Origin of the sequence: Chryseobacterium sp. JV558 (assembly GCF_033712365.1) — a bacterium.
GTDB lineage: Bacteria > Bacteroidota > Bacteroidia > Flavobacteriales > Weeksellaceae > Chryseobacterium.
Genome location: NZ_WJHU01000001.1, coordinates 1,153,430 through 1,211,100 on the forward strand (window position 1 = coordinate 1,153,430; position 57,671 = coordinate 1,211,100).

Consider the following 57,671-nt stretch of genomic DNA (forward strand, 5'->3'; position numbering starts at 1 on the left):
TTATTCGAAACGGCAAAAAGCGGATTGAAAAAATCAATTGCTTCTGAAAGAATCACTCAGGACGGAATCATCTTCTCTTATTTGAAATCTCAAAGACTTGGAAACAATTTTGACATGAGAAAGAATGTCTACGAACAGGCACCAAAATTGTCATTCACAGATATCAACTCTTTCCACGATAAGGAAATGAAGAATAAAAACTATACCTACTGCCTTGTTGCTTCTCAAGATAAAGTAAATGAGGCCGATATGCAGAAATTAGGTGAAGTAAAAAAACTTAATTTAACTGAAGTATTCGGTTACTAAAATAAACAAAAGCCCTGTTGTCAGGGCTTTTTTATTTAACAACACCCCAAAAACAATTATAGATTTTATTTATCGATGTTTGTTTGTTCGATAGATGAATCTTTCATATCTTTGCAATAGAAATTTAAATATAAAAACAGAAAATTATGTCTTTAGTAGGAAAAAAATTCCCAAATTTAACAATTGACGCAATGTCCGAAATGGGTGACGATCTTAAAATCAACATCCTTGATGAAGCAGTAAACAACCAGCAAAAAGTTCTTTTATTCTGGTACCCTAAAGATTTCACTTTCGTATGCCCTACTGAGCTTCACGCTTTTCAGGAGGCTTTAGGTGAATTCGAAAAAAGAAACACTAAAGTAATTGGTGCATCTTGTGATACTAACGAAGTACACTTCGCATGGTTGAACACACCAAAAGATAACGGAGGTATCGAAGGAGTAACTTACCCACTTTTAGCTGATACTCACAGACAATTGGCAAATACATTAGGAATCGTTGATCAGGATTTCGAATATGACGAGGATGGAAACGAAGTTTTCACAGGTTCTAATGTGACTTACAGAGCAACTTACCTTATCGACGAAACTGGAAAAATCTTCCACGAAGCGGTAAACGATATGCCTCTAGGAAGAAACGTAAAAGAATTCTTAAGATTAATTGACGCTTACACACACGTTCAAAAACATGGTGAAGTATGTCCTGCAAACTGGGAAGAAGGAAAAGATGCTATGAAAGCTGACAGAACTTCTACAGCAGAATATTTAGCTAAGAACTAATATAATTTGTTAATTTGAAAATGAGATAATTTGAAAGTTAATCTCAGGATTATTAAAAATTATCTCATTTTCTTCTTTACAAATCATTGACACATTTCCAAATTTTCAACTTTTCAAATTACAATCATGTACACAGAATTAACCGAAGATACATTACAAAATATAGTTAACGACAACGAAAAAGTAGTTGTTCAATATGGCGCAACATGGTGCGGAAACTGCCGAATCATGAAGCCAAAATTCAAAAAACTAGCATCTGAAAATGATACGATTCCATTTTTATATGTTGATGCTGAAAAGCTTCCTGAAAGCAGAAAATTAGCAAAAGTAGACAACTTACCTACTTTCGCGATCTTTAAAAACGGTGAATTGGTCAACCAGGTTCAATCTAACCAGGCAGAAAGTTTAACTAATCTTTTTAATGAATTAGCATAATGAAATTACCCGTAATCAGACAATTTTATCAGAATCAGACTCCTGAAAATCTTGAAAAAACATTAGAAGTTCTGGAAAGTTTCTGTGAATTCAGAGGAACAAGTGAAGAAGACTTAAATGTTGCAGGAGAATTGATTACCAACATTTGCGGAGCTTTAGAAGTTCACGCCAACGTACAAAACGGAATGAGCGAAAAAGATGCTTTAAATTCTTTTGCTCAGAAGGTTTTAGGATCAATCGACAAATAATATCTTTCGATTATTTTAATCAAAAGATTATAAAAAACACAAATTCAATACCTGAGGTTTTCCTCATTACTATATTTTTTCTATTCTTTAAGAATCTTTTACATCAATAGTAAAACCCACTTCAAAAGACTTTAATCAGTCTACTGAAGCTGGCAATTGCATGAAAATTTTTAAAGAATATCCAACAAAATCCGGTGAAATTTCATCTGGATTTTTTGGGTTTATGGTTTAAAACACTAATAGCACAAATATTTTTCACAAATAGAATAATATCAGTCGATTCATTAAAAACCACACATCATTATACGTGTCAATCCGTGAAATCTGCTTGACAAAAGGTCAACATGATCATAAGTTTCGGCTAAAGCCATTGGAAAATCACCATAAAGATAAACGGGCTAAAGCCCGTTCCTATTGAATCAATAATAATGATCTAAAGTAAATACACCCTATTAAATTAGTGTTATTCGTGAAACCATTGTGCCATTTATGTTTAAAAAAAATTGTATTCAAAAAAAAATCCCGATGAAAATATCACCGGGACTGTTATTTTAAAAGATAAGATCAACTCATCAATTAGTTTCTTTTACTCATCAAAATACTCAGAATATACCAGAAAAGAAGCATAATAGAAGCAAAAAGCTGTAATGCTGCCCCTACATACTGATTCGTTCCATAAGAATCTTTTAACTTGCTTGTCTGATATAAAATAGTAGCCGAAGCCAGGATTACCATTCCTACTGAAAACCATAATCCAAGGTTAAAACCAAAGATCATCCCACCTACAATCAGTCCGATTGAGATAAACCCACCAATTACAATAATATTTCTTAAAAAAGAAAAATCTCTTTTAGAAGTGAATGCTACTGCTGAAATACCTGCAAACATTGCAATAGTTAAAGTAGCCGCCTGGAAGATTACATTGGTACCTCCTGCCATATTGGTTGCAATAAAAAGCAGAGGCATAAAAATAATCGCTTCCAGTAAGATATAAAATCCTAATCCTAAATACTGGGTAGATTTACTTTGTGAAAGTGACCATTTAGCAGCCAAAACAGAAGCCAGCCAGAATACTCCTATAATCAGCAGCCAGATATATTTCTGAGCAAACATCATTGCAATAAGCTCTGCTGGAACAGTTTTCAATAATATCGTTTCAACTCCAATAAATGCAAGAATAGATAAAGCAACATGCAAATACGTCTTCTTGTAAAAACTCGCTTTTTCTACATCCGAAGAATGAGCGACTAAAACATCTGTCATCATAGTTAATATTTTTTTTAGTTAATCGAAAATAAATTTTAATCTTATTTTGCAGGCAATACACCCAAAATCTTTCCATCATCCTCAAATACAGCTGTAATAGCCTCTTTGGAAGATGATTCTCCTGCATATTTATATTTAATACTTGGATGATTGGTACCATTCATTGTTTTATAATATCCAGCTTTTAATATTTCAAGCTTTTTATTAGGATCAATGCCTTCTTTTACTTTTTTAAGAACTTCATCCGTTACAATCTCTTTTACCTTCTCAGAAAGCAATCCATCAATTGTCTTACGGTCAGAAGCCTGTAAAGCCTCAACAAACCTAAGAAAGTTATCATTGTACAAACTTACTTTCTCCTTACTTATAGCAGCGGGCTGCTCTTTCTTCTGGTTACTCTCAACCTTTACACCTGCTACTTTCTGAGCAAACATCAACTGTGCACCCACAAGAGCAAATCCCAGCAATAATTTTTTCATAGTATTCATTTTAGTTACCTGGTAAAACAAGTGATGGAAGATACGAAAATCAGACCAGTTCTAAAAATTTCATTGTATCCACATTATCTGCATAGGTATCAAGGCCCGGATTCTGCGCTTCTCCAAACGGAATAACGTTCAGCCCCAAATCCTCTTTCCCTACCACACACTGGATATTTTCTTCATTTTCAGCAATAAAAGATTTCACGTCATCCAAAGATTCATATCTGCTGAAATTGATCACAGAAAGCGGGCTGAAAAGCTTATCATCCTCTTTCAGCATCACAAAATTATTATCCCAGAATTTATCCAGATTTAAAAGATAAACCGCTCTGTTATAATCATAATTGTTAGCATATTTATTATGATTGATGATATCCTGGAATGCTAAGAAGTTCTCAAACAATCTGTCAATAACAAAATCCTGCGGAATAAAAATTCTCGTCACATTTCTGCATCCCAGTCCAAAATACTGGAAAATATCTTTTGCCAGCAGCTGCAGTTCAGCATCCGTTTCATCACCTTTCAATACAGCAACGGAAGTTCTGTTCTTACGGATAATGCTTAAGTGATTTTTAAAATAATATTCAAGGTATCTCGCTGTATTATTGCTTCCTGTAGCGATCACTGCATCAAAATTTTCTAATCTCTCTACAAATTCAAACACTACATTCTCATTGGAGAATTCATTCCATTTTTTTAATAAAAACGGAACCATATACTTATCTTTTGAAGACAGCTTAATAACAGGAATATGATTGCCCAACACAACGGATATCACATCATGAAAGCCCACCAAAGGAATATTTCCGGCTAAAATAAGTCCAACTCTTTTTGAAATTTTAGAGATTGAATAATTTCCAAGCCAGTTTTTGATATTTTCTTCAGTCAAAAGATCAGCCCATTGCTGTAAAGCAAATTTCTGATTATCAATAGTAAACCACGGATTCTCTATTTCAGATCTTTTTAACAATAATACAATATCAACATCATCTTCATTGTGATCTTCCGGTTTCTTCGCTAAAAACGCTTTTATATAATCACTTAATTTAATAAGTCCTAAAACTTGATTTTCGGTATTCATAATTACTTTAAAATTGGGGAATATTTTGTAATTTTGTGCAAATTTAAAAAAAATTAGCGATGGCTATTAAAATAACTGATGAATGCATTAATTGTGGGGCTTGCGAACCGGAGTGTCCAAACAATGCAATATATGAAGGAGCTGTAGATTGGAAAGCTTCCGAAGGTACGGCTCTTCAAGGTACAATCACAATGCCGTCGGGACTTACTGTAGATGCAGATGCACCTCAGGAACCTGTAAGTGATGATGTGTATTTCATTGTAACAGATAAATGTACAGAATGTAAAGGATTCCACGAAGAACCTCAGTGTGCGGCGGTATGCCCAGTAGACTGTTGTGTTCCTGACGAGGATCACGTAGAATCTGAAGAATCTCTTCTTAATAAAAAAGCATTCTTACACGGCGAATAAAAAAAATTCCGTCTCATCATCTGTGAGGCGGTTTTTTTGTCCAAAAATCCAATGTAACCAAAAATAAAGCTGAAGGAATTTAAAACCCGGAAGCAACCAAAAAATAAAAATATGAACAAAAAGCACAACTTCAGCGCAGGGCCATGTATTTTGCCACAGGAGGTATTTGAAAAATCAGCACAGGCTATTCTGGACTTCAACGGTATCGGATTGTCTCTTCTTGAAATTTCTCACAGAAGTAAGGATTTCGTAGCTGTAATGGACGAAGCGCGTGCAATTGTAAAAAGACTGATGAATCTTGGTGATGATTATGAAGTTCTTTATTTAGGTGGAGGGGCCAGCCTGCAGTTTGCCATGGTACCTTACAACCTGATGAAAGTAGGTGGAAAAGCAGCTTACCTGGATACAGGAACATGGGCAGCCGGAGCCATCAAAGAAGCAAAAAAAGTAGGAACAGTAGATGTAGTAGGTTCTTCAAAAGAAGAAAATTACTCTTTTATTCCTAAAAATTATACCATTGGTGCAGAATATGATTATTTCCACTGTACTTCCAACAACACTATTTATGGAACTCAGATGAAATCTTTCCCGGAAGTGGACACACTGATGGTTTGTGACATGAGTTCTGATATTTTCTCTAGACAGCTTGATTTTTCCAAATTTGACCTGATCTATGCGGGTGCTCAGAAAAACATGGGACCTGCAGGAGTTACCTTAGTGGTTATAAAAAAAGAAATCCTTGGAAAAACAGGAAGAGAAAATATGTTCTCTATACTGGATTATTCTCAGCATATCGCCAAAGAATCAATGTACAATACGCCGCCGGTATTCCCTGTATATGCCTCTTTACTTACCCTTCAGTATCTTGAAAAAAATGGAGGAATTGCAGCTGCAGAACAGAGAAACGAAGCAAAGGCCAAGCTTTTATATGACGAAATCGACAACAATCCGTTATTCGAAACTTTCTGCGTGAAAGAAGACCGTTCGTTGATGAATGTTTCTTTCAAAATCACAGATGAGAGCAAAAAAGAAGAATTTGACAATGCATGGAAAGCGGCAGGAATCAGTGGATTAAACGGACACAGAAGCTTGGGCGGATACAGAGCAAGTTTATACAATGCCTTACCTATTGAAAGTGTACAGGTTTTGGTGGATGTAATGAAGTCAATCAAATAATTTTAAGCATTAAAAATTCAAAGATTGGAAGATTGAAAAGCAGTTAATTTAAATTCATTAATTTGCACCTCAGTTTTAAAATGTTGAAATATTTAAATTTTTCAATCTTTAAATCAAATAACTCATGAAAGTTTTAGCAAACGATGGAATCTCAAAAGCAGGAGAAAACGCTTTAAAAGAAGCCGGAATTGAAATTCTGGACAATAGAGTGGCTCAGGATCACGTTATTAATTTTATCAACGATAATAATGTGGACGTTCTTCTTGTAAGAAGTGTAACGAAAGTGAGACAGGAGCTGATTGATGCATGTCCCGGCCTTAAAGTCATTGGAAGAGGCGGTATTGGAATGGACAATATTGATGTAGAATATGCCAAAAGCAAAGGCATTAAAATAATCAATACACCTACAGCATCTTCAAAATCTGTGGCAGAATTAGTTTTCGGACATTTCATTTCACTGGCAAGATTCCTTCACGAATCTAACAGACTGATGCCTCTGGAAGGAGATACTCATTTCAGCGCTATGAAAAAGTCATTCAGCAATGCCTATGAACTTTCAGGAAAAACATTAGGAGTAATCGGCTTTGGAAGTATTGGCCAGGAAGTCATTAAAATAGGAATTGCTTTAGGGATGAAAGTAAACGTTCTGACAAGAAGCCCAAAGACAGAAGTTCTTACCCTGAACTTCTTCAACGGACAGTCTGTCGACTTTGAAATCACTTCCACCAATGATATGGATGCATTCCTGAAAGATTCAGATTTCATCAGTATCAATACGCCGAAAACGAATGAATATATTATAGATACCCCTCAATTTGAAAAAATGAAAGATGGGGTCTATATTGTAAATACTGCAAGAGGAGGTGTCATCAATGAAGTGACACTGATCGATTTTATTGAATCAGGAAAAATAGCCGGAGCGGCATTGGATGTTTTTGAAAATGAACCGAGCCCGGAACTTCCTTTACTGATGAACCCTGCATTGTCTCTTTCTCCACACGTTGGAGGAAATACAGTAGATGCACAGGAAAAAATCGGTATCGAACTTGCAGAACAAATTATTAAGCTACAAAAAGAAACTATAAGATAAATATGCCTGTTTTTAAACCTTTCCGTGGAATAAGACCTCATAGAGACTTCGAGAGCACTTTCCCTACCCATCCACTGGATAATTTTACCCAGGAAGAGATCGCAGAGAAGGCTCAAGTTGAAAACACTTACATCAATATGATCAAACCCTATGTTGTAAGTAAATCTAAAGATATTGACCGGAATCTGCGAAAGATCCGCTCTACATTTGAAGAACTTCTGGACGAAAAGAAATTGGTCCAGGACAATTCAGCCTACTATCTTTATGAGCAGATCTACCCCAACAAACAGGTGTTCAGAGGACTTCTGGGATTAGCAAGTATTGAAGATTTCTGGAATGGAAAAATCAAAAGACATGAAAGTACCATTCCTCAGAAAAAAGAAAAGCTGGCTCATTACCTTGAAAAAGTAAACCTGCAGGCAGAACCTGTACTCCTTACCTATCCTGCCAACTCAAAAATTGAGCTGCTGATGAATCATGAGGAAAAAAATGTCCCTATCTTCAACCATGTTGATACCATCGGTATCAGACATAAAATCTGGAGAATAGACAACCGTCTGAAGCTACAGCAGTTTAAAGAAGTGATTGATCAGATTGATTCCTTTTATATTGCTGATGGACACCACAGAATTGGTTCTACAGCAATAAATGCCAAATATCATAAGGAGAAAAACAAAAAACATAACGGTACAGAGCTTTATAACTTTGTTTACAGTTTTATTGTTTCCAATCAGTCTATTAAAATTCATGATTATAACAGAATCTTACATGATCTGAACGGTACTTCTCCCGAAGCTTTCCTGAAAGAACTTGAACACTATTTCCTTATTCATGAAAAAGGAGAAGCATCTTACTACCCTTCTCAGAAATTCCATATTTCAATGTATATGGATGGGAAGTTCTACTCTCTTCACGTGAAGCACGATCTTCGTTCCAAAGAAATGTCTCTGGATAACCTGGATCACCACCTTATAGACAAGTATATTTTCAAAAATATCCTGAAAATTGAAGATCCGGATAGCTCTGAACTTATTTCTTATGTAAAAGGAACTTCCAATATCAACGGAATCAATCTTCTGAAAGAGAAAGTAGACAGCGGTGAAGGTAAAGTTGGTTTCGGAATTTATCCTGTAAGTTTTAATGACATGATTAAAATTTCGGATTTAAGATTAAGCATGCCTCCAAAATGTACATTTATTGAACCAAAATTGATTACAGCTCTGGTAATGTACGATATGAAACCTTAATAAATTCCTATTTTTTCCCTACTTTTATCAAAGGAAAAAGAAAGGTAAATAAAAAATGAAAAAAATATTCATTATACTTCCACTCTTTTTGAGTGGATTTTTATTTTCTCAAAAAAAGCCACTCAAAAATCCGGCAAAAAAAACAACTATTGCCAAACTCAACTATCACGAGGAGTTCAGAAAAATTTCAGATGAAATCATGACCAATGGTAAGGCTTATGATAACCTTGGAGAACTTACGAAAGGAATTGGATCGCGTTTCAGCGCAACTCCTGGTTATACAAAAGCCGTAGAATGGGCCGAAAAGAAGTTCAAGGAAATTGGTATTGATATGATCTGGAGACAAGAAGCCAAAGCTCCTGTCTGGATCAGAGGAAAAGAATCTTTACAGATAAAAGCCGGAAATGGAGATTGGAAAAATATCAGAATGCTTTCTTTTGGAAACTCTGAAGGAACAGGCGGAAAAGACCTTACAGGTGAAATCGTCTTAATCAATTCCACTTCAGAGCTTAACGCCATGTCAATAGGCCAGCTAAAAGACAAAATAGTTTTCGTAAATGTTCCTATGGACCCGAAAATTATCAATACAAGTGATTCCTATTTACAGACTGCAAAATCAAAATTAATTTCCGCTTCTATCATCGCTAAAACAGGCGCAAAAGCATTAATTATAAGATCATTGACAACAGCAAATGACGATACTCCTCATGCCAAAATGATTTACTACGAACCGGATGATAAAATTAAAATTCCGGCTTTATCCATTGGAGTAAGATCTGCAGATGAGTTGGAAAAAATATTGAAAAAGCAAAAAGTTACTGCTAAAATCAATATGACTGCTGAATCAAAAGGAGACACTACAAATCCAAATATTATTGCTGAAATTCAAGGCAAAAAAGATTCTAAAGTAATTGTTTTAGGTGCCCAGCTTGATTCATGGGATTTTGGCGAAGGTGCCATTGATGATGGAACAGGCGTTGTTCAGTGTATCGAAGTATTAAGAACACTGAAGGCACTTGGATATGAAAATAATCACACCATCCGGGTAGTTTTATACGCCAACAGTGAAAACGGAGGCCAGGGCCGCGAAATGTATGCTGCTTTTGTAAAAAAGAGAGATGAAAAACATGTTTTTGCTTTAGGAACAGATGCTGGAGGTTATTCTCCAAGAGGATTTTCTCTGGATATGTCACCTCAAAGAAGAAGGTTGATCTATCCATGGAAAGAATATTTTCTTCCTTATGGCGTTTATGATTTCGACCAAACTGAGGCAATTCAGGACATTTCACCTTTGAAAAAACTTGATATTCCACTAGCAGAGCTTGTGGTAGACACCCAAAGGTATTTCGATTATCACCATTCCGAGCAGGATACTTTTGACAAAGTGAATAAAAGGGAGCTTCTTCTCGGGGCGGTTGCCATCACACAGATGATTTTCATGGTTGATAAAAACTGGTAATATGAAAAAGATAATAGGCACTTCATTATTGCTTTTTGGAATGACTGTTTTTGGTCAGGCTAAAGAAGATTCTATCCAATTCAAAAAGATTTCAACAGAAATCCTGAACAACGGCAAAGGATACAATGAACTGAGAGAACTTACCAAAACGATAGGCAACCGTTTAAGCGGTTCCGAAGCGTATGAGAAATCAGTACAATGGGCTGCACAGAAACTCCGTGATGCCGGAGCTGATAAAGTATGGCTTCAGGAAGTCATGATCCCTGTCTGGGTAAGAGGAAAAGAATCTCTGCACATACAAACCGCTAACGGAAAATGGAAAAATATTAAAATGCTTTCCCTCGGAAATTCTGAAGGCACAAACGGGAAAGACATATCAGGTGATATTATTATGGTAAAATCACTTGAAGAATATGATCAACTTCCTGCAGAAAAGGTAAAAGATAAGATTGTATTTTTCAACTATCCTTTTAATCAAGGGAATGTACAAACCTTCATTTCTTACCGCGATGCAAGTGCTTACAGACGAACTACCGCTTCATTAACGGCTAAAAAAGGAGGTAAATTTGCCATCATCCGGTCACTTTCTTCCGCTTTTGACGATGTTCCTCACACAGGCAATATGCGCTATGACGAGAACACTTCTAAAATACCCGCCGTTACCATCGGAAATACTTCCGCTGATGAACTGGAAATGCTGTTGAAAAAGCAGAAAGTAACAGCCAAACTTAATTCCAACTGTGGAATGAAAGGCGAAAAGCTTTCCCATTCTGTAATCGGGGAAATCACAGGTAAAAAAGACCAGAGCATTATTGTTGTCGGAGGACACCTTGATTCCTGGGATGTAGGCGAAGGTGCTCATGATGACGGAGCCGGAATTGTACAAAGTATTGAGGTACTGAGAACTTTTAAAAAATTAGGAATACAAAACAACCATACTATCCGCGCCGTGTGCTTTGCCAACGAAGAAAACGGAACAAAAGGCGGAAAACAATATGGCAAAATTGCCAAAGAAAACAACGAAAAACACCTTTTTGCGATAGAAACGGATGCCGGAGGTTTTTCACCACGGGGAATCTCCCTGGAAATGAATGATCCTCAAAGAAACCAGATCAAAAGCTGGGTCAACCTATTTTTACCTTATGGAGTTTACAATTTTGAAGGTAAATATTCCGGATCAGATATTGCTCCGCTTCATGAAATGGGAGTTCCCACTGCTGAACTGGTTCCTGATCCGCAGCGTTATTTTGACATTCACCATACAGCAGAAGACACTTTTGAAAAGGTCAACCGCAGAGAATTATTACTTGGTTCTGCGGTAATGACACAACTTATTTATATGATTGATAAAAATTGGTAAACAATGAAAAAGATACTAGGAACTTCATTATTGCTTTTTGGAATGGCTGCTTTTGGCCAGTCTAAAGAAGATTCCATTCAGTTCAGAAAAATTTCTACAGAAATTCTGAACAATGGTAAAGGATATACTGAGCTGAGAGAGCTTACAAAAAACATTGGACATCGTTTAAGCGGTTCTGAAGCTTACGAAAAATCAGTGCAATGGGCAGCACAGAAACTCCGTGATGCCGGAGCTGATAAAGTATGGCTTCAGGAAGTCATGATTCCGGTATGGGAAAGAGGAAAAGAATCTCTGCACATTCAGGTGTCAAACGGAAAATGGAAAAGCCTGAAAATGCTTTCCCTTGGAAATTCTGAAGGAACCGGAGGAAAAGATGTTTCGGGAGAAATTATCATGGTAAAATCTATGGAAGAATATGACAAACTTCCTGCTGAAAAGGTGAAAGATAAAATTGTATTCTTCAACTACCCTTTCAGCCAGTCATTTGTCGAGACTTTCAAAGCCTATGGGGATGCTGCAAAATACAGAACGACAGCTGCTTCTTTAACCGCTAAAAAAGGAGGTAAATTTGCCATCGTAAGATCTCTGTCTTCTGCTTTTGATGATGTTCCTCACACGGGAGCCATGCGCTACGAAGACAAAGTCTCCAAAATACCTGCCGTAGCCATCGGAAGTACTACCGCAGACGAACTGGAAGCTTTACTGAAAAATCAGAAAATCACTGCTAAACTTAACTCCAACTGCGGAATGAAAGGCGAAAAACTTTCCCATTCTGTCATCGGAGAAATTACAGGTAAAAAAGACCAGAGCGTTATTGTTGTTGGCGGACACCTTGATTCCTGGGATGTAGGTGAAGGTGCTCATGACGATGGTGCCGGGATTGTTCAAAGTATTGAAGTTTTGAGAACTTTTAAAAAATTAGGAATACAAAATAACCATACCATCAGAGTAGTCTGCTTTGCCAATGAAGAAAACGGAGTAAAAGGCGGTATTCAATATGGTAAAACAGTAAAAGAAAAGAATGAAAAACATCTTTTTGCAATAGAAACAGATGCCGGAGGTTTTGCACCGAGAGGAATTGCCCTGGATATGGATGATGTCAAAAGAAATCAGATCAAAGGCTGGTCAAACCTATTCCTTCCTTACGGAGTGTATAATTTTGAAGAAAGGTTTTCCGGAACAGACCTCTACCCGCTTCATGACATGGGAATTCCTGCCGCTGAATTGATGCCGGATTCTCAACGCTATTTCGATATTCACCATACAGAAGAAGATACGTTTGAAAAGGTGAACCGAAGAGAGCTTTTATTAGGCGCTACGGCTTTAACACAGATTATCTACATGATTGATAAAAACTGGTAATAAATATGAAACCGCCTTTAGAGGCGGTTTTTGTTTTTTATGAAGCTTTTTAGTATTTCAATAGGAACAGACTTTAGCCTGCTTAACTTTACAAATATCTTCCGTTGGCTTCAGCCAAAACCTATCTTTATTTTATAACCACTGATTTATTGAATTGTCACAGATGATTGTGTTTTTTGATAAATTGATTTTCACCTACAACCTAATCTGTGAAATTTGTGCAAAGTCATTCATGATATTTGTGTTTAAATGATTTATTATCCTATCCAAAATTACCCTTTGAGCTTTTTCCTTTAATTTTACGCTTGTGCAAAAAGTTTCTCCACAAAAAATCTTTCCAAGCATGATGAATCCCTCCACCAGACTCCCAATTGACATCAAATTTCTCCCCTTCCCAAGCATATACAGGCATTGCAATTTTCGAATGGAACATCGGTGAATTATCTTTTACTATTGCAAAATAATCAGCATTAAAATTTGATTTCCTGTAATATTGAATTTCTATTATAGTTTCTTTTGTATTGGCCCGGAAAATATAAAGAGTAACATCATAAAGATCATCAAACTCATTTCGTAAAATTTCCAGTGCTGAATCTACATTAAGCAATGTTTTTGAATTATTTATTCTATTCCGGGACATATTCCGTTCAGTGGAATTCAGCTCTTTAAATTCATTAAAATCAGACAGAATAAAAAACAAATTGGGGGAAATGGTATTCCAACAATTGATTTTAGCCAACTGCAAAAGATTTGTTATACAGATATTAATGCTGTCTTTTAAACTTTCCCGGTTCATTTTCTAAGCAATTCTAAAATATTTTAAATATAAAAAATAATTGTACCGTAATATTTTCTTTGTTTCAAATAACTCAACCTTAAAAACAGAAAATTTTTCTTTGTTTAAGGAAATGATAGATAAAAACACGCTTCATCAGGAGCTTTATCAATCCCATGAAACAAAGTGTTAATCGCGAAACTTTTATTTTGGCATGATATTGGTATATAAGATATTGAGAAAAAATTAAAAAAACACTAAGGATGAGAAAAAAGGTTTTCTGTGGATTTTCAGTTTTTCCACTGATTCAAATTCATATCTAGTATATGAATCCTTTTTTTTCTACGATGCCGTACCAGATACGGGTTCGTGATTAATTAACCCCCGTTGATTTTTCACAGCAATTTTGCACCCCGTATCTCACTGGTATCATCAATAACCAAGAATCATTTGTTGATTCAAAAAAAACAAAAATATCCCGGACTTTTAGCCCGGTATTACGATATAAATAAATGGCAAAGTCATCGTGAACCTTAGCCCTGTAAAGGAATTTATTCTTTTTACCGTGATGAGTACGCCTTTATCCTATTAATTAATGTATAACCCTTAAAATGTAAGTAATGATGAGAGACTTTTTTGAAATGATTTTTAAGAGAAATGAAGATGCTGCAAAAATGAACATCTGGAGCTTATTGCTCGTATTAAGTTTTGCTGCCTTTTCTGTATTGGTATACGCCTTAAAACCAAGCTTTAACAGCTTAATTATATATCTGACGGCATTTGCCGCTTATATTGGCTTTGGCCTTGTATTCATTAGTTCCCTAACCGGAACAAGTATGAAGAAAAGATAACAGAACATATAACTTTCAATTAATTTTTACTGAAAAAACCGTCCTGTTTGGGGCGGTTTTTTGTTACGAAAAAATTAGTTTTTTGCTTACCTATTATATCATTATAGTCAATCCCGAGTTTATTTCAGGGAATAATTTAGGTTGTTTTCCAATAGAATTTCTTAAATCCTCCAAAAGTTCTCGTGGATCTAATTTTTTTCCAATTTGTAATTCAGACTCTGGTCTCACAAAACTAGATTGTCTTCCTCTGTAAATTTCAACTGATTTAACACCATCTTTAATAGCTTTAAGACATACACCTCTAATATAATATCTATTAAACTCACTCTGACATATTAATGTCGATGCATTTTTAGGAACTTTAGACTGTTTCGAATTTTTAATTTCAGTTCCATTAAAAAACTTTGGGAATTCCAATAAGGCTTCAAAGCCTTCCTCATCGCCTTCCTTTACAGATTTTATCAAAAAATCTTCATAAACAGACTTACCGTATTCATTAAGCCTTTCACTTAAAAAAAAAACACCTCTTTCTACATCTAAGTTGATTTCATCAAGCATAAAATTTCGGACTTCCGAATCAAGATTTAAAAAATTAAATTTTGCCATTGTTTTATTTATTTATGATATTTTCGAAATTATAAATACATTTATATAACGCCTTACGGGAATCCGTAAGACCACGGTATTTCCAACAAAAAAAGCCACCCCCTCCGGAGCAGCTCGTGATAACAAAGTTATCTTAACATCGTAAAAACTTATTCTTTAAACAGACCCTTCATCATTTCTTCGAGGATCTTTTTGGTTTCTTCTTCAATCATATTTCCGGATTTCTCAACCATCTTTTCTCTGAAAGGTTCACAACAGGCTTTTATTCCGAAGCCTTCATCTGTTTTAATCAATTCCGGATGCAGACCGTGCTCTTCACACACCTCTGACTCAATTTCTTTTTTTATGAGGTCATAATTCAGATCAAACATATTTTTATTTTGTTTCTTATAAGTGTTGGGTAAAGATAGAGGTAATTGATATTTTCCGAAATCCGTATTTCTACGGTATTTATACAAACAAAAAAACCGTCCCTTCCGGAACGGTTTTCATATCTTAAAAAGATTCAATTATTTTACTTTTACAAGCTCAACATCGAAAACTAACCAAGAGTTTGGCGGGATCACTCCTCCTGCTCCTCTTTCTCCGTAAGCCATTGCCGGCGGGATCAATAATGTAGCAGCTTCACCTTCTTTCAACAATAGGATACCTTCATCCCATCCTTTGATTACTCTTCCCATTCCAATTGGAATTTCGATCGGCTCATTTCTCTTGAATGAAGAATCGAACTCAGTTCCATCTACCAATTTACCTGCATAGTGTACAGATACATTATCACCAGCTTTTGGAGCTTTACCGTCAGCTGTTTTTGTGATTTTATAGTAAAGACCTGATTCAGTTTTTTGCATACCAGCTTTTAAGTTTTCAACTAATTTCTCCTGGTTAGCTTTGAATTCTTCTTCTTTTTTCTTCTTTTCAGCTTCTTCTTTAGCTAAAAAAGCCTTATTGTTTTCTGCGATCTTCGCTTTTCCTTCGTTGAAAGTTTTAGCTGCATCGTAGTGCTTATACTCATCACCTTTACCAAAAACAGAAACTTTTTCTAAAACGATATCTGTTTTAGGTTTATCCTGAGCTCCTTTTTCAACGTTAGCAATAGCATCAATTACGTCATTTCCCTTTACCACTTTTCCGAAGATCGTGTGTTTTCCATCTAACCAAGGTGTAGCTACTTCAGTGATGAAGAACTGAGAACCGTTTGTATTAGGCCCTGAGTTTGCCATAGAAAGAATACCTTTTCCTGTATGTTTAAGGTCGTTTCTTTCGTCCTCGAATTTATATCCAGGATCACCTGCTCCCGTTCCTTTAGGATCACCTCCTTGGATCATGAAATCTTTGATTACTCTGTGGAAAATAGTTCCGTCATAATAAGGAACTCCTTTAGCCTTAGCTTTGTTGTCGATTTTCCCTTCTGCAAGACCAATAAAGTTGGCTACAGTTACTGGTGCTTTCTTGTCTTCAAGCTTCACAATCAAATTACCTTTTGTGGTTTGAAGATTGGCATAAAGCCCGTCATTAAGACCTTCGTAAGTTTCTTTGTCTACGTTCATTTTTTTATAAATTGGGGTACAACTCATCAGCGAGATACTTGCCGCTGCCAGAATTATATTCTTGTTAAACAATTTCATGTATTATAGAGCTTTTAATTTTATGATTAATGGAATGTCGTTATCTATTTTCTTTTCGTCTCCGAAAGTTCCGTAAGCCAAAGAAGATGGCACCAAAAGCGTTACTTCCTCTCCATCATGTATAAAACGCAAAGCGTTCTCCACTGCCCTCAGTTCATCAAAGTGCCCGAATCTGGCATCTCTTCTTTCAAAAGACTGGTCATAGATTTTAGTCTGGTCAAAATCATACAGATCATAAGAATAAGAAATCAAAGTTTCATCTTTCCTTCTTTCTCTCTGATCATAACCTTCCGCCGTTACCCAGTAATTAAGCTGCGTAGGATAAAATTTCACAGACTGGCCATTGATCCAATCCTGAATCTGGCCTCTTTCTATGGTATTCAGATTTTTCATCCTGTTTTTAGAAACATCCAGGTCTTTTTGGCTTAAAACACCGCCTACCGGAGGATGGGCCGTCTGTGTATTTCTGTTGCAACTCAACAGGCTAATGGCTGATATGAAGAGTATTTTTTTCATAAACTTTTGCGAAAATACACATTTCGCGAATCAATTACAAAACTTGACACAGAAATATGCGAATGTAGAAATCTATCAATCTACTCATAAAACCGGACAGCTGGCTGAATTCCGTCATTAAAAGTAATTCATATATTTTATACGAATACATAAATACAAAAAAAGCCGGGAAAAACCCGACTTTTATATAGTTTATTTAAAAAACATTAAACTGTTTCCAAAGCGTGATCTACTATAACTCTCCATCCGAAAGGATCTTCAGTAAGGTTGTTTTGCAAGTCTACCAAATCTTTCTTAAGGATAGCAGCAAAGCTTTCTTCATCAGATAATCTTGGAAGTTCCAGTTTCACACCCTCATATCCTAAAGCCTGGAACTGAGTGGTTACCACTGCTGTACCTACTCCCCATACTTCTTTAAGAGAACCGTTCTTTAAAGCTTCAATAACTGTTTTCACAGGAATTGGCTCTATTTTCACTTCAATTCCTCTTTTCTTAGCTAGCTGAATGAAGCTGTCTCTTGTAACTCCATCAAGAATTTTCTCAGAAGTTGGTGGTGTATAAATTGTATCGTTGATTCTTACAAATACGTTCATTGTACCACTCTCTTCGAAATATTCGTGAGTAGCATCATCCGTCCAGATGATTTGCTCATATCCTTCTTCGATCGCCAATTGCGTAGGATAGAAAGAAGCGGCATAGTTACCCGCAGCTTTTGCAGAACCTACTCCTCCGTTTGCTGCTCTTGAATAGTGATCTGAGATTTTTACAGATACCGGCTCAGAATAATAACTCTTCGCTGGTGTTGCAACGATTGCAAACATATATTTATTAGATACTCTTGCTTTCAAAGCTTCCTCTGTAGCAAAAATCAATGGTCTGATATAAAGAGACATTCCCTCCCCCTGTGGAATCCACTCTCTGTCGATATCTACCAATGCTTTTAATCCGTCTAAAAACATTTCTTCAGTTACTTCCGGCATAGCCAAACGTTTTGCTGACTTATTGATACGTTCAAAATTCTTTTCAGGCCTGAAAAGTAAAACCTGCCCGTCTTTGTCTTTATAGGCTTTCATACCTTCAAAACAAGCTTGCCCATAGTTTACTCCCATCATAGCAGGTGTAAATGGTATTGGACCGTAAGGAACTAATTTTACATCACCCCATTTTCCATCTTCATACTCACAAATAATCATATGATCAATGAAAGTACCACCAAATGAAAAATTGTTAGGGTCAAATGTAGAAATTCTGGAGTTTTCAGTTTTTTGAATTATCATTTTTTAAAATTTTTACGATGTTCTACAAATTTAACATAATTTTCTAAATATAAAAATTTTAGAGTAAATTTGACAAAAAAATAGCTTGAAAAGAGAGATCAAGACCACAAACGACGGAAGTAAAACATTGTTTATCAATGAATTAAACGAAAACTACCATTCTCACCACGGAGCACTTCAGGAAGCAGAACACGTGTTTATTAAAAATGGATTAAATTTAATAAATGATTGCGAAATTAATATTTTAGAACTCGGTTTTGGAACAGGTTTGAATGTTTTAGTAACAATTAATGAATATTTAAAAACTGACAAAAATCATGTCATTAATTATTTTTCTCTTGAAAAATATCCCATAAATGAATCCGAAGTTAAGGATTTAGCTTATTTTGAACATTTTGACAACCCTGAGTTTAAAAATATTTATCAGAAAATTCATCTGGCAGATTGGGAAAAGTCAGTAGAAATCATTAGTGGATTCAACTTAAAAAAGATAGAATGTGATTTTTTTGACCTAAAAGACATTGATTTGCCCGAAATCAATCTTGTTTATTTTGATTGTTTCGGTGCCAGAGTACAGCCTGATCTTTGGGAAAAACCACTATTTGAACTGGTTTCTGACAAAATGGCCATTAACGGATTATTAACCACCTATTCTTCTAAAGGCAGTGTAAGAAGAATTCTTCAGGAACTGAACTTCCAGGTAGAAAAAAAACAAGGACCTCCGGGAAAGAGAGAGATGATCAACGCCATTAAGCTGTAAGATTATAATAAGGGCCATCATTAAAAAAGTAAAGAAACAAATTACATAACGGCTAATTTACAACTTGCTTTTTCGCTATTTTGCCCAAAATTCCTTACATTAGCTATACAAATATTATACATTATATATATGATAGATAAGATCAACATTAGAGTGTATGCGTGTGCGGTAAAAGATAAACAGGTACTGACCTTATTTGAAGAATATGCCGGCGAACCTTTAATGAAATTTCCGGGTGGCGGATTGGAATATGGTGAAGGAGTACTGGAATGCCTGCATCGTGAATTTGATGAAGAGCTGAATGTACAGATCAATATCCTGGAACATTTTTATACTCAGGAAAACTTTCTGGTTTCCCGTTTCAAAGAAAATGAACAGCTTCTCACCATCTATTATATAGTAGATATAGTGAATGAGGAAGATTTCATTATTATGGATCCCTGCATTGAAAAAACAGAATGGATTGATATAGACAGACCAGACAATCCTTTTCCTCTTCCGATAGATAAGATTGTATTTGATAAATTAAAAGAAAAATTCCTGTAAGTATTCTTACAGGAATTTATATTATTTCTTGACTTTAAAATCGCTTGCTCCCGGATAAGGCTGCAGATACCCTGAGTTCCAATTAGACTGAAGCAATGACTCTACAAATTCATCAGTTCTGTTTTTGTGTGGATCATATTGTTCTTTAAGATCAATATCAGCCATTTTACCTTTTACGTTCCACCAGAAAGCACTCCATCCACCTCTCAGTTCTTTGATGATTTCAAATACATTTTTTCCGGTAGCCCTGTTCATCAGCTTTGCAAAAACCTGTCCCTCGGTAGTGGTAAGATCTCTCAGTTGTTTTTCATACTGATCTGCCAGCATATTCTGTCTTTCTCTTACAAATTTTCTTTTAGCCTTGCTGTCCATATCATTCATATCCTTTTGGATATCTCTGTACTGCTGTAATGCAGTAACAAATAGTGGATATACTCTGTACAGCTTTTTATTCAGAAAATAATAATAGTTTTTATCCAGTTGATTATTAAATCTCGGTTTATTAACCAAAATCAACTCGTCTAATACAACTACAGGCTCGCCATTGATTTCATAAATCTTGACTTTTTGCTGTTCGTCATAATAATATTTATTACCAAATTCATCCGTTTTCAAGGATTCAGCTGGATATTGATTGAGTGGTTTTGCCACTACACCATCCTTTTGGCCAAAAACACTGACTCCAAAAAAGAAAATAAAAAGGCAGACAATCTTACTAAAATTCATTATTTTTACACTTATAAGAACAAAAATTAAACGCAAAAATCATTCCTTTTTATGAAATTTGAAAAGAAATCTTTGAAATTTTTAGAAAAATACTTAAACACTTCATCTCCAACAGGTTATGAGCACAAAGGTCAAGAAGTCTGGATGGACTACATCAGACCTTATGTGGACAAAATAGAAGTAGACCATTATGGAACCTGCTACGGGATCATCAATCCGGAAGCTGAATTTAAAGTAGTGATAGAAGCACATGCTGATGAAATCTCCTGGTACGTCAACTATATTACGGATGACGGATTAATCTATGTAATCAGAAACGGAGGTTCTGATCAAACAATTGCCCCTTCAAAAGTTGTGCATATTCACGGAGAAAACGGAATCGTAAAAGGAGTATTCGGATGGCCGGCTATTCATACAAGAACAAATCAGAATGAGCCTACTCCTAAAATAGAAAACATCTTCATAGACTGTGGCGCTACTTCTAAAAAAGAAGTGGAAGAAATGGGAATCTTTGTAGGATGTATGATTACTTACCCGGACGAATTCTTCGAAATGAACGACAGATATTTTGTCTGCAGAGCACTGGACAACAGAATCGGAGGTTTTATGATTGCAGAAGTAGCAAGACTTTTAAAAGAAAATAAAAAATCGATCCCGTTCGGATTGTATATTACCAATTCTGTACAGGAAGAAGTAGGTTTATACGGTGCAGATATGATTGCTGATACCATCAAACCGAATATTGCCATTGTAACTGATGTTACCCACGATACTACGACTCCGATGATTGAAAAGAAAAAAGAAGGAGATCAGAAATGTGGTGCAGGTCCGGTAGTATTCTTTGCTCCAAGTGTTCACCACACCATCAGAGAATTGATTATTGACACAGCAAAAACAAAAAAAATACCTTTCCAGAGAGCAGCAGCAAGCAGAGCTACAGGAACTGATACTGACGCTTTTGCCCATTCCAACGGCGGGGTACCAAGTGCTTTAATTTCCTTACCTTTGCGTTATATGCACACTACGGTAGAAATGGTATCTAAGGAAGATGTAGGTAATGTTATTAAACTTATCTATGAAACGGTTCTTAAGATCAAACCGGAAATGAAACTGAAATATCATTAATTGAGATTTCAGATATAAGACATCAGACACCAGACTCAAATGACTGCATACTTCTGCTCTTTAAAAATCTGAGATCTTATATCTAAATAAAAAGTATAAAAAGTAAAAATGAAAACGAAGCTTATTGCTCCATCCCTTTTATCTGCAGACTTTGGGAATCTGCAAAGAGACATTGAAATGCTGAATAATTCTCAGGCCGACTGGTTCCACATTGATGTAATGGACGGCCGTTTTGTACCTAACATTTCATTTGGCTTTCCGGTAATGAAAACCGTCCAGCAGCATGCCAAAAAATTTGTAGATGTTCACCTGATGATTGTGGAGCCTGAGAAATATGTTGATGAATTCATCGATCATGGTGCAGACCTTATTTCAGTGCATTATGAAGCATGCACGCATCTTCACAGAACCATTCACCATATTCAGAGTAAAGGAGTAAAAGCAGGTGTTGTTTTGAACCCATCCACTCCGGTATTAATGCTTGAAGATATCATTGCAGATGTAGATCTGGTATTGTTAATGAGTGTAAATCCAGGATTTGGAGGACAGAAATTCATTGAAAATACTTACAAAAAGATTGCTGAAACCAAAGATCTGATCTTAAGCAACAACTCTACGGCGCTTATCGAAATAGACGGCGGTGTGAATCTTGACAACGCTTCTAAGCTTTTTGAAGCTGGAGCTGATGTTCTTGTTGCAGGAAACGCTGTTTTCTCGGCAGAAAGCCCTGAGAGAACGATTGAGCTTCTAAAGATTTAATAAATATCTTTATCATAAAAACAAAAGGCAGCCAATGGCTGCCTTTTCTCTTGCTTGGAATGAAGTCTTCTTGGTTATAAATTTTTTTTCAACATTTTGAAAATGTTAAAACGTTGTTTTGTCTTACTAACAATACAAAGATCTGAATTAAACCTTATGCATTCATCCGTAGAAATACTGAATCTGTCATTAAGTATTTCTACCTATTTCAAGTCCTTTTACACTTCCCTGTCCCAAATACAGGCACAGACTACAAAAATGATGGAAATAACGGAAAAAACAGTTCTTATGTTGTTCAGAAAATTCCATCTGTTTTCGAAATTATTACGCATCTGCCTGATTGCTTCCGTTGTAGAGCTGGAAATATCAAATGTATCAAGAGCGTCATTCATCGGAACATTCCCGGCAACCGTGACTCCGAAAACCCCGATCAGGTAAGCCAGTGCTGCTAACAGGAGAAAAATAAAAACAGGCTGATGTCCGCGGAACAAAAAAGCAGATAGCGGAAGGAGAATCGCTGTTCCCATAAAACTTATAAAGAAAACAGGGTTTAGAATTTCCCGGTTGATGCTCTGCATAGCTTTCAGATATTCCGTATCAGAAAGTTTTCCCAACCCGAGAACTACAGAACATGAATAAGCATAGAAAAGTCCTCCTATCAAAGCAGTGAGGACAGCGGTAATGATCAATACTAGTGTTGTCATTTTCATATATTTTGATTTTGGTTATCAGAATAGAATTAATATGGATTCCATTTTTTAATGATATTCTGGGCTGTAAGAATCATTTCGGGTTCCCAGTTCTCTGTTTTAAAATAATGAAAATCCTGATCTTTGATGACCCCAGCTCCTGCCCCATCAAAAAGAAGCCTGGTAAGCCTCAATTGCTCTTCAAACAAAGTCATATCATCTAAAGGTTTTTCCGGAAGCTGTATTTCCCGCTTGCTCCAGTTACTCTTTTCCCTTTCTTCCCAATCTGAAGTTTCGATTATCGTTTTAACTTTATTGAAATCATTCAGGAAATTTTCTTTATCATCTTCTGCTTTCAGCGTGTGTCCAAGCCTTTCAATAATAAGATATTCCAGACTTTGACACTTTGCTAAAACAGAGGGCAAAATAGAAAATATCTCGTCAGGAATAACATCATCATGCGTATCTCTTCTTACCTGCTTTTTCCCATACACACTCTCCTGCCAGCTTCCTCCGGAAAGATGAATCTCTTTTACCTTATCCAATGGGTACAGATCAATTATTTCCTGCATTTCTACTTCAAAATTACAGGATTGGCAGTAAATATTATGAAGATCGAGAATCAGAAAGCCATTGGTATTTTCCGTAAGTTGGTCAAGAAACACTCCTTGCTCTTTAACATCATCAATTGAAAATGAAAAAGCCAGATTTTCTATACCAACAGGGATATTCACAGCCTCCTGAAGCCTGTGCATTCTGTCTTTTCCTATCTGTAAAGTTTGGGGATGCAGAGATACCGGCAATGGCACTCCCTGATGAAAATTTTCAGTATTCATGAAACCAAAATGTTCCGTGATGTGATTGTATCTCCTTAGGCTAACTTCTTCTTTTAGCTTTTGCAGCCAATCTTCCTGTCTTTGTGTCCATCTTGCATCAAACAGGGAATAATAAACACCATGTCCTATCAAACGGTTATTTTCCGCATAAAAGTTCAGCAAATCACGAAGCCAATCCGGTTCATTAGTATGGTAAAGGGTATCAAAAGACCATTCCAGAACATCAATAGCGTTGTTCTGCAGCAATGGCAAAACAGCAGAAACAAAATCAGCTTCTGCCATCATTGATATTCCTAACAGTGGTTTATTCATCTTTTATCCCATTCCACACGCCGGACAGCCGTGGCCACGAAGTACAAGCGTATCCTTTTTTACGATTGGCTTAGGAGTTCCCGGTTTTTTCTTTTCAACGGTATCGGGTGTTGTTGCTCTCTTTACTTTTTTTACAGGCTTTTTAGTTTTAGCTTCAGGTTTAGTACTCTGTGCAGAGACTCCTACCGCCAATAAACTTGCCATTAATACTACTGGGATTTTCATAATCGCTTTTTTCAAATAAAATTTACAATAAACGTTCCATTTATCTAATTCAATAGATTCAACCTTTTATTTTAAGTTTAAATTACCTGAAGATGGTTTTTCGTTTAGTTTTTGTTTTAAATCATAAAAATACAATAATAAAGAAAACGCTTTGATAATTATTATGAGTAAATATCAAGAAATTATTGCAATACTGTTTACTTTATTTATATTTAGTGGTAAAATAAAACTATATATGAAAAGCAGTCTGATTAAAGCTGTTTTCCTCGGATTGGTGTTGTCTGCTTACCATACCAATGCACAGGTTCAGACAGTTGACAACAGCAGGAAAATGGAATGGTTTAAAAATGCCAAACTGGGTATTTTTATTCATTGGGGAATCTACTCTGTGAATGGAATTTCCGAATCGTGGTCATTTTTCAATAATTATATCAATCACGAAAATTACATGAAACAGCTGAATGGTTTTTCAGCTTCAAAATATCAGCCGGAACAGTGGGCAAAACTGATTAAGGAATCCGGAGCAAAATACGCTGTTATTACAACCAAACATCATGACGGAGTTTCATTATGGAACTCTAAGGCTGAAAATGCAACTACTATTCCCGGACAGTCTTTGGCCAAAAAAGATGTTTTAAGTCCTTTTGTTTCCGCTCTGAAAAAAACTGGATTAAAAACAGGGCTTTACTTCTCTTTACCAGATTGGAGCCATCCTTATTATGACATCAACACCCGGACAAAAAAACGGTACGAAATAAAAGACGACCCGAAAAGATGGCAGAATTTCATCAGCTACTATCAAAGCCAGCTGAATGAACTTTCTTCTCAATACTCGCCTGACCTCCTTTGGTTCGATGGAGACTGGGAACATACTTCTGAAGAATGGAAAGCTTCTCAGACGCTGGATCTGCTTAAGAAATACAATTCTGAGATCATCATCAATTCAAGGCTTAATACTCATGGAGATTATGATACTCCTGAACAGGGAATTCCGGTAGTTCCACCACAAAATCCATATTGGGAACTTTGCTATACCATGAATGATTCCTGGGGTTATCAGCCTTATGATAAAAGCTATAAAACACCCAATATGATCGTAAGAACTCTGGCAGACGTGATCAGTATGGGAGGAAATCTTCTGCTTGATATAGGACCCAGATCAGATGGTACAATTCCCGAAGAACAGATTGAAATTCTGAAAAACCTTGGCCGCTGGACCTCCAAAAACCAGCAGGCCATTTATGAAACAACCCGTGGAATTCCTTTTGAAAATTATAAAGGAAAATCTTCTTTATCCAGCACAAAAAAGTCCTTATTTCTTTATCTGGAGGAAGCCAAAAACTTCACAAAGATCTATGGATTGGGAACAAAGCCTCTTTCAGCAAAAATAATAGGAGATCCTTCAGCTGTCATCAAAACAGATTACAATACTGAAAAAACACTGACATTGAATTTTTCCAATGTAAAATTTGACCAAGATGTCACCGTTGTTGAACTTACTTTTGAAACTCCACCTGTATTTTTGAAGGATTTCAAGGAGAAAGAGCGTTCTCTCAATGAAATTCTGGATAATAAAAATACACAGGAAGCGGTTTACAATATAGCCAATGCGTTATATAACGGTCATAATCTGCCTGCTTCTTCAGGTCTTACCAGTGATGGTCTTACTATGACAATCAAGAAAACACCTAATACCAACCAGGAAGCCCTGCAATGGATAAGCAAGCATGCGGAATCTCTTTTTGAAACTGAAAAAGGATTACCGGATGGTCATTATTCCGGAATGAGTGCGTTATCAAAAGACAAACAGACCCTCTATCTTTTTGTAGAAGGAACTCCTACAGGCCCTATTGCCCTTAAAGGAATAAAAAATGAGATTGCAAGAATTAGAGTTGTGGGTGAAGGCACAATCCTCTCACACACCATTTACAACAAGCTTTACTGGAGCTCCCGGCCTGGAATCATTTACATTGATATTCCTAAGGAAAAACTTGACAAGCAAATGACCGTCATTGCTGTTTTACTGAATAAGCCTATTGAACTCTACCGAGAAAATATAGGTGCCATTGAAAACAATCTTTAATGGGAATAAAGTTAATAAGCCTGCCACATCATAAAAAACAAAATCCGGAGAAAATTCTCCGGATCTTTTATTTTGTAAGATAATCTTCTTAGAAAATCTCTCTTCCTGAAAAATGGAACTGAGCTTCGATTAATGCATTCTCGTCAGAATCTGAACCGTGAACAGCATTTTCTCCGATGCTTCTTGCAAACATCTTTCTGATTGTACCTTCAGCTGCTTCTGCAGGGTTAGTAGCACCGATTAATGTTCTGAAGTCTTCAACTGCATTGTCTTTTTCTAAAACTGCAGCAACGATAGGACCAGAGCTCATGAATTCTACCAACTCACCATAAAATGGTCTTTCAGCGTGTACTTCATAGAATTTTTTTGCATCAGCAACGGTAAGCTGAGTTAATTTTAAAGCTTTGATCTTAAAACCTCCTTCAGCAATCTTACCCAATATAGCACCGATATGTCCGTCAGCAACTGCATCAGGCTTAATCATAGTGAATGTAATGTTAGACATAAATGTATATTTTTTTAATGGCGCAAAATTACAAAAAATATCTTTGATTTTTATTTTAATTTTTTTTTAACATAAAAATAACTTTTATTAAGAAATTGTGAACCAATCTTTGGCACAGTAATTGTTTATTCTATTGCGATTCTCATGTTTAATTTGAGTTTTCATGGTTATTAGTTTTTACCCAGCTTCGGCTGGGTTTTTTATTTTTAAAAAACAGGACTGTTTTTTATTAATTTCATAATTTTGAAAGCTATATAAAAGCATATTTAATAATTTCATTGCTTTCACTTCAATTAATGAAATATTTACTTTTCCTGAAATACTATTTTCCTAATGAATGAAAATATGCCAAAAGTGGAGTTATCTGCCAAGACAGACATGCCAAAAAGTAGAGTTATCTAAAAACAGTTTTTTTTTCATTAAAAATCAAAAAAAATAATTCATAAAAAACTGGAAGTTAACAAAAAAGGTAAATCTGATCTTTAAAAACGATGTCAGAAAATATTATTTTGATATTGTGACAATAGAAAATGTACAGATTGTCCGAATTAATCTGCAGCTGTAATAATATAGTAAATTGATGTATACTTATTTCTGAGAAGCTTCTTCTGCTTCATCCATCAATTTAATGTAAGTAGAATAACGTGAATGTTGTATTTCACCTGTTTCAAGTGCGTCAAGAACGGCACACTTCGGTTCATTCACGTGAAGGCAATTGTGAAATTTGCACTCTTCTCTCTTTTTGAAAATCTCCGGGAAGTAATGCTGTACTTCTTCTTTTTCAATATCAATCATGGCAAATTCACGGACACCAGGGGTATCGATAACGTTTCCGCCAAAATCCCAGAAGTGCATCTGTGCAAAAGTTGTTGTGTGTTTTCCTTTCAGGTGGGTGTCTGAAATTTCGGATGTTTTTAAATTCAATCCTGGCTGTAAAGCATTTACTAAAGTAGATTTTCCACAACCGGAGTGCCCGAAGAATACGGAGGTTCTGTCTTTAAGGATTTCTTCCAGCTGATCAAGATTCAGTCTTGAATAGGATGATATTTCCAGTGTCTGATATCCAATTTCCTGGTAGAGGAACTCAATGTCTTTTACAATTTCAATTTCTTCCTCATGAAGAACATCAATCTTATTAAAAAGAATCAATGGTTTAATATTATAAGCTTCACAGCATGCCAAAAATCTGTCCAGGAATCCTAAGGATGTTTCAGGATGTTTCAGAGTAAAGATAAAACATGCCAGATCAATATTGGAAGCAATAATATGGGCTTCTTTTGAAAGGTTTACTGATTTTCTGATCAGGTAATTGGAACGGGGTTCAATTTTTGTAATCCAGGCGATATCATCCTGTTCCAGCTGAAACTCAACAAAATCTCCTACAGCAAGTGGATTGGTAAGTCTTGTTTTTATCAATTTGAATTTCCCCCTGATTCTGGCCTCGAAAATTTTATTTGTTTCCAATTCCAAAACCTGGTACCAACTGCCTGTAGATTTAATGATTTTTCCTTTCATAGATAATGCTAGTGCAAATATAAGGAATTAGGGCTTAGAATTCAGGAAATAGGTTAAAAACACATGTTTCAATTCTCCTACATCCTGAGGTCTAAGCCCTAATTAATATTTATTGCCGGAAACTGGTAATCGTTTTCAGGAATTAAATCAAATTCTATTTATCCTAAATCCTAATCCTCTTACCGTTATCTGCCGTTTATCTCTTATCAATCATAATGCTATTCTGAACTTCAATAGATTCTTCGTGAATCGCTTTGAAGACTTTTTCAATAAATTCATGAGACATTCCTGTTTCTTTTGCTTTCTGATTGGCGTATTCTGTGATTACTTTCCAACGTTCCGGCTGGAAGATCGCAATGTCGTTTTCCTTTTTAAGTTTACCAATCTTTTCAGAAATTTTCATTCTTTGCGAAAGAAGTTCAATTAACTGGAAGTCAAGATCTGAGATTAGAGTTCTGTGTCTTCCCATCTCTCCTTCAAAACCTGCAAGATTAGAGCTTCTTACTTTCAGATTACCAATAAGGTCTGCAAGAACCTCCGGAGTAATCTGCTGAGAAGCATCACTCCAAGCTTCATCAGGATTGCAGTGCGACTCAATAATAGCACCCTGGTATCCTACGTTAAGGGCTTCCTGTGTGATATCGGCAAGACCGGTTCTGTTTCCACAGATGTGTGACGGGTCAATCAACATTGGGATATTCGGAAACTGGCTCTTGAAATCAAGGGCAATCTGCCAGTTCGGGTTGTTTCTGTATTTTGTTTTCTGGTAAGTTGAAAATCCTCTGTGAATTACTCCCAGGTTTTTAATATCCTGACCTAAAAGTCTTTCCAATGCTCCGATCCATAACGCAAGATCCGGATTCACAGGGTTTTTCACAAATACAGGCTTATCTGTTCCTCTTAAAGCCATTGCAATTTCCTGTACCGTAAATGGGTTCACTGTAGAACGCGCTCCGATCCAAAGGACATCAACATCTGCTTCCAGAGCGGCGAACACGTGATGTGCATTAGCAACTTCAGTAGCTGTTTTGAAACCATATTCTTCTTTTACTTTTTTTAGCCAGTTCAAACCGATCACTCCGACTCCTTCGAAACCGTTTGGTTTGGTACGAGGCTTCCAGATTCCTGCACGGAAAACTGACACATTGGCATTGGATTCTTTAATTCTCCTTGCAGTTTCAAGCATCTGAGCTTCACTTTCCGCACTACATGGTCCCGCGATCATTAGAGGCTGTGTAAGCCCATCGATCCACTCATTTTTCAAATCATTTAAATTCATATTCTAAATTTTATTGTTTTTTTTATATAATTTTTTCGTTGACAGCAATAGCCCTTTGGATTATAAAATTTAATTTATAATTCTTTTCAAAAAATGCCGTTCAAAAATTTTTAAAGGAATCAGGAAAATAATAGGGCTCTACTTCTCCTGTATTTTTTGGAAAGAAATTCAGTTAACAGTACCAATAAAATCGGTAATACGTTCTGAAATTTCTATAATAAGAAGCAGAAAAACTAAAATAACCGCTAAAAAAGTAATTAGCGGGTGCAAAAAAAGACAGATATGCGTTAGTCAATTTTTCCATTTTATTCTAGAAATGCCTTTGTTTTAGCTTTTCTGGTTGTAATTTGTTCTTGTTGAAAACATATTTTCAACAGAAATATTTGACAAATATATAAAAATTATGTCAAATCAAACTTCATTAAATCATCAAGATCTTTTAAAAGTGGATTTTTTTCGATCAGTTTTTCAAACATTTTTCTTTTTGTCACCACTTCAATCTTCAGATTTTCAACGTCTCTGACGTATTCTATCTCAATCATATGGTTTTGAATTTTTCTTTTAAAATGATTAAAAAATTCTCCACTTATTTTATCAAATTCTACTTTGGCAGAATCTGAAGGGAATAAAACTTTGATTTTATTTTCGTCAGCTTTGATTAGCTTGAAGGTTTTTACTGCGTTAAAAACAAAGTTATTTTTTACCTGAAGCTGTTTCAGCATAATTTTCCATTCCATCTGCAGATCTGTATCTGTAAAATGGTTTTGAGGAAGGTTTTCAGTTTTCGCAACAATTGTTTCTGTTGTTTCCACTTTATCTTCTTTATTCAGGAAAGAATTGATGCTGAAGCCCGAAGAGATTCCCGGTCTTGATAATGGTTTGGTTGTTTTCGTTACTGGAGTTTCCTCTACTTTTTCTGAAGCTGCAGGCTGTTGTTCTGCCTTAACTTCTTTTTTCTCCGGAGTTTTTTCCGGCATCTTCACCTCCTGTTTCTCACTAAGAAACGGAGCTAGAATCAGGAACTTTTTTTTTTAGTATCGCCTAAATTAGCTGTCAGTGAAGCCAGCTGCATTAATGCAATTTCAACCGTAAGTCTTGGGTTTTTTGAATTCTTATAATTAATATCTGCATGGTTGCAGATTTCAATGCCATCAATCAGCTGCTGGGCGGCCCACTTCTGTCCCTGCTCTATAAATTTGGATTTTGTCTTCTCTCCCACTTCAATGAGATCGATAGTAGAAGTATTCTGCGCCATCATCAAGTCTCTGAAATGATTTCCTAATCCGGCAATGAAAATATGGGGATCAAATCCTTTTTTCACAATGTCATTGAACGCGAAAAGCATTTCAGGAATTTTATTTTCCTTGGCAAGATCTACGATATTGAGGTATTGATCATAATCCAGAATGTTTAATACTTCGGCTGCTTTTGCCAGCGTAATATTTTTCTGGGAGAATGTAGAAAGCCTGTCGAAGATAGAAAGTGCATCTCTTAGTGCACCATCAGCTTTCTGAGCAATCAGATACAATGCATCGTCTTCGTACTGGATGTTTTCTTTCTGGGCTATATTTCTCAGATGATTTTGAATGTCTTCAATGACAATTCTTTTAAAATCATAGATCTGGCAACGGGATAAAATTGTGGGAATAATTTTATGTTTCTCCGTAGTTGCCAAAATGAAGATTGCATGGGCAGGCGGTTCTTCCAGAGTTTTAAGGAATGCATTGAAAGCGGCAGAAGACAGCATATGAACCTCATCAATAATATACACTTTGTATTTACCAACCTGAGGTGCAAATCTTACCTGATCTATCAGTTCCCTGATATCATCTACAGAGTTATTGGATGCTGCATCCAGCTCATAGATGTTGTAAGCAAAGCCATCTTCTGAAACCGAGCCATCTTTCTCATTGATCTTTCTTGCTAAAATCCTTGCACAAGTAGTTTTACCCACACCACGAGGGCCGCAAAAAAGTAATGCCTGAGCTAACTGACTTTCTTCAATTGCATGTTCTAAAGTATCCGTAATATGGGATTGTCCTACAACCGTATCAAACTCCTGAGGACGATATTTTCTTGCAGATACTATAAAATTTTCCATTGGTCAAAAATAAGAAATATAGTTTTAATTTGAAAATTAAAAGTTTTCAAATATCAACAAAAAACGTATTTCTGTTTAAATCGGAAAACTTTTAACCTCTACTTCTTTTTGCTGTATGCGAAGTCAATCAGTTCAACAATAGCCCCTTCAATCTCTTTTCTTCCATCTTCAGTTTTCAGATCAATACCACAAAATTTATTGGCATTATATCCTGTATAAAGGTTAAGATAGTAAGCTCCAGAAACAATCAGAGCCATAATTGCTCTATGTCTTGTTGCCACACCATCTCCGAAATAAGGATCTGAAATATTTCCGAACAAAACCTCCCCTACATCTTCACGCTGTTCAACCAATTTTTTAAGAATAGGCTTGCTTTCTGAAAGCTCCCAAAGAATAATTTTCTGAAGTTCTTTATTTTTCTTCAGGTTTTCGAACTGATTAAGTACAACCATTTTGGTAAGTTCATGTCCGCCGTCGGAAAAATCCATATCGACGTCCTGATTCACCTGACTCCAGTAATCCTGAGATTTGATATATTCATCGATCAGTTTATCTGTACTTCCAAAGTACTCATAGATCAATTTTTTATCAAATCCGGCTACTGCAGCAATTTTACTTACTTTTAATCCGGAGTATCCTTTTACTCTTAAAATTTTACCAACTGCAGCAAGCAGTTTTTGCTTTGTTTTTTCTTTGTCCCTAATGGGGCCCTGCACTACTTTTCTAGGCATAATTTATTATTTTTTTGCAATATGCAATTTTTTATTAATATCATCAAACGCGTTCAGCGTTTTGTCGAGATGTTCTTTTTCGTGTCTGGCAGTCACACTCATCCTTATACGTGCATCTTTTCTTGGTACAGCCGGGTAAAGAATCGGGTTGGTATAGATTCCTTTTTCTATTAGTAGTTTTCCGGCCTCTCCTGTTACATAAGGATCTCCAATTTTTACGGGAATAATTGCGGAGCAGGTAACTCCCGTATCCAATCCTAAATCGTCAAGACCTTTTTTGAAGTAATTGATATTGTTCCAGAGTCTTTCTCTCCAGATAGGTTCTTCGTCTATTAAATCAATGGCTTTGACAATTCCTGCTGATGATGGTGGAGCTGTTGCTGAGAAAATCTGCTGGCGGGATTGGAATCTGATAAATGCTGCTATTTTTTTATCGGCAATGACATATCCTCCAAGGTTACCAAACGTTTTACTGAATGTTCCTGTGATGATGTCTACTTTATCAAGCAATCCGGCCTGTTCCAAAGTACCTCTTCCTGTTTCTCCAAGGATACCGACACCGTGTACGTCGTCTACCATTAGAAAGGCATTATACTTTTTCACAAGATTGTAGATCTCATTAATATGGGAGGTATCACCATCCTGGGAATACACTCCGTCCACAATAACGAGTTTCGTACGGTACAGATTTTCAGATACCTTCAAAATGTGTTCCAAAGATTCCAAATTATTGTGTGGAAATGTTTTTTTATTGGTAAAAGCACATCCTTCGTGTACACTGGCATGCACTGCCATATCTAAAATAGCCAGGTCTTCTTTCTGCATTAAGCATTGTAAAGAAGCACTATTAGCTGTATAACCGGTAGTAAATACTACGGCTTCATCTTCTGTTCTTTTAAAAAAACTGGAGATTTTTTTTTCTAAGGCATTGTGGTAATCAAAATATCCGCCGATAAGAGGAGTAGCTCCTGTTCCTGTACCATATTTTTCGATTCCTTCAATAGCAGCCTGTTTTACTTTTGGGTGCTGCGTAAATCCTAAATAATCACTTGATACAAAACTAACAAATTCTCTGTTTTGGTTTGCAATATTTACATTCAGTATTGCATTGGTTCCTGAAGTATTCTTCAGTCTGTAATTCATGTGTCCATTAGACTTTACATAGTCTAAATATTCATAAAAAATTTCAGCCCTTTGAGCCATATCATTATCTGGTATATTCTCAAAGTCTTTAATAGTTGCTGTTGTGAAATTGATGCTCATCCTTAATCTTGTTTGTTGTGGTTTAAAAGAAACAAATATATAACTATTTAGAGGGCATAAACGCCTGCATTAAGATTAAATATTATTAAAGACACAATAATTTATTCTTATTATCTGGTAACCAAACTATTTTATATATCTGTATCTTTTTAACATTTTCTTACTATTGAATTAATTAGTTTTTTCTTACCTAAATTTAATAAAAAAAGTAAACAATAAAGAAATATTAATATATAAATAATAAAAAAAGGCGCTTATTTTTTACAACCATCTCATTTATAAAAGATTATTTACTACTTGTTTTCTCGTAATTATTCACTGAAACATGCATTATAACAAAAACCTGGCAGGATTAAATCCCTACCAAGAGAGGAAATTCGTCACAAGTTCCCTGTCACAGCAATTTTAAAGAAATAAAATAGGCAGGCTAAAGTTTGTTTGATTTTCTGAATTCTCCAGGAGTAAAGCCGGTCATTTTTTTGAAAAATTTTGAAAAGTTGGATGGATCGTAAGTAAAAATACGGGCAATTTCCGCTACAGATTTATCGGAATTGATAAGCATCTTTTTAGCCTGTTCGATAATTTTTTCATCATAAAAATAACAGGGATGCTGTCCGGTTTCTTTTTTAACCGTATCGGTGAGATGTTTATGAGAAACAGCAAGTTCTCCGGCAATTTCGTTTAGTTCCATAAAATCCGGAACGGTCCCGGAAATAACATCCTGGATATGGGTGTCCAAAAAGGTAAAATACTGGCGGGTAATTTCTTCACTTCTTTTCATCATGTAGTGTTCTTGCTAATCCGTATTCAAGGTATAAATTTAATCATAACATCCAAAATAACATGGTGAAATTTTCGGATATTTAAAGTGGAAAAGTTAATAAAAACTATCTTTGAAAGCTTGTGTAGAATTTTTTACTTTCAGTTTTTCCAGAATATTCTGCCGGTGTCTGCTTACGGTATTGATACTAATAAAAAGCATATCAGCAATTTCCTTACTGGCGTAGCCCTCCCCTACAAATTTTAAAACTTCCAGTTCTCTTGGGCTCAGAATATTTTTATAATCAAGTTTATCTTTTACAACCACTTCTCCTTTTACTGTATTAATAATCATAAAATCAGGAACAGCAGATGAAGTTAGGGCAAGATTATAAAGACATAGAGCCAGCCTCAACCTCCCGTTGGAAGGTGAGTACACATAAAACATGCGGTGTTTTACCCAGCGGTACTCTTCATTTTTATCTTTCATCCTGATTTTTGACAGTACACTGTATTCTGTGCGCTGTTCCATATCCATAGCCCCCAGCAGTTTGAAAAAGCGGAGTTCATGGATGTATTTCTTGACCCGGTCATCGGGATGAATCTTTTTAAGCATTTCTTCTTCCCAGATTGAATCTATTTCTGTGGGATTTTCACCTGTTGTTAGTCCAAGTTCTTCAGCCGCTGCAGACTTATAAATATAGCTTTTATTCGCCTGCATATCGCTCAATACACAGATTGCCCCTTCCATCTGTGAGTAAGCAAACGCTCTCTGCTTATAGACCTCTATATCAAGCATGCATTTTCTGGAGGCGTTATCGAGTAATTGATCGCTGAGCTGTTCACGGATTTCCATAATGGTTATTTATCAGTATTGACGTGATTAGGGTTTAATCATACTTTTGCTAAAATAATAATTTACCTTTAGAATTTATCCAAAAGAGAATGAAGAAATTGATTTTAGGTTTTTGTACCTTATTCCTGATTCAAAAGCTTTCTGCGCAGAGCCTGGAGAAAATGACCTGGTTTAATGAGCCTGAAAAATGGGAAATCAAAAATAACAGCCTTTCGATGTTTGTAACCCCGCAGAGTGATTATTGGAGAGTTTCACATTATGGATTTACAGTAGATGATGCTCCGTTTTACTATACTACGTATGGCGGTGAATTTGAAGCAAAAGTGAAAATCACAGGCAATTATAAGGCCCGGTTCGACCAAATGGGACTTATGCTGAGAACCGATAAAGAGCATTACATCAAAGCCGGAGTGGAATTTGTAGACGGCAAATATAACCTCAGCACTGTGGTGACTCACAACAAAAGTGACTGGAGTGTCATAACATTAGAAAAAACACCTCCTGCGGTATGGATAAAAGCAGTAAGAAGGCTGGATGCTGTGGAGATATTTTATTCTTTTGATGATAAAAATTACATCATGATGCGGAATGCTCCTCTTCAGGATAATACTCCTGTAATGGTTGGGTTAATGGCCGCCTGCCCTGACGGACAGGGATTCAATGCTGTTTTTGAAAACTTCAAAGTAAAACACCTGCCTGATGAGCGCAGACTGAAGTGGCTTGAAAACAATAAATAATGATTGAATTACACTTCAATATACAATCAGTTTAATTCGCCTCCCGTATTTATGGGAGGTTTTTCTATGTTTAAAAATGGATTTTTTGAATCGGAGAATAAAAAAGAGGCTTACTTTGATGCAGCCTCTTTTGTTTTTGAGATAAAACCGTTTGTGTTCTTAGAATCATTATTTATACAATAAATCTTCTTTAATCGTTGTGAAAATATTTTTGCAAAAATATGAATATTCATAAGCCTTAACAAAGATATCATGTAGAATTAACCTCAGTTTTTTGTCAAACTTTTACTACAAAAAGCAATTAAATCTCACTAAAAACTGTTCCTCAGGAAATATTCAAAAAAATACAAAAGCATAAATATTCTTTATTTATGAAATCCTAAAACAAATCACAAGTTCGGTACAGCACTGAGATTTATAGAAGGTATTTCAAAATGAATCCAGTATAAATTTATCACTTATTATTGAAATATTATAATGTTTCAGAAAATTTCATGTACTCTATCGTCAGCAAACCATTATAAAACTTACACAAAACAGATTTTAAGATACTGATTTATCGCCATAATTTCACTATTTTTACACGATCAAAAAATATAAAACACAAAAGACCTGAAAACTTCAATGATAAAAATTTATTTTCAATCGTTCCCACCCATTAAAAAAGCTTTGACTTGTACAAATACTATTATTAACCGTCTTTTGCATTAGTGCAGAAGATATAGATCAGTTTTGCACATATATGAGAGTTTGGGCATTTATATTTGCTTGCATCTATTTAAACATTTACGGACAGAGCCATACTTCTACGTGGTACAATATAGACAATGGACTTCCACAAAGCAGTGCAAAGGCCATTGTTAAAGATAAATATGGTTTCATCTGGATTTCCACAGAGAACGGGCTTGTACGGTATGATGGAAGTTCGTTTATTACTTTTAATAATTTCAAAGCAAACAATGTTCATTTCGGGGAATTTATTGGGGATCCGACTCTGGACAGTATTACAGTTCTCAATAATTTTCAGGAGAATAAAATCATCATTAAAAACAGATTTCCAAAAATTTCCAGCCTCACCAAGAGTGATAAAATGACTTTTTCCAATGGCAATACTATTGTACAGCGGATTGCCAATAATATTATAACATCAAGCTTCTATAATGATATTCATTATTTCATACAGCTTAAAAACTCAGCCTATTATTTTACAGAAAAAAATTCCATTATCTATAAAGAGGGGAAAAAGGAAACAAAAATAGCAATTCCTTTTACCAATAAGAATCTGAATAATCTTTTTATTCTGAATGATACTCTTTTTATTAATGATCTGAAAAAAAGGAAAACCTATACTATTTATAAAGGGCAGCTTTCTGTTTCTGAAGAGCCTACACTTTTTAATCACCCAGACACTAAAATTTATTGGCAGCAGATAACCAATCAGACTTTTATCATCAATCATGATAATATTTATATTTTAGAAGGTAACGAAAAGAATCTCCGCTTAAAATTTCTCGTTAAGTTTGAGGAAATAGGCAATCACTCCTACTGCTCTATGTTTTTTGATAAAGACTTCAATAAGCTCTATCTGGGAACACTTAATAATGGGCTTAATGTAATTAAGCTCACCAATTTTTATATTTCAAAGAAAGAAGCAGATTTTTCCAACAATGTGTATTACGCTTCTCTCCCATTCAGTAAAAGTACAATCATTGCAGAGGACGGAACAGAATTCGGGAAAAACGGCATTGTCAATAAACACCTGTTCGGGTGTAATGACAATTATCTGATGATGTATGACGACTCCGAAAACATTCTGATCAGAAAAAGAAACAGCATTATCAGGTACTACAAAAATTCAGGGTACAAAAAGAAGGATTCTACTTTTATCAGCAATGGGTTTGAAAGTTTCATGAAAAGCGGAAATCTTTATGGGACTACATTTACTGATCCTTTGGGGACTCAACTTCGTCTTTATAAAAAAGACCTGTTTACCCATCCGGATTTCACCTATAATTTTAAAAGTTTTGTCAATATTTTTTCCCAATATAATGACCACGAAATTCTGACCGGTAATAGTGATGGCCTGTATTCTATAATACTGGGAAACAACACAATAACTCCAATAATCAAAAATATTCATGTTAAAAGTATTTTCAGGACAAGGGATAATCTGATATGGATTACTACGAATAAAGATGGGTTTTATCTTTTCAAAAACCACAAACTCATCAAAATGCCGAATGACAGGAATGGCTACCTGCAATCTGCTCATTATATGCTTGAAGATCAAAAGGGAGCTTACTGGATTTCTTCTAATAATGGCCTTTTTAAAGTTCCTAAAAAACAATTGCTGCAATACGCAGAAAACAGAAAAACCCCGGTTTTTTATTACCGTTTTACCAAAAGAGACGGTTTTCTGACGAATGAATTCAATGGCAGTTCGGAGCCTAATGCCTATGCTTTGGAGAACGGAGAATTTGTATTCCCTTCTATGGACGGCTTTGTGTTTTTCAACCCGGACAATATCCGGACTTATTATCCGGAAAGAAATAAGATCTACATTGAAAGGGTAAAAATTGGAAATTCTGAACCCCAGTCTTTTCATCAGACCCTTAATTTAAAGAATGATTATAAAACTGCAGATGTTTTTATTGATATCCCCTATTTTTCTAACCCGGAAAACCTTTATATCGAAGGAAAAATATCGGGAAAGGAAAATACCGTGTGGGAGCAGATTGCAACAGGAAACGAATTAAAATATACCATCAGCAATCTTGCTCCGGGTGAATATACGCTCAGTATAAGAATACTCATTTCTCCGGAGGGAAAGTATGAGGAAAAGACCATCCGTTTCAACATTCAGCCTCTTTTTTATCAGACCTTATTATTCAGAGTGTCTGCTTCTGTTATTATACTGATTATCATCATTATCATTGTACAGCTGACTACCAACTTTTTAAGAATAAAAAATAAAGCATTAAAGCAAATTGTCCGCAATAAAAATTCTGAACTGAAAGAAACCTCTCTTCACCTTGAACTGGTGAAAGGCAACCTGCAAAAAGAAACGGAATATCAGAAAAAACTGGTTGAAACCATCAGTCACGACATTACTACTCCTATCCGGTTTATAGCCATGCTTTCCCAGAAACTTCACGAGTCTGATGATCTTGAGCTTCAGAAGAAATATTTTGACAGTATTTATAAATCTTCGGAACAGCTTTATCAGTTTACTCTGAATTTAAAAGAATATACAGAGCTTTACAAAGCGGAGAATATTTTTGAAGAAAAGGAATATCCCATCAACAGAATCCTGGAAATTAAGAACAGGCTATTCTGTGAAATTGCCAAAGAAAAGGGAACAACAATTACCCAACTTATTGAACATACTGTGTATTCTAAAGTGAACGAAAGTATTTTAACCGCCATTATTCATAACATTCTTGATAATGCTGTTAAAAATACCTTTGAAGGGAATATAAGTCTGAATATTACAGAAAACCAACAAAAATCCACAATCATAATTGCTGATACAGGAACCGGAATGTCTGCAGAACAGATTGCCATTTATATGAATCTGTTTAGAAATCCCAGGCTGGAAACTCCCAGCTTCAAAGGAAAAGGGCTTGGTCTGCACATGGTCATCCATCTGGTAAAAAAGATCAACGCTGAAATTAATTTCAGCCAAAACCAACCCACAGGAACGGTTGTGGAAATAATACTCAAAAAAAACTAACCTCTATGAATGAAAGAATTTTAATCGCTGATGATCATTATGTAGTAAGAGCAGGAACCTCTCTGGTTCTTGAAACTGCTTATCCGGAGTTGAAAATAGATTTTGCAGAAAACTATGACCAGGTGAAAAAAAAGCTTGGCAGTTCACGTTACGACCTGCTTATTTTAGATATTGACATGCCTGGAACTCAGTACAAAAAAATGATTCCGGAGCTTAAAAATATACAGAATGACCTCAAGATTCTTATCTTTTCAGGATATGACAAGGATGTAGCCATCCAATACATCAGAGAGGGTGCTGAAGGTTACCTGAATAAGCAAAGCAGCGAGGAAGAAATAAAAAATGCCGTAAAAACGGTGATCGAAAAGGGATATTTTTATCCTGCAGAACTGATTGGCCTTATTATTCAAAATAAAAGAAACAATCCGGTAGAAAAGCTGTCGTCCCGTGAATATGAAATCTTCAAGCTCCTGGCGGACGGAAACGGAAACCTTGAAATAGCCAACAGACTCAATATCCAGATGTCTACTGTGAGCACTTACAAAAAAAGAATTTTTCAAAAGCTGGATGTAGCCAACATTGCAGAACTGATCAAGGCCTACGAAATGATGCATTAACAAAAGGGGCTGGAATATCCTATTATTCCAGCCCCAGAAAAAACACAAATCTCATTAGATTTTCATCAGTTGATCGGTTAATTTTTTATAGAATCAATGTGTTTTTAGAATCATAGAAAAACGTTCTGTTAATATAACCTCTGCACAGAAAGAAACAGTTCTCTTGTATTATCAGCAGTATTAGAATCCGTTGTAGTAGCATCACTGCTTCCTGTTGTAGATTTGTTATCTACACGGAATGCATAATACACTCTGTACCATCTTGGCTCCGGTTCCTGTATCGTAATATCAAATGTTACCGTTTCATTGTGGGACTGTGTAAGATAGACGCCATCATCAAACTGTCTGTAGGCTCCTGGTGATAGTTTAATATTTCCGTTGTCAGAATCACCGGTATGGGTAGACATTTCCGAAACCCAGATTTTCACATCTGAAGTTCCTGCATTATAAAGTCTTGGATTAAAAGTAGTGGCTGCCCCTGTACCTGATGAGCTGCTGTTAAACTGAGCATCCAGTCTTAAGAAACCTCCCAACACAGGAAGATCGGAAAGATAGGTACTGGCCAGCGTACCAGCTCCGGAGGTACCTGCAGGAATGCTTCCATGGTAGTAGATAAGGTCTCCAATGGTAATATCATCGTCTTTTCCTCCAAATGCAAACTTCCACGTAGTTCCGTTGAACATATAATATCCGGCTTTATCTACTTTTGCTGTCTTTGCAGAAGGCATCGTCACAGCTTGAGTCACATACACCAATGCTCCGGTCTGCGCCGCTAAATAGACATCATCTTTCGCCCGCAGCTGATCACCCGTTACTCTGGGAGCCATTACACCATCAGGAACGGTAGTTACATCCGGCTTTCCTTCTACGTGTAATGTTACTTTAGGAGAATCTGTATTGATGCCAACCTGGGAATATAGAGCAGCTGATGTACACATCATTATGCCAATAAGAGGTAATTTTATTTTCTTCATTTTAGTATATTTGTTTAAAATTTAGGGATGAATAAATCATGACGGTCAATTGACAGGTCATCAATTAACCATTGTTGAGCTAGCTGGTGCAAAGTTATCTGCACTGATAAATCAAATTCCTGAATTATCAATGAAAAACCGGAAACGGCTTACCAAAACACAAATAACTAACAATCAATATTTTACCGCAGTCATTTTTGATATTTGACTGTTATAAAGTGCATTGAAATGATTTAAAAATTATCTGTTGCCACAAATGACTACCGCAAAAGACATAAAAATTGAAGAGTACAAAAGACAGCTGGTGTATTATTACAACATTCTAATGTCTGTGATTCTTGCTGTATTTGGGTTGATATTTACTTTTATCATCCCGGATAAAATAATGGCCTGGTATCTTTTTGGAGGACTTTTTTTACTGATCTACACTTACCTGATTGTGCGTAAAACGTATTCGGTAAATGTAATGGTGCATTCCTATATTGTGATTGCGACCCTCTACAATTTTTATATCATGCTTGCTTTCTGGAGCAATTCTATAGCAAGTTTTGTCTGGCTTATCCCGATTCCGCTGGCAGCCTATGTTTTTTTTCAGAGGAAATATGTCCTGATCTACAGCCTGTTTGTATTACTGAATATTATTGTGGGATATCTTATTTCAAAAAACTTCAGCTTTGACTTCCCTCTGCACAGTCAGGATGATGTAAGAATTACAGATACTATCCTTATGGTTTCTAATGTAGCCGTAATATCCCTTCTGATTTATTTTAAAGATAAAATAAAACGAGTTGAAATTTACCATGAAATTGAGGAGAAAGCCCTGAATCCGGGAGTTCAATCCATATTGGTGACAGAAAAAGCTCCTTTTGCAGATGAGCTGTTTGAGAAAATTGAACTTGTCATGAAAGAAAAACAATTGTATAAAGATGTTAATTTCAATATTTCAAAGCTAGCTGCAGAAATGGATATCAATAGCAGCTATATCTCAAAATCCATCCGTGTAAAAGGATATCCCAACTTCAATAATTATCTGAATAGGCACAGAATTGAGTGTGTAAAAAGACTGCTTACTGAAAATGATATTGAGAAAGTAACCCTTATGTATATTTATACCGAAGCAGGCTTCTCCAACCAGTCTACTTTCAACAGGGTCTTTAAACAGATGGAAGGTATTACTCCTTCCGAATATATCAGCAGTTTACAAATCCACTGATTTGTTTCACCAATACCTATGATTGAGATAATGATTTTTAAATCCGAAAAATAATCAGGAAATTTACAGAACTTAATTTTCTGTTAAACCACTGCATTTTAATTGCAAAAAAAATCATGAATTCATCTGAAAAAGCCAATCAGGGAGGCTCACGTTTCCGATATATAAAACTTTGTATTTTCTTTTCAGGACTTTCTGTTTTTGCACAGCTTTATCTTTTCCAGCCGATGCTGCCTATGGCTGCAGAACAGTTTGGGGTATCTGTAGGTGATACTTCCCTGCTTGTCTCTTCCTCCACAATAGGTATGGCACTGGGATTACTATTTTTTGCTTTTAAAGCGGACAGTTATTCAAGGAAAAGTCTGATGGTCTTTTCATTGATTTCATCTGCTGTACTTACCATTATCTCCACCTGGATACCAAGTTTAAGCCTCCTGATCGCTATCGGAGTAATGAAAGGCTTTGTTGTTTCCGGAGTTTCTGCAGTTGCTCTGGCCTATCTCACAGAAGAAGTGAATGCTCTGGCAGTACCGGCAGCCATCAGTATGTATCTCAGTGGTAATACCATTGGTGGAATGAGCGGAAGAATAATGGCTACACTCCTTGCAGGGGAATTCGGATGGCGTAATGCTGTTCTTTTTATCGGAATAGAAAGCTTCATTCTGGGAGCTGTATTCTGGAAACTATTTCCTGAATCAAAGTTTTTCAATCCACAGAAAACAGATTATCACCTTAAGGTAAAACAGATGAAATTTTTCCTTACCAACCCTTATATGCTGCGTTTATATTGCACAGCCGCGTTGCTGATGGGTGTTTTTGTGAGCGTTTATAATTATCTGACATTCAGACTGGAAGCAAAACCATTTTCATTAAGTCATTTTATCATTGCTTTTATCTTTCTCATGTACATTTTCGGAGTCTTTGGTACGATGATCACCGGACGTCTTTCCAGAAGGTTTCCCATGAATGATATCCTGAAAGGTTCTATCCTGTTTATGCTCACAGGAGCCGCATTGTTGTTATCTGAAAATATCTATATTCTTATTTTCGGACTTGGTCTTTTTACGCTTTCCTTTTTCGCAGCTCATACGATGGCCAGCCAGATGACTGCATTGTATGCCAAACGTGGAAAGTCTTCAGCTACTTCTATTTACTGGCTGTTTTACTATTTTGGTTCAAGTATCCTGGGTAGTGGTACTGGTTATCTCCTGCATGCTTATTCCTGGAATGTTTTCATAGGAGTTCTTATCATATCTGTCATCATTGCACTTCTACTGGCTACAGCTAATGTAGTACCCAAAGGAAGAACAAAAAACTAGTACCACATACATACCACATCAATTTTTTATTACAATCTGCTATGATCCGCCTATGTGGGAGTATTTTAACATATCATTAATTTTTTATAGTGAAAATTTAACCTAATCTTCACTAAAACAAGACTTAACAACATGATGCAGGGCATAGTATTTGCTGGTTATACAGGACTATATCATCACCTAAAAATCAAAATATTATGAACGTAGCAGATTTAAAAATCAAGAACTTGGTGGAGTATAAAAATCAGATTTATACAATCTCCGAGATCTTTCACAATGTCGAGCAGGCTTATTTTGTTAAAATCGAAAATGATATTCAAAGTATCTCTGTCCCGGCAGCTTCCATTAAACCTATCAAAATAACAGAAGAATGGCTTGAAAAACTGGGATTCTCAAGAACGTACAGTTCGGATCAGAGTATACGGTATGAAAGACCGGAATCTTTTATAAAATATGATATAGACCTGAGTTCCAGAAAAATACTGGAGGGTCTGAAAATATATGGGAACGCGATAAAGTGTAAGTACATCCATGAGTTTCAGAATATTTTCTCAAGCTTGTTCGGAAAAGAAACAGCTTTGCATTATGGTTATTTGAAAACAGAATCGTAGTTTAAATAGTTCTAAGCTGTAGAAGACCACAATTTATAAGTTAAATTGTGGTCTTCTTCTTTTAAATACGATTCAAAAGAATTTCCCCAAAAGACTATTTTATTTTTTTAAATTCAATATGGTTAAGACTTGCTCCTGAAAGCATAAATCCTGAAATTGTTTTGTTCTTATCATATTTAAAATCAAGTCGTCCGAAAATAGATTCATAAGAATAAACTTCTGCCTCACTTAGAAAATACAGTGGGATATCAGCGTTTATAGAATGTCTGGCAACCAGCTTATTATTTTCGACAATCAATTGATAGATGGTATTGAATTCATCATTTCTATAAAAACCCACGTATTTATTAAGATCAATTTTATCCTCATTCAAAGGTTTTAATATTACTTTTTTACAAGTAAATGTAAAGTCACCAATTCTGAACGTTAACTTCCCTGGATGAATTGTGAAGCTTCCAGTGGGAAGAAAAGGAATATTAAATTTATTGTCTCCTGCAGTTTTTAAAGGTGTTTTATTATGATTCCAGTAAAGATTTTTGCCATCTGTTGTCATATCCAGATAATTTCCGGGATTCATCTCATAAGTACCTTCAAAAGACTTTAGTTCAGCACTGGTATAAGCTATTTTTTTAGGAGGATCCGGAAGAACCTGCTGATCTTTAAGCAGTACATCTACCAATCCGTAGGCAACCAGCAATCCGTCAAAAACCTTTTTATTTCCCATAAGAACAATAGATAGATGATAGGCAGGAATATGCAGGATATAAGATCTGTAGCTGGCTGTACCTCCACCATGAAAGACAATATCCAATCCTTTATACTTTCCGGTTTGCAAGCCCAATCCGTAGTCTACTTTTTCACCCGTATTTAAAACAGTACTTTGCTGCATCTTATTGTACATTTCACGGCTTCCAACGGATGGTTTCTGAAAATTAATTGCCCATGTACACAAATCGTTCAGTGTAGTAAAAATATTGGAAGAGCCATTTTCCATTTGTCCAAGAGGTGTTTTTACAAAACCGGAACTATCTTCCTGATAAGATTCTGCTCTATTTGGAATAATGTTCACCGGATCATTCACTGCCATCGTATGATCCATATGCAATGGCTTGAAAATATATTCTTTAAGGATCTGGACAAAATCTTTTTTGTAAACCCTGTGGAGAATTTCTGCAAGCATCAGAAAACCGGTATTGTTGTACTTGTATTCATCACCAGGTTTAAAGTTGATACTTTTAATCGCCAAAACTGTTTTTACTGCATCCGTATGAGTCACTCTTACTTCAGTTCCAATTCCCTGTAAACCTTTTATACTTGTAAAATCTGGCAGTCCATGGGTATGATTAGCCAGCTGTCTGATGGTAATTTTATAAGGCAGATTTTTTAGCTCTGGCAGATAAGTTCTGATATCATCCTCCAATGACAATCTACCTTCTTTTTCAGCCAAAAGTGTCACAAATGCAGTGAATTGTTTAGAAACAGAAGCAATATCAAAAGCCGTAGAATCGGTCACGGGAATCCGGTCTTCAAGATTGGCGAGTCCGTATGTTTTTTTATAGAGTATTTTTCCGTCTTTGATAATGCCAACAGCCATTCCCGGTTCATTGGATTTGGAGTAGCTGTTCACGAGGGAATCCACTTTCCGGATTTTATCCTGCGGAATCTGTTGTCCGGAATAAAATCCGATGTTCAGGATAGTAAAAAGAAACAATGCGAATCTGATTTGTAGTTTCATCTGTTTAAATTTTAATGATGAAGCAAATCTGAAAATTTACACTGATTTAAATATCCGACTACCGGAAACCGGACTCTTTTTATCTGAAAAATCAGTCCGACTTAAAATCGGACACTATTTAAACATTTGATTTTCTGTAATCTGTAGGCGTTACACCTATTTCTTTTTTAAAGGCAGTATAAAATGAAGATTTGGAATTGAACCCCACTTCATACAGAACTTCAAGCACGGTAAGCTGAGGCTGATTTCTGAGAAGAACTTTAGCTGTGTTTATTCTGAACTCATTGATAAAGTCAAAAAAGTGTTTACCCGTATGCTGATTAATTAAAATGGATAACTGTTTTTCGGGCATACCGATTTGTTCTGCCAGTTTCTGTAAGGTAAGTTTATCATCCAGATAAGGTTTTTCGGTTTCCATAAATTTCAGGAGATTTTTCAATTGCTCCGGTTCTTCTTTTGAGGATTCTAGTACCTGCTGTACGGGAAGCAGATCTTTATTGATTCCAGCCAAAAGATTGGGACGGTATAAAGCATTTAATACAAACCAGCTGATGACAAATAATACAAATACTGAGTTGACTGTATATAAAAATAAAAATGCAGTTTCATTATCTTTCAGAAATTCCCTGATCAATACAAAAGTATTTCCTATCAAAAAGAGAATTGTTGTCTGCATCAGCCATTTATAGGTAAGATGATGATTGCTGGAATAGTTTTCCTGATACAGCTTTCTGAATGTTCTCAAAACCAGAAATACGGCAACAATATAAAAATAATACTGTACAGTGGAAACAACATCAAATGCCTGATTGTTTTGCTCAGAAATTACTGATATACTGAACCAGGTCAGGAAGAACAAAAACGGTACTGCGTGAAGAAGATGTTTGGTACGAAGGGTAAAATTATAATAACAGGCCGCATTGACATACAGAAAATATATAGGCATCTGCAACAAAACACTGGCCATCTTGAATCCTTTGATTATTTTGTTATCAGGTGGTGGCAGGAAAAACCCGGAAAGATCAATGATAGAAATCAACAGAAAGGCAGCAAATAAGTAATTCGGTAGTTTTCTTTCAGATTTTGCTGTAATCAGGAAAGCGCTCAACAGCAGAAACAGGAAAAAAATAATTTTGCCCAAATCGTTGATCAATGACATATTCTCTATTTTCATGATAATCACAAAACTACAAATAATAGTTTCTTCTTGTGCACTTTACCCCATTGGAAGACTGCATTTTTCAAAACCTATGATCCTTTCAGTTCGTATTCAGTCTGTTTTCTCACTATATTTTTTTAATATTTCCGTAAATTTGTGCCTATAGCCCCCTGACATGATCGTTGGGAACAAAGCACAATACTTCATGATGGATACGGATACTATACTTTTACAGCTGATAAAACACTTTAAGGAAATCGTTTCTTTAGAAGATAAGGATATTGATTATATCACTTCTAAATTAGAAATAATCCAACTCAAAAAGAAAGAATATCTGCTTCGTGAAGGTCAGGTTTCCAGACACATGCGCTTCATTGCTCAGGGAAGTCTGTACGCTTATCATATTGATGAAAAAGGAAAAGAAAATACGACTCAGTTAGGTATTGAAAACTGGTGGGTGAATGATCTGTACAGCTATCTGAGCGAACTGCCTTCAAGAATGTTTATTCAGGCTAATGAAGATACCACGATTATACAAATCAGTAAAAGCCATTTGGAATTATTATACAAAGAAGTTCCGGCCATTTCAGAATTCTGGCGGCTGAAAATGCAGTCTGCTTATGTTACGTTACAGGAAAGAACCTTTGAGCATTCAAGAGTTGATGCTTACACCAAATACAGGACATTCGTCAGCACCTACCGCAATATTGAACAGCGTTTTCCTCAATACATGATTGCTTCTTACCTGGGAATCACAGTAGAATACCTGAGCTATCTCAGAAAAAAGCACCTGTCTGACCTTTCTTAAGATTTCTTAAGTTTATTCCGTTCCAGCCCGAATAATTTTGCTCTCAGAATTTAATGAGTGAAATATGAAGGCAAAAATCATCACAATAACAGCTCTTGCGTCAGCTTCCCTGAATCTGAATGCACAGAAACTTTCTTATACTCCGGATCTTGTTTTAGGACATCGGTCGTATACCTATATGCACAATGTCAATTATCAGCTGAATGAGCGGTTGAAACTGAACAATCTTACTTTATTTGATACAGAATACACCAAAGACAAAGAAAATATATTCTTCATCAGAAATACCCTGGCTTATAACTTTACCAAAAGACTTAGCGCCAACGCAGCGTTTGGAATTAAAAATCCGGGAGCCTTTTTCAGTGCTTATCTGCAATACAAGATCGTCCAGCCCAGCTATTCTCTCTCCTACTCCATAGGAACTACTTATCAGAAAGGATTTTCGCTGGAGCAGTCCATATCATTTGAATATACTCCTTATCTGACAAAAGATCTCAAAGGATATTTCAGTGTACTGGCTATTGGAAATCTTGATGACAGCGGATATCCCAGAGGACTGCAGTTTATCAGACTTGGTGTGAAACAGGATAAAATGATGTACGGGCTGGCCTCCAATTTTGATCAGTTTAATAACGGAAAAAAGACCCTGGAAAATATCGGGGCATTTATAAAATATAACTTTTAAATAATAATACGAAATGAAAAAGAACATTGATTTAGGAATGCTTATCTGCAGAATAGCTATCGGATTTCCCATGTCGGTTTATGGAACCAGCAAACTGATCCACGGAGTTGGATTCATTAAAGATATGATGACCATGCACGGTTTACCAGCATTCTTTGCTTATGGTGTCTTTGCGGGTGAAATTATAGCTCCTGTTATGTTGATTATAGGATTCAGGGCAAGGCTGGCAGGATTAATTTTTGCTGCTAACTGCTTTACTGCTACCCTCCTTGCGCAAACGGCTAATATTTTCAAACTTAATGAATTTGGAGGCTGGGCTTTGGAATTACTGGTGATCTATATGCTCATAAGCCTAAGCTTTTTCTTTACAGGAGCAGGAAAGTATGCCGTTTCTACCCAAAATAAGTGGGATTAAAATACCTTAAAATTTTCTATTCACTAATTGATAAATCAGGATCTCAGGATTCTGGTTTATTTTTTTATCAAATGACAATAAAACAGGCATCTGATCCCCGATTTGATTCCGTATTTTTACAGTAAACTTACTCATCCATTATGAAAGAAGTTATCGTCTACCAAATTGATTCTTTTACCAAAGAAAAATTCAAAGGAAATCCTGCAGGAGTTGTATTAAACGCTGAGAATATGACACCTGAAGAAATGCAGCTTATTGCCAGAGAACTTAATAATTCTGAAACAGCATTTGTTTTCAAACCTGATAATCCTGAAGAAAATTTCGATTATCATGTTCGGTATTTTACTCCTACCACAGAAGTTCCTTCCTGCGGGCACGCCACCATTGCAGCACTTTATGCGAAAGCTCAGGAAGATCATCTGGATTCCTGTACAATTGCAATATATACACAAATTGGAATATTACCAATTCATATTGAAAGAGAAAACAATGATTATCTCATCACCATGACACAGGGAAAATTTGTGCTGAGTCCTGCTTTTGATACATCAATAACCCAAAGAATTTTGCTGGCCCTGGGACTGACAACGGATGATCTTGATGAAAATTGTCCTGTGCAAATCGCTTCTACAGGTCATTCAAAAGTAATGATCGGAATCAAAAGCAATACGGTCTTAAATAATCTGGATCCTGATCTTATTACTTTAGGAAAACTTAGTAAAGAAATTGGCTGTAACGGATACTTTGTATTTACTTTTGATACAGATGAAAAAGAAATATTAACCAATGGAAGAATGTTTGCACCCGCCATCGGTATTTCTGAAGATCCTGTTACCGGAAATGCAAACGGTCCTTTGGGAGGTTATCTTATTCAAAACAAAATCATAGAGACTGCAGATGCTATTTTTGAATTTACTGGAAAACAGGGGGAAGCCATCAACAGAATTGGTAAAGTAAAAGTACGGGTTAGCGTAAAAGACAGCCAACCCGATATCATCAGTATTACCGGAAATGCAGTTTGTGTTTTCAGAACCACTATGGATTTGAAATAATTCTGGCGTTTATAGAAAATAAATGTCCCCATTGAAGAAAATTAGTCGTCATCAAAATGAATTAAACAATTGAGTACAATGAAAGAATATAAAACGATGCGTGATCTTCTTTTATCCCGCTCAGGTTTACAGATAGCGCAGATATTTGTAAAAGAGACTTGCGTCAGTTGTACTTCCAAACCAATGTAATTACCTTTGATACAGCCTTTTCATCAGCCATGACAAATCCGAATGAAATAACCCCGCATTTATTCAGAACCGAGTATAGCAAAATTGTTGCTGTACTTTGCAGAAGTTTTGATATCAAACATATCGAAATTGCGGAAGATATTGCCAGCGAAACCTTTTTGAAAGCTTCGGAATATTGGACATTAAACGGAATTCCGGACAATCCTGCAGCCTGGCTTTATACGGTGGCGAAGAATAAAGCAAAAGATTATTTCAAACACCTTTCCATTATTGAAAAAAACAAAGAAGAAGTAAGAACATCCGAAAAAGAGTATCCAGTCATAGATTTCGACACTAAAAACATCACTGACAGCCAGCTGGAAATGATTTTTGCAGCCTGCAACCCTCTCAATTCCCGGGAAACTCAAATATGTCTGGCTCTTCAGATTCTTTGCGGCTTCAGTATTGAAGAAATTGCCAATGCTTTTCTTTCAAAAACAGAGACGATTAAAAAACGCTTGCAAAGAGGTCGGGAAACTCTCAGAACACATCATTTTACAATAGATTCTTTACGTGAACAGGATATTCACCAGCGATTGGAAATGGTACTGACTACTTTATATTTATTGTTTAATGAAGGCTATTTTTCCAGGACAAATACTCTTTTAATCCGTAAAGATCTTTGCCTTGAAGCCATAAGACTTACCCTGATCCTTACTGACAATCAGTTGACCAATACTCCAAAAACCAATGCCCTGCTGGCTTTGATGTGTTTTCAGAGCTCAAGGCTCGATGCAAGGACCAATGAAGAAGGTGAATCTATTCTTTTTGATGAACAGGATGTAACATTATGGGATAAAGCATTGATCGAAAAAGGCAATTATTACCTGATAGAAGCCTGTAAGGCCGACAGTACTTCCGTTTCAAAATACCATCTGGAAGCTGGGATTGCTTATTGGCATACTTCATCTGCTGAAAATAAGTGGCAGCATATTTTAAACCTTTACAACCAACTTATTATCATTGAGTACTCTCCTATTACTGCCTTAAACAGAGCTTTTGCTTTTTCCAAAGTGTGTGGAAATGAGAAAGCAGTCACTGAAGCAGAAAAACTTAATCTCACGGGCAACCAATATTATCATGGATTACTGGGATATTTATATTCTGAAATCAACCCGAATTAAGCGATTGATCACTTTGAAGAAGCCATTCGTCTTACAAAGTCAAAACTGGAAAAACAGACTTTACAGAAACAGGTCAATCTTTTAAAAAAGCCAAAGTAAAATTAAATAAAAGAACCTCCCAAACTATTATTTAGAGGTTCTTTTATTATTGAGCATCTTAGGTCCTGAGAAGTAATTCCTCTTTCCCGATAAAGTAGATATCAATCAGCGTTTTCTTGTTGATAGTAACAATATCATCGTTTTTAATCTTGTATTTCTTTTGCAAAGGTTTTTCATTAAAATAAACTGTACCTGAATCAAGCAGAAAGTTCAATTTAGATGATGAAAGACCTAAACATGTCCTGACAACGGTTGAAACTCTTACGTTACAATCAAAAGAACATTGTATTTGAAATGAAATCACCTCATCATCCATTTTGATCAGATCTTCAACAGGAATGGGAGTGTACAGAATTTCATATTCTACGCTTTCCATATCTGTTATTACATTATTTTTCCTTCTTATTTCCTGTGAAAAAGCATATTCCCAGGCAATTTCCGTATTGTTTTCTGAAAATTTATTGAAGAGTTCTTTACTGACAGATTCTGTTCTTATTCTAGAAAAAACAGTCATGTTATAGGTGTTGCTGCATTTTACACATCGGTAAATCAACCATATATCAATATTCTTTTTTTGAGCATTCAATCTGAATTTATCGCTGCAGTAAAACCTGTCGCTGTTACAATGACTGCATTTCTTTTTTAGTAAGGGAGTATTTTTCGCTTTTACCTCCCAAATATGTTTTGTACTCATTACTTATAATCGTGCTTGGTATTCTTTGTTGGATTTTTTCAATATTATTCACGCATTACAAGAAGGTTGATACATCTGAGATTTACCCAAAGACTATTCTTAAGGTATATTTGATCTGTATTCAGTCTTTAAAAATCATAATGATTAAAACCAAAACAACAGATATAGCTGCCTTTTGCAGGCAATGCAGTAGATAATATGATGAAATGAAAACCTGTTCGGATAGAATTATCCAAACGAAAGAACGATCAGCCTGTGGTTACGAAGACTGATACTAAACGATAATAAGTTTAAGTGTTGTTCTCAAAACGACCTATTTACTTGGTTATGATAAAAGTAGTCAATTTCAGGGAAGAACACACCATTTTTTCATATTAAATCAAAAAGGAACACAAACAGCTAATATTTTATACACAAATCTGAACCATACAACAAATAAAAATTGAACCATACAGCAAACCTGTCTTTTCTGTTTCTGACGAACTTTGTCGTATTAAAATCATCAAAATGAAACAGATTAATACAATTTACATCAACGGTGAATTTGTTACACCGAATGGAACAGAAACATTTGACCTTATCAACCCTACGAACAATCAAAAAACAGGAGAAGTAGTTCTGGGAAATGAAGAAGACACCCGAATGGCTATCGCCGCAGCGAAAAAAGCTTTTAAAACCTTTTCAAAAACTACAAAAGAAGAACGCATCAGTTTACTTCAAAAACTACATGAAGCGGTTAGTAAACGGGAAGATGAACTGGTTTCTGTGATGGTGAATGAATATGGAGGAACGTTACAGTTCTGCAGAATGAGTGTTCAGAATGCAATTTCAGCCTTTACCACAACCATTACTACACTGGAATCTTATGACTTTGAAAAGACAGTGGGACATTCTAAAGTACGTTTTGAATCTTTGGGAGTGGTAGGAATTATTACTCCATGGAATGCCAGCAACAGTTTCATCTGCAACAAACTGGCTACTGCTATTGCAGCCGGTTGTACAGCCGTCATCAAACCAAGTGAAATGAGTGCTGCCCAAACCCAGCTGCTTACCGAATGTTTCCATGAAGCCGGATTACCTGCCGGGATATTCAATATTGTAAATGGGTTAGGAAATGTAGTAGGTGCAGAAATTACCCAGCATCCTGATATCGCAAAAATCTCTTTTACAGGATCTACCCTTACAGGAAAAGCTATTGCCAAAGGAGCCGTAGATACCATGAAAAGAGTAACCCTTGAACTTGGCGGAAAGTCCCCGAATATCATTCTTGAAGATGCGGATCTGGAAAAAGTGATTCCTATGGCTGTCTTCGGAGCGTATATGAACAATGGACAGGCCTGCATTGCTCCTACCCGCCTGCTTGTTCCCCAAAACAGATTGCATGAAGTGAATGAACTGGCTAAAAAGGCTGTAGAACAGGTAAAAGTAGGAAACCCTGATGAAGAAGATACCCTTGTAGGGCCTATGGTAAGCGCCAAGCAGTTTGAAAGAGTACAAAGCTATATCCGTCTGGGACAGGAAGAAGGTGCTACCCTGCTTGCAGGCGGCGAAGGGAAACCGGAAGGTCTTGAAAACGGTAATTTTGTCAAAGCAACTATTTTCACCAATGTTCGTAATGATATGCGTATTGCGCAGGAGGAGATTTTCGGACCTGTGCTGTCTATTATTCCTTATACTAATGAAGAGGAAGCTGTTGCTATTGCGAATGATACCACTTATGGACTGGCAGCTTACATCAGTTCTTCTGACAAAGAGCATGCAGAGCGAGTTGCAGCACAGATTGATGCCGGAAGAATCTGTATCAACGGCTTTTCACATGATCCTTATGCTCCTTTCGGTGGGTTTAAGCAAAGTGGTATCGGCCGTGAGTATGGTGTATTCGGGTTGGAAGCTTATCTGGAACCCAAGACCATTCTTGCCTGATAGTAAAAACCTCAAAGTCTGTGAATAGCAGGCTTTGAGGTTTTAATCAATAAGTAATTCATCATTGATACTAAAAAAGTTTTGTAAGTTTGAAAAAGAATCCATCAAGAAATAACCGTTTGAGCCATGAGCGAAAATAATATTCCTTTACCGATCAATTACTCCTGTCATTTTTCAGAATTCAGGGAAGGAGAACAGTTTGCAAGAATCCACAGTCTGGGGCTGGTTCTTTCCGGGGAAATGGAACTGAATGACGGGATCACAAAGACAATATTTAAAGAGGGTGAACTTTATTCTGCGAGAAAAAACCGTCTCCTGAAGTTTGCAAAATATCCTCCTAAAAATGGGGAGATAAGAACAGTAACCATCTATTTTGATGAAGCCATCTTACGAGATTTCAGCCGTGAATATGGTTATCAGGCAGAAAAGAAAGACAATACTCCAGCTTTTATAAAACCGGATCAAAAGGCATTAACTTCTTTTATGTATTCTTTACTGGCTTATGAAGAGCTTCCTGCTTCTACAGAACTTCTGCGCCTCAAACAGAAAGAAGCTTTACTTCTGATGCTGAGCGATGATCCGGGTCTTAAAGATATTTTATTTGATTTCTCTGAGCCTTACAAAATAGATATTGAAACTTTTATGAACAAAAACTTTCATTTCAATGTCAATGTAGAGCGATTTGCTTATTTGACAGGGAGAAGCCTGTCTGCTTTTAAAAGAGATTTTCAAAAGATATTTGGACTACCACCAAGACAATGGTTGCAACTAAGACGATTAAAGGAAGCTCATTTTTTGCTTACTCAGAAAGGGAGATCGGTTTCTGATATTTATCTGGATCTGGGCTTTGAAAATTTATCCCACTTCTCCTTTGCCTTTAAAAAGCAGTTTGGCTACCCACCGAGTTCATTACAGGCAAAATAACTTAGACTTCATCTAAAAAAATATATCTGAAAGCGAGTATAATCAAAATAACAGATCGTGCCATGAAAATCATAACACGATCTGAATAATTGAATCTAATTATTTAAAGTTTTTTAAAGTGCATATTCTACGGAAGCTTCTTTAGCAGCTGCCACCATTGCTATCAAAGCTTTTTCGGTTTCTTCCCAATGTCTTGTTTTCAGTCCGCAGTCAGGATTTACCCAAAGTTGATTGGCAGGAATAACGTTCTGGGCTTTTCTCAACAGTTCAATCATTTCTTCTTTAGACGGAACTCTTGGGGAATGGATATCGTATACGCCGGGACCAATTTCGTTTGGATATCTGAAGTCTGCAAAAGCATTCAGCAGTTCCATCTGAGAACGGGAACATTCTATGGTAATCACATCAGCATCCATATCAGCAATGTTTTCAATAATATCATTGAATTCCGAATAACACATGTGGGTATGAATCTGAGTGGCATCTTCTATTCCGCTTGCAGAGATTCTGAAAGCTTCTACAGCCCATTTCAGGTAATTCTGCCAGTCGGTTTTTCGTAATGGAAGTCCTTCTCTTATCGCGGGCTCATCAATCTGAATGATTCTGATTCCAGCTTTTTCAAGATCCACAACCTCATCACGGATGGCCAGAGCAATCTGTTTACATGTTTCTGAACGAGGCTGATCATCACGTACAAAAGACCACTGTAAAATTGTAACGGGACCTGTAAGCATTCCTTTTACCCATTTTTCAGTCTGGGATTGAGCGTATTGAGACCAATATACCGTCATCGGCGTGGGGCGGGAAACATCACCAAAGATCACAGGAGGTTTTACACAACGGCTTCCGTAGCTTTGTACCCAGCCATTTTTCGTAAATACAAAACCTTCCAGCTGTTCCCCGAAATATTCCACCATATCGTTACGCTCAAATTCCCCGTGAACCAAAACATCTATTCCTATTTCTTCCTGCCAGTTGATGGTTCTCTGGGTTTCTTCTTTCAATAAGGTATCATACTGCTCTGCCGTAAGCTCTCCTTTTTTGAATTTTGCTCTCCAGCTTCTTACCTCCGTAGTCTGTGGGAATGACCCGATGGTTGTTGTTGGAAATAAAGGAAGTTGCAGTACTTTCTGCTGTTCTTCTTTACGGATTTTGAAGGTATTGATCCTTTGTGCATCTTTTTCAGTAACAGCATTCGCTCTTTGCTTCACCTCATCATTATGGATAAGTGAAGATGTTCTTCTGTTTGCAATTCCTTTTTTATTTTCTTCAAATAAAGCAAGAATCTGTTCATTTTCCGTTCCGGATGCCAGTTCTTTAAGTGTTACCACTTCTGCTACTTTCTGCTTGGCAAAAGCCAGCCAGTTTTTAATTTCCGGATTAAGGGAAGTTTCAAAATCCAGATCACACGGTGAATGAAGTAATGAAGAGGAAGGAGCAATTAAAACTCTTTCAGATCCCAATTTCTCAACTGCTTTTCTGATGAAAGACAAAGATTTTTCAAAATCATTTTTCCAGATATTTCTTCCGTCAACTACTCCTAATGAAAGGCTTAAGCTTTCTGGAACAGCACTCAAAATATCATCCAATTGCTCAGGATTTCTTACCAGATCTATATGCAATACATTCACGGGAAGTGATGCCGCAAGTGATCCGTTATCATTTAATCCTTCAAAATAAGTAGCCACAATCAATTTCAGTTTCGGGAAGCGTTTTCTTATTTCGGCGTAAACAAAATGATATGTTTCTTTTGCTTTCTCCGTTAAATCCAACGCTAAGAAAGGTTCATCAAACTGAATCCACTCTGCACCCTGTTCCTGAAGTTTGGTTAAAATCTCAGTATATACGGAAAGAAGGTTTCCAGCCAGATCCAGTTTATCAAATCCTTCTTCTTTTTCTTTTCCTAACAGCAGATAAGAAACCAGCCCGATGATTACCGGTTTTGCATTGATTCCTGCCTGTTTTGCTCCCGAAAATTCATTAAAAATTTTATCTGAATTCAGTTTAAAATGCTGATTTTTATAAAACTCGGGAACGATATAGTGATAATTGGTATCAAACCATTTCGTCATTTCCATTGCAGTGATATCCAATCCTTCTTTCTGGTATCCTCTTGCCATAGCAAAGTAAAGATCCAGCTCAGAGTTGTTCTTTTTAAGCACTACTTCATGATAACGTGTAGGAATTGCTCCTACCACAA

The 57,671-nt window shown here is 36.1% G+C and carries 56 protein-coding genes and 1 pseudogene (2 of these 57 running past the window's edge); 30 read left to right on the top strand and 27 right to left on the bottom strand.

Annotated elements, in window-relative coordinates; translation table 11 throughout:
• From GFU89_RS05325 to GFU89_RS05340, 4 genes are all read left to right on the top strand, one after another.
• Positions 1-306, top strand: the 3' end of a protein-coding gene (locus GFU89_RS05325; protein ID WP_318846163.1) for a M16 family metallopeptidase. The gene continues 2,634 nt to the left of window position 1, outside the view; the window shows 306 of its 2,940 coding nt (coding positions 2,635-2,940); the start codon falls outside the window, past its left edge; its stop codon occupies positions 304-306.
• 146 nt (positions 307-452) lie between these two features.
• Complete coding sequence (locus GFU89_RS05330) at positions 453-1,085, top strand: peroxiredoxin (RefSeq protein ID WP_103235396.1); 633 nt, start codon at positions 453-455, stop codon at positions 1,083-1,085.
• Positions 1,086-1,211: 126 nt separating this feature from the next.
• Positions 1,212-1,520, top strand: a complete 309-nt coding sequence (locus GFU89_RS05335) for a thioredoxin family protein (RefSeq protein ID WP_318846164.1) — start codon at positions 1,212-1,214, stop codon at positions 1,518-1,520.
• Positions 1,520-1,768, top strand: coding sequence for a DUF6952 family protein (locus GFU89_RS05340; protein ID WP_002980002.1), 249 nt, complete (start codon positions 1,520-1,522; stop codon positions 1,766-1,768). Before GFU89_RS05335 ends, GFU89_RS05340 begins: the two co-directional genes overlap by 1 nt.
• A 576-nt stretch (positions 1,769-2,344) precedes the next feature.
• On the opposite strand, the gene GFU89_RS05345 is transcribed toward GFU89_RS05340, so the two are convergent.
• Genes GFU89_RS05345 through GFU89_RS05355 form a run of 3 tightly spaced genes read right to left on the bottom strand, consistent with a single transcriptional unit; the run spans position 2,345 to position 4,597 of the window.
• Positions 2,345-3,034, bottom strand: coding sequence for a Bax inhibitor-1 family protein (locus GFU89_RS05345; RefSeq protein ID WP_318846166.1), 690 nt, complete (start codon positions 3,032-3,034; stop codon positions 2,345-2,347).
• Between the two features lie 41 nt (positions 3,035-3,075).
• Positions 3,076-3,513 (bottom strand): peptidylprolyl isomerase, encoded by a 438-nt coding sequence (locus GFU89_RS05350; RefSeq protein WP_318846167.1) that lies wholly within the window; start codon positions 3,511-3,513, stop codon positions 3,076-3,078.
• A 49-nt stretch (positions 3,514-3,562) separates the two neighbouring features.
• Complete coding sequence (locus GFU89_RS05355; RefSeq protein ID WP_318846168.1) at positions 3,563-4,597, bottom strand: acyl-CoA reductase; 1,035 nt, start codon at positions 4,595-4,597, stop codon at positions 3,563-3,565.
• 59 nt (positions 4,598-4,656) lie between these two features.
• Between GFU89_RS05355 and GFU89_RS05360 the strand changes: the two genes are divergently transcribed.
• From GFU89_RS05360 to GFU89_RS05390, 7 genes are all read left to right on the top strand, one after another.
• The gene (locus tag GFU89_RS05360; protein WP_318846169.1) at positions 4,657-5,007 is read left to right on the top strand and encodes a 4Fe-4S binding protein; all 351 of its coding nucleotides are present in this window, start codon (positions 4,657-4,659) and stop codon (positions 5,005-5,007) included.
• Positions 5,008-5,118: 111 nt separating this feature from the next.
• Positions 5,119-6,183 (top strand): 3-phosphoserine/phosphohydroxythreonine transaminase, encoded by a 1,065-nt coding sequence (gene serC / locus GFU89_RS05365; protein WP_318846170.1) that lies wholly within the window; start codon positions 5,119-5,121, stop codon positions 6,181-6,183.
• Positions 6,184-6,307: 124 nt separating this feature from the next.
• Positions 6,308-7,273 (top strand): D-2-hydroxyacid dehydrogenase, encoded by a 966-nt coding sequence (locus tag GFU89_RS05370; RefSeq protein WP_318846171.1) that lies wholly within the window; start codon positions 6,308-6,310, stop codon positions 7,271-7,273.
• A 2-nt stretch (positions 7,274-7,275) separates the two neighbouring features.
• On the top strand, positions 7,276-8,520 hold the full coding sequence (locus GFU89_RS05375; protein WP_318846172.1) for a DUF1015 domain-containing protein: 1,245 nt from the start codon (positions 7,276-7,278) through the stop codon (positions 8,518-8,520).
• Between the two features lie 55 nt (positions 8,521-8,575).
• Positions 8,576-9,979: a M28 family peptidase gene (locus GFU89_RS05380; RefSeq protein ID WP_318846173.1), complete on the top strand. Its 1,404-nt coding sequence runs from the start codon at positions 8,576-8,578 to the stop codon at positions 9,977-9,979.
• A 1-nt stretch (position 9,980) separates the two neighbouring features.
• Complete coding sequence (locus tag GFU89_RS05385) at positions 9,981-11,339, top strand: M20/M25/M40 family metallo-hydrolase (RefSeq protein WP_318846174.1); 1,359 nt, start codon at positions 9,981-9,983, stop codon at positions 11,337-11,339.
• A 3-nt stretch (positions 11,340-11,342) separates the two neighbouring features.
• The gene (locus GFU89_RS05390) at positions 11,343-12,701 is read left to right on the top strand and encodes a M20/M25/M40 family metallo-hydrolase (RefSeq protein ID WP_318846175.1); all 1,359 of its coding nucleotides are present in this window, start codon (positions 11,343-11,345) and stop codon (positions 12,699-12,701) included.
• 262 nt (positions 12,702-12,963) lie between these two features.
• Here GFU89_RS05390 and GFU89_RS05395 read toward each other — a convergent pair whose 3' ends face one another.
• The gene (locus GFU89_RS05395; RefSeq protein WP_318846176.1) at positions 12,964-13,308 is read right to left on the bottom strand and encodes a hypothetical protein; all 345 of its coding nucleotides are present in this window, start codon (positions 13,306-13,308) and stop codon (positions 12,964-12,966) included.
• 788 nt (positions 13,309-14,096) lie between these two features.
• Between GFU89_RS05395 and GFU89_RS05400 the strand changes: the two genes are divergently transcribed.
• Positions 14,097-14,327, top strand: coding sequence for a hypothetical protein (locus GFU89_RS05400; RefSeq protein ID WP_318846177.1), 231 nt, complete (start codon positions 14,097-14,099; stop codon positions 14,325-14,327).
• A 93-nt stretch (positions 14,328-14,420) separates the two neighbouring features.
• Here the strand turns inward: GFU89_RS05400 and GFU89_RS05405 are convergent, their stop codons facing one another.
• The 5 genes from GFU89_RS05405 to GFU89_RS05425 form a co-directional block, all read right to left on the bottom strand.
• Complete coding sequence (locus GFU89_RS05405) at positions 14,421-14,933, bottom strand: hypothetical protein (RefSeq protein ID WP_318846178.1); 513 nt, start codon at positions 14,931-14,933, stop codon at positions 14,421-14,423.
• A 149-nt stretch (positions 14,934-15,082) separates the two neighbouring features.
• A complete protein-coding gene (locus GFU89_RS05410) occupies positions 15,083-15,304 on the bottom strand; it encodes a hypothetical protein (RefSeq protein WP_318846179.1) in 222 nt (73 codons plus the stop codon).
• A 138-nt stretch (positions 15,305-15,442) separates the two neighbouring features.
• Positions 15,443-16,480, bottom strand: coding sequence for a peptidylprolyl isomerase (locus tag GFU89_RS05415; RefSeq protein ID WP_318846180.1), 1,038 nt, complete (start codon positions 16,478-16,480; stop codon positions 15,443-15,445).
• An 81-nt stretch (positions 16,481-16,561) separates the two neighbouring features.
• A complete protein-coding gene (locus tag GFU89_RS05420) occupies positions 16,562-17,074 on the bottom strand; it encodes an FKBP-type peptidyl-prolyl cis-trans isomerase (RefSeq protein WP_184553119.1) in 513 nt (170 codons plus the stop codon).
• A gap of 206 nt (positions 17,075-17,280) precedes the next feature.
• The gene (locus tag GFU89_RS05425) at positions 17,281-18,351 is read right to left on the bottom strand and encodes a branched-chain amino acid aminotransferase (RefSeq protein WP_318846181.1); all 1,071 of its coding nucleotides are present in this window, start codon (positions 18,349-18,351) and stop codon (positions 17,281-17,283) included.
• Between the two features lie 85 nt (positions 18,352-18,436).
• Between GFU89_RS05425 and mnmD the strand changes: the two genes are divergently transcribed.
• Both mnmD and GFU89_RS05435 read left to right on the top strand, forming a co-directional pair.
• Complete coding sequence (mnmD, locus tag GFU89_RS05430) at positions 18,437-19,111, top strand: tRNA (5-methylaminomethyl-2-thiouridine)(34)-methyltransferase MnmD (RefSeq protein ID WP_318846182.1); 675 nt, start codon at positions 18,437-18,439, stop codon at positions 19,109-19,111.
• Between the two features lie 129 nt (positions 19,112-19,240).
• Positions 19,241-19,657 carry an NUDIX hydrolase gene (locus GFU89_RS05435; protein ID WP_318846183.1) on the top strand — a complete coding sequence of 139 codons (417 nt, stop codon included), beginning with the start codon at positions 19,241-19,243 and terminating at the stop codon, positions 19,655-19,657.
• A 21-nt stretch (positions 19,658-19,678) separates the two neighbouring features.
• Here the strand turns inward: GFU89_RS05435 and GFU89_RS05440 are convergent, their stop codons facing one another.
• Complete coding sequence (locus tag GFU89_RS05440) at positions 19,679-20,383, bottom strand: DUF4294 domain-containing protein (protein ID WP_318846184.1); 705 nt, start codon at positions 20,381-20,383, stop codon at positions 19,679-19,681.
• Between the two features lie 51 nt (positions 20,384-20,434).
• Here GFU89_RS05440 and GFU89_RS05445 point away from each other — a divergent pair, with 51 nt between their 5' ends.
• On the top strand, positions 20,435-21,508 hold the full coding sequence (locus GFU89_RS05445) for a M42 family peptidase (RefSeq protein ID WP_062670358.1): 1,074 nt from the start codon (positions 20,435-20,437) through the stop codon (positions 21,506-21,508).
• Positions 21,509-21,616: 108 nt separating this feature from the next.
• Positions 21,617-22,267: a ribulose-phosphate 3-epimerase gene (gene rpe / locus GFU89_RS05450; protein WP_318846185.1), complete on the top strand. Its 651-nt coding sequence runs from the start codon at positions 21,617-21,619 to the stop codon at positions 22,265-22,267.
• A gap of 218 nt (positions 22,268-22,485) precedes the next feature.
• Here rpe and GFU89_RS05455 read toward each other — a convergent pair whose 3' ends face one another.
• From GFU89_RS05455 to GFU89_RS05465, 3 genes are read right to left on the bottom strand one after another with little or no spacing between them, the layout of a single operon-like run.
• On the bottom strand, positions 22,486-22,971 hold the full coding sequence (locus GFU89_RS05455) for a DUF1772 domain-containing protein (protein WP_318846186.1): 486 nt from the start codon (positions 22,969-22,971) through the stop codon (positions 22,486-22,488).
• Between the two features lie 35 nt (positions 22,972-23,006).
• A complete protein-coding gene (locus GFU89_RS05460; RefSeq protein ID WP_318846187.1) occupies positions 23,007-24,104 on the bottom strand; it encodes a DUF692 family multinuclear iron-containing protein in 1,098 nt (365 codons plus the stop codon).
• A gap of 3 nt (positions 24,105-24,107) precedes the next feature.
• Positions 24,108-24,329, bottom strand: a complete 222-nt coding sequence (locus GFU89_RS05465) for a hypothetical protein (protein ID WP_047422663.1) — start codon at positions 24,327-24,329, stop codon at positions 24,108-24,110.
• A gap of 235 nt (positions 24,330-24,564) precedes the next feature.
• Between GFU89_RS05465 and GFU89_RS05470 the strand changes: the two genes are divergently transcribed.
• Entirely contained in the window at positions 24,565-26,412 is a 1,848-nt protein-coding gene (locus GFU89_RS05470; RefSeq protein ID WP_318846188.1) for an alpha-L-fucosidase, read from the top strand.
• Positions 26,413-26,500: 88 nt separating this feature from the next.
• Here the strand turns inward: GFU89_RS05470 and GFU89_RS05475 are convergent, their stop codons facing one another.
• From GFU89_RS05475 to GFU89_RS05515, 9 genes are all read right to left on the bottom strand, one after another.
• Complete coding sequence (locus GFU89_RS05475) at positions 26,501-26,917, bottom strand: nucleoside-diphosphate kinase (RefSeq protein ID WP_034687444.1); 417 nt, start codon at positions 26,915-26,917, stop codon at positions 26,501-26,503.
• Between the two features lie 588 nt (positions 26,918-27,505).
• On the bottom strand, positions 27,506-28,432 hold the full coding sequence (rsgA, locus tag GFU89_RS05480) for a ribosome small subunit-dependent GTPase A (protein ID WP_318846189.1): 927 nt from the start codon (positions 28,430-28,432) through the stop codon (positions 27,506-27,508).
• A 196-nt stretch (positions 28,433-28,628) separates the two neighbouring features.
• The gene (locus tag GFU89_RS05485; protein ID WP_318846190.1) at positions 28,629-29,711 is read right to left on the bottom strand and encodes a chorismate mutase; all 1,083 of its coding nucleotides are present in this window, start codon (positions 29,709-29,711) and stop codon (positions 28,629-28,631) included.
• 401 nt (positions 29,712-30,112) lie between these two features.
• A complete protein-coding gene (locus tag GFU89_RS05490) occupies positions 30,113-30,688 on the bottom strand; it encodes a hypothetical protein (RefSeq protein WP_318846191.1) in 576 nt (191 codons plus the stop codon).
• A gap of 38 nt (positions 30,689-30,726) precedes the next feature.
• Complete coding sequence (dnaX, locus tag GFU89_RS05495; protein ID WP_318846192.1) at positions 30,727-31,812, bottom strand: DNA polymerase III subunit gamma/tau; 1,086 nt, start codon at positions 31,810-31,812, stop codon at positions 30,727-30,729.
• Positions 31,813-31,910: 98 nt separating this feature from the next.
• Positions 31,911-32,543, bottom strand: coding sequence for a TetR/AcrR family transcriptional regulator (locus GFU89_RS05500; RefSeq protein ID WP_318846193.1), 633 nt, complete (start codon positions 32,541-32,543; stop codon positions 31,911-31,913).
• A 6-nt stretch (positions 32,544-32,549) separates the two neighbouring features.
• The gene (locus tag GFU89_RS05505; protein ID WP_318846194.1) at positions 32,550-33,806 is read right to left on the bottom strand and encodes an aminotransferase class I/II-fold pyridoxal phosphate-dependent enzyme; all 1,257 of its coding nucleotides are present in this window, start codon (positions 33,804-33,806) and stop codon (positions 32,550-32,552) included.
• Between the two features lie 427 nt (positions 33,807-34,233).
• Positions 34,234-34,590 carry an AraC family transcriptional regulator gene (locus GFU89_RS05510; protein ID WP_318846195.1) on the bottom strand — a complete coding sequence of 119 codons (357 nt, stop codon included), beginning with the start codon at positions 34,588-34,590 and terminating at the stop codon, positions 34,234-34,236.
• 93 nt (positions 34,591-34,683) lie between these two features.
• Positions 34,684-35,421, bottom strand: coding sequence for a LuxR C-terminal-related transcriptional regulator (locus GFU89_RS05515; protein WP_318846196.1), 738 nt, complete (start codon positions 35,419-35,421; stop codon positions 34,684-34,686).
• A gap of 89 nt (positions 35,422-35,510) precedes the next feature.
• On the opposite strand from GFU89_RS05515, the gene GFU89_RS05520 reads away from it, so the two are divergent.
• The 3 genes from GFU89_RS05520 to GFU89_RS05530 all read left to right on the top strand — a co-directional run bounded on the left by GFU89_RS05520 (position 35,511) and on the right by GFU89_RS05530 (position 40,508).
• Entirely contained in the window at positions 35,511-36,158 is a 648-nt protein-coding gene (locus GFU89_RS05520) for a DUF1349 domain-containing protein (RefSeq protein WP_318846197.1), read from the top strand.
• Positions 36,159-36,900: 742 nt separating this feature from the next.
• A complete protein-coding gene (locus tag GFU89_RS05525) occupies positions 36,901-39,891 on the top strand; it encodes an ATP-binding protein (RefSeq protein WP_318846198.1) in 2,991 nt (996 codons plus the stop codon).
• A gap of 5 nt (positions 39,892-39,896) precedes the next feature.
• Positions 39,897-40,508 (top strand): response regulator transcription factor, encoded by a 612-nt coding sequence (locus GFU89_RS05530; RefSeq protein WP_318846199.1) that lies wholly within the window; start codon positions 39,897-39,899, stop codon positions 40,506-40,508.
• Positions 40,509-40,636: 128 nt separating this feature from the next.
• Here GFU89_RS05530 and GFU89_RS05535 read toward each other — a convergent pair whose 3' ends face one another.
• Positions 40,637-41,482, bottom strand: coding sequence for a hypothetical protein (locus GFU89_RS05535; protein WP_318846200.1), 846 nt, complete (start codon positions 41,480-41,482; stop codon positions 40,637-40,639).
• Between the two features lie 256 nt (positions 41,483-41,738).
• On the opposite strand from GFU89_RS05535, the gene GFU89_RS05540 reads away from it, so the two are divergent.
• From GFU89_RS05540 to GFU89_RS05550, 3 genes are all read left to right on the top strand, one after another.
• The gene (locus tag GFU89_RS05540) at positions 41,739-42,695 is read left to right on the top strand and encodes a helix-turn-helix domain-containing protein (protein ID WP_318846201.1); all 957 of its coding nucleotides are present in this window, start codon (positions 41,739-41,741) and stop codon (positions 42,693-42,695) included.
• Between the two features lie 116 nt (positions 42,696-42,811).
• On the top strand, positions 42,812-44,014 hold the full coding sequence (locus GFU89_RS05545; RefSeq protein WP_318846202.1) for an MFS transporter: 1,203 nt from the start codon (positions 42,812-42,814) through the stop codon (positions 44,012-44,014).
• A 197-nt stretch (positions 44,015-44,211) separates the two neighbouring features.
• A complete protein-coding gene (locus GFU89_RS05550; protein WP_318846203.1) occupies positions 44,212-44,625 on the top strand; it encodes a hypothetical protein in 414 nt (137 codons plus the stop codon).
• 94 nt (positions 44,626-44,719) lie between these two features.
• Here the strand turns inward: GFU89_RS05550 and GFU89_RS05555 are convergent, their stop codons facing one another.
• Together GFU89_RS05555 and GFU89_RS05560 are read right to left on the bottom strand one after the other, a co-directional pair.
• Positions 44,720-46,360, bottom strand: coding sequence for a serine hydrolase domain-containing protein (locus GFU89_RS05555; RefSeq protein ID WP_318846204.1), 1,641 nt, complete (start codon positions 46,358-46,360; stop codon positions 44,720-44,722).
• A 118-nt stretch (positions 46,361-46,478) separates the two neighbouring features.
• Positions 46,479-47,534, bottom strand: a complete 1,056-nt coding sequence (locus tag GFU89_RS05560; protein ID WP_318846205.1) for an AraC family transcriptional regulator — start codon at positions 47,532-47,534, stop codon at positions 46,479-46,481.
• A gap of 160 nt (positions 47,535-47,694) precedes the next feature.
• On the opposite strand from GFU89_RS05560, the gene GFU89_RS05565 reads away from it, so the two are divergent.
• The 5 genes and pseudogenes from GFU89_RS05565 (at position 47,695) to GFU89_RS05585 (ending at position 51,930) form a co-directional block, all read left to right on the top strand.
• Positions 47,695-48,327, top strand: a complete 633-nt coding sequence (locus GFU89_RS05565) for a Crp/Fnr family transcriptional regulator (RefSeq protein ID WP_413228575.1) — start codon at positions 47,695-47,697, stop codon at positions 48,325-48,327.
• 64 nt (positions 48,328-48,391) lie between these two features.
• Positions 48,392-49,012 (top strand): hypothetical protein, encoded by a 621-nt coding sequence (locus tag GFU89_RS05570; RefSeq protein WP_318846206.1) that lies wholly within the window; start codon positions 48,392-48,394, stop codon positions 49,010-49,012.
• Positions 49,013-49,025: 13 nt separating this feature from the next.
• Complete coding sequence (locus GFU89_RS05575) at positions 49,026-49,427, top strand: DoxX family protein (RefSeq protein ID WP_318846207.1); 402 nt, start codon at positions 49,026-49,028, stop codon at positions 49,425-49,427.
• 140 nt (positions 49,428-49,567) lie between these two features.
• Complete coding sequence (locus tag GFU89_RS05580; RefSeq protein WP_318846208.1) at positions 49,568-50,479, top strand: PhzF family isomerase; 912 nt, start codon at positions 49,568-49,570, stop codon at positions 50,477-50,479.
• A 218-nt stretch (positions 50,480-50,697) separates the two neighbouring features.
• A pseudogene (locus tag GFU89_RS05585) lies at positions 50,698-51,930 on the top strand (RNA polymerase sigma factor).
• Between the two features lie 58 nt (positions 51,931-51,988).
• Here the strand turns inward: GFU89_RS05585 and GFU89_RS05590 are convergent.
• Positions 51,989-52,624 (bottom strand): DUF1062 domain-containing protein, encoded by a 636-nt coding sequence (locus GFU89_RS05590; RefSeq protein WP_318846209.1) that lies wholly within the window; start codon positions 52,622-52,624, stop codon positions 51,989-51,991.
• Between the two features lie 507 nt (positions 52,625-53,131).
• Between GFU89_RS05590 and GFU89_RS05595 the strand changes: the two genes are divergently transcribed.
• Positions 53,132-54,547 carry an aldehyde dehydrogenase family protein gene (locus GFU89_RS05595; protein ID WP_318846210.1) on the top strand — a complete coding sequence of 472 codons (1,416 nt, stop codon included), beginning with the start codon at positions 53,132-53,134 and terminating at the stop codon, positions 54,545-54,547.
• Between the two features lie 126 nt (positions 54,548-54,673).
• The gene (locus tag GFU89_RS05600) at positions 54,674-55,471 is read left to right on the top strand and encodes an AraC family transcriptional regulator (RefSeq protein WP_318846211.1); all 798 of its coding nucleotides are present in this window, start codon (positions 54,674-54,676) and stop codon (positions 55,469-55,471) included.
• Between the two features lie 113 nt (positions 55,472-55,584).
• On the opposite strand, the gene metE is transcribed toward GFU89_RS05600, so the two are convergent.
• A protein-coding gene (gene metE / locus GFU89_RS05605) for a 5-methyltetrahydropteroyltriglutamate--homocysteine S-methyltransferase (RefSeq protein WP_318846212.1) crosses the window boundary here: on the bottom strand, positions 55,585-57,671 show its 3' portion. It continues 217 nt past the right edge of the window; 2,087 of the gene's 2,304 nt are visible here — the last part of the coding sequence; the start codon falls outside the window, past its right edge; its stop codon occupies positions 55,585-55,587.

Coding starts and splice junctions, on each gene's coding strand:
- GFU89_RS05330 (WP_103235396.1), top strand. CDS start 453: ATGTCTTTAGTAGGAAAAAAATTCCCAAATTTAACAATTGACGCAATG.
- GFU89_RS05335 (WP_318846164.1), top strand. CDS start 1,212: ATGTACACAGAATTAACCGAAGATACATTACAAAATATAGTTAACGAC.
- GFU89_RS05340 (WP_002980002.1), top strand. CDS start 1,520: ATGAAATTACCCGTAATCAGACAATTTTATCAGAATCAGACTCCTGAA.
- GFU89_RS05345 (WP_318846166.1), bottom strand. CDS start 3,034: ATGATGACAGATGTTTTAGTCGCTCATTCTTCGGATGTAGAAAAAGCG.
- GFU89_RS05350 (WP_318846167.1), bottom strand. CDS start 3,513: ATGAAAAAATTATTGCTGGGATTTGCTCTTGTGGGTGCACAGTTGATG.
- GFU89_RS05355 (WP_318846168.1), bottom strand. CDS start 4,597: ATGAATACCGAAAATCAAGTTTTAGGACTTATTAAATTAAGTGATTAT.
- GFU89_RS05360 (WP_318846169.1), top strand. CDS start 4,657: ATGGCTATTAAAATAACTGATGAATGCATTAATTGTGGGGCTTGCGAA.
- serC (WP_318846170.1), top strand. CDS start 5,119: ATGAACAAAAAGCACAACTTCAGCGCAGGGCCATGTATTTTGCCACAG.
- GFU89_RS05370 (WP_318846171.1), top strand. CDS start 6,308: ATGAAAGTTTTAGCAAACGATGGAATCTCAAAAGCAGGAGAAAACGCT.
- GFU89_RS05375 (WP_318846172.1), top strand. CDS start 7,276: ATGCCTGTTTTTAAACCTTTCCGTGGAATAAGACCTCATAGAGACTTC.
- GFU89_RS05380 (WP_318846173.1), top strand. CDS start 8,576: ATGAAAAAAATATTCATTATACTTCCACTCTTTTTGAGTGGATTTTTA.
- GFU89_RS05385 (WP_318846174.1), top strand. CDS start 9,981: ATGAAAAAGATAATAGGCACTTCATTATTGCTTTTTGGAATGACTGTT.
- GFU89_RS05390 (WP_318846175.1), top strand. CDS start 11,343: ATGAAAAAGATACTAGGAACTTCATTATTGCTTTTTGGAATGGCTGCT.
- GFU89_RS05400 (WP_318846177.1), top strand. CDS start 14,097: ATGATGAGAGACTTTTTTGAAATGATTTTTAAGAGAAATGAAGATGCT.
- GFU89_RS05405 (WP_318846178.1), bottom strand. CDS start 14,933: ATGGCAAAATTTAATTTTTTAAATCTTGATTCGGAAGTCCGAAATTTT.
- GFU89_RS05410 (WP_318846179.1), bottom strand. CDS start 15,304: ATGTTTGATCTGAATTATGACCTCATAAAAAAAGAAATTGAGTCAGAG.
- GFU89_RS05415 (WP_318846180.1), bottom strand. CDS start 16,480: ATGAACGTAGACAAAGAAACTTACGAAGGTCTTAATGACGGGCTTTAT.
- GFU89_RS05420 (WP_184553119.1), bottom strand. CDS start 17,074: ATGAAAAAAATACTCTTCATATCAGCCATTAGCCTGTTGAGTTGCAAC.
- GFU89_RS05425 (WP_318846181.1), bottom strand. CDS start 18,351: ATGATAATTCAAAAAACTGAAAACTCCAGAATTTCTACATTTGACCCT.
- GFU89_RS05435 (WP_318846183.1), top strand. CDS start 19,241: ATGATAGATAAGATCAACATTAGAGTGTATGCGTGTGCGGTAAAAGAT.
- GFU89_RS05440 (WP_318846184.1), bottom strand. CDS start 20,383: ATGAATTTTAGTAAGATTGTCTGCCTTTTTATTTTCTTTTTTGGAGTC.
- GFU89_RS05445 (WP_062670358.1), top strand. CDS start 20,435: ATGAAATTTGAAAAGAAATCTTTGAAATTTTTAGAAAAATACTTAAAC.
- rpe (WP_318846185.1), top strand. CDS start 21,617: ATGAAAACGAAGCTTATTGCTCCATCCCTTTTATCTGCAGACTTTGGG.
- GFU89_RS05455 (WP_318846186.1), bottom strand. CDS start 22,971: ATGACAACACTAGTATTGATCATTACCGCTGTCCTCACTGCTTTGATA.
- GFU89_RS05460 (WP_318846187.1), bottom strand. CDS start 24,104: ATGAATAAACCACTGTTAGGAATATCAATGATGGCAGAAGCTGATTTT.
- GFU89_RS05465 (WP_047422663.1), bottom strand. CDS start 24,329: ATGAAAATCCCAGTAGTATTAATGGCAAGTTTATTGGCGGTAGGAGTC.
- GFU89_RS05470 (WP_318846188.1), top strand. CDS start 24,565: ATGAAAAGCAGTCTGATTAAAGCTGTTTTCCTCGGATTGGTGTTGTCT.
- GFU89_RS05475 (WP_034687444.1), bottom strand. CDS start 26,917: ATGTCTAACATTACATTCACTATGATTAAGCCTGATGCAGTTGCTGAC.
- rsgA (WP_318846189.1), bottom strand. CDS start 28,432: ATGAAAGGAAAAATCATTAAATCTACAGGCAGTTGGTACCAGGTTTTG.
- GFU89_RS05485 (WP_318846190.1), bottom strand. CDS start 29,711: ATGAATTTAAATGATTTGAAAAATGAGTGGATCGATGGGCTTACACAG.
- GFU89_RS05490 (WP_318846191.1), bottom strand. CDS start 30,688: ATGCCGGAAAAAACTCCGGAGAAAAAAGAAGTTAAGGCAGAACAACAG.
- dnaX (WP_318846192.1), bottom strand. CDS start 31,812: ATGGAAAATTTTATAGTATCTGCAAGAAAATATCGTCCTCAGGAGTTT.
- GFU89_RS05500 (WP_318846193.1), bottom strand. CDS start 32,543: ATGCCTAGAAAAGTAGTGCAGGGCCCCATTAGGGACAAAGAAAAAACA.
- GFU89_RS05505 (WP_318846194.1), bottom strand. CDS start 33,806: ATGAGCATCAATTTCACAACAGCAACTATTAAAGACTTTGAGAATATA.
- GFU89_RS05510 (WP_318846195.1), bottom strand. CDS start 34,590: ATGATGAAAAGAAGTGAAGAAATTACCCGCCAGTATTTTACCTTTTTG.
- GFU89_RS05515 (WP_318846196.1), bottom strand. CDS start 35,421: ATGGAAATCCGTGAACAGCTCAGCGATCAATTACTCGATAACGCCTCC.
- GFU89_RS05520 (WP_318846197.1), top strand. CDS start 35,511: ATGAAGAAATTGATTTTAGGTTTTTGTACCTTATTCCTGATTCAAAAG.
- GFU89_RS05525 (WP_318846198.1), top strand. CDS start 36,901: ATGAGAGTTTGGGCATTTATATTTGCTTGCATCTATTTAAACATTTAC.
- GFU89_RS05530 (WP_318846199.1), top strand. CDS start 39,897: ATGAATGAAAGAATTTTAATCGCTGATGATCATTATGTAGTAAGAGCA.
- GFU89_RS05535 (WP_318846200.1), bottom strand. CDS start 41,482: ATGAAGAAAATAAAATTACCTCTTATTGGCATAATGATGTGTACATCA.
- GFU89_RS05540 (WP_318846201.1), top strand. CDS start 41,739: ATGACTACCGCAAAAGACATAAAAATTGAAGAGTACAAAAGACAGCTG.
- GFU89_RS05545 (WP_318846202.1), top strand. CDS start 42,812: ATGAATTCATCTGAAAAAGCCAATCAGGGAGGCTCACGTTTCCGATAT.
- GFU89_RS05550 (WP_318846203.1), top strand. CDS start 44,212: ATGAACGTAGCAGATTTAAAAATCAAGAACTTGGTGGAGTATAAAAAT.
- GFU89_RS05555 (WP_318846204.1), bottom strand. CDS start 46,360: ATGAAACTACAAATCAGATTCGCATTGTTTCTTTTTACTATCCTGAAC.
- GFU89_RS05560 (WP_318846205.1), bottom strand. CDS start 47,534: ATGAAAATAGAGAATATGTCATTGATCAACGATTTGGGCAAAATTATT.
- GFU89_RS05565 (WP_413228575.1), top strand. CDS start 47,695: ATGATCGTTGGGAACAAAGCACAATACTTCATGATGGATACGGATACT.
- GFU89_RS05570 (WP_318846206.1), top strand. CDS start 48,392: ATGAAGGCAAAAATCATCACAATAACAGCTCTTGCGTCAGCTTCCCTG.
- GFU89_RS05575 (WP_318846207.1), top strand. CDS start 49,026: ATGAAAAAGAACATTGATTTAGGAATGCTTATCTGCAGAATAGCTATC.
- GFU89_RS05580 (WP_318846208.1), top strand. CDS start 49,568: ATGAAAGAAGTTATCGTCTACCAAATTGATTCTTTTACCAAAGAAAAA.
- GFU89_RS05590 (WP_318846209.1), bottom strand. CDS start 52,624: ATGAGTACAAAACATATTTGGGAGGTAAAAGCGAAAAATACTCCCTTA.
- GFU89_RS05595 (WP_318846210.1), top strand. CDS start 53,132: ATGAAACAGATTAATACAATTTACATCAACGGTGAATTTGTTACACCG.
- GFU89_RS05600 (WP_318846211.1), top strand. CDS start 54,674: ATGAGCGAAAATAATATTCCTTTACCGATCAATTACTCCTGTCATTTT.